The following is a 56,900-nucleotide window of genomic DNA, read 5'->3' on the forward strand; positions in this document are numbered from 1 at the left end:
ACACGATCCACGCCATGCGTGGATGACTCTCCATCGAAATCGAATATTTCGAGATCTGAAACATCTGAGCCGAGCATGGCTCGGCTCTACAGAAGGCAATGCCCGACAGATCGCGGAAAACTGTCGAAGGCGGGGTGGGTCCGGTTGTGGGGGCGTGAGCCGCATGGATGCGGCGACCGAGCTTACATGGACGTACTTGCAGCGTCCCCCGCAACCGGACCCACCCCGCCATCCCCCAGGAACCCAGCTTTTGCTCCGGCTGTTGCTTCGGCTCTGGCTCTGGCCTCTGCCGGTGCCGGTGCCGGGTGCAACCCGGCCGATACCCTCCCGGTGCTAGGCTGTGGCTAACGACAACCACGGAGGCGGGATGGGGGCGATCGTGTTGTTGCCGCTGTGCGTGGACGATGCCGCGCTCGACCGCTGCCTGGCCGCACTGGATGCCGGCACCGCGCCGGGCACCGCGGTCTGGTTGGCCGACGATGCGCAGACCGGGCCGCGCGCGCAGGCGGTGGTGGAACATTGGTTGGCGCATACGCCACTGCAGGCCGAGTACACCCGCCGCGCGCGGCCGCTGGGCGAGGTGGCCCACCTGGACGAGATGTTGCGCGCCTGCGATGGCATGGACGTGGCGGTGCTGGCACCGGACAGCGTGCCCGCGCCAGGCTGGCTGCAGCAGCTGCAGGACACCTTCGCCCGCGATGCCGCCATCGCCACCGCAACCCCGTGGTGCAATGCCGGCGAAACCGCTGCGTGGCCACGGCTGGGCGAAATCAATCCCGAACCCCATGATCCGGCCCTGCTGGCGCATACCTGTGCCACATTGCCAACCCTGCACCCCGAGCTGCCGTCCGCAGTCACCCATGCGGTGCTGGTGCGGGGCAACGCGCGTCGACGTGCCGGGGGCCTGGACGTGGACAGCTACGCCGGCTGGAACGCGGCGCTGGTGGACCTGAGCCTGCGCATGGCCGGCCTGGGATGGCGCAACGTGCTGTGCGAGACCGCCTTCGTCAGCCGGGCGGGGGAGGCGGTCAGCCGTGACGGCGATCTTGAAGCGCTGGCTGCGCGCTGGCCGGGCTGGGTGCCAAGGTTGGCGGACTTCCTGATGCACGACCCGCTGCACGGGCTGCGTGCCGACCTGCAGCAGCGCATGCGGCAGGCGATAATGCCGAAGGAACAGGGCGACCTGTTCGTTCCTTCCGCGCCGGAGCCACCCGTTTGAATGTTGCCATCGCCGCCATCGTCGTCACCTACCAGAGCGGCAGCACCATCGATGCCTGTCTCTCCCGTCTGCGCCAGGCGCGGGACGTGGCCGAAATCCGGGTGATCGACAACGGCTCGATGGATGGCACGCTGGATATCGTGCAGCGCCATGCCAGCCACGACCCGCGCGTGCGTTTTGTCGGCAATCCGGACAATCCCGGCTTTGCCGCCGCAAACAATCAGGGGGTGGCCGATTCGCACAGCCCGTGGCTGGCCTTCATCAACCCGGACCTGATGGTCGAGCCCGATACTCTGGCCGAGCTGCGCAGCCGTGCCGAACGGTTGGGGGATTGCCTGCTGGGTGTCGAACAGCTGGACGAGCATGGCCATGCCGACGAGGCCGTGCGCCGTCGTGATCCGGATTTCCTGTTGATGCTGCGTTCGCCCGGCAAAGGCTCGAAGCTGTCGGTCCCGCGCGATCCGCAGCAGGCGCTGCAGCGGGTGCCGGCGTTGTCTGGCGCGCTGCTGCTGATGCCGCGTGCGCTGTTCGACCGCATCGGTGGCTGGGACGCCGGCTATCGCCTGCACGCCGAAGACCTGGACTTGTGCCGGCGCGCACGTGAGGCTGGCGCGGTGGTGGCGATCGCCAACGACCTGCAGGTCACCCATGTGCGCGGTGTCTCCAGCCGCTCACGGCCGTTCTTCGTGGAATGGCACAAGCACCGGGGCCTGTGGCGCTATTTCCAGAAGTTCGAGGCCAGTCAGCGTTCGCTGCCGGTGCGCGTGGCGGTGTGGGGCGCGATCTGGGCGCACGCCCTGATGCTGGTGCCGCGCCTGGTGCGCAGGTCGTTGTAGAGCCGAGCCCACGCTCGGCTGCATGGATAGGGTCATCCACGCATGGTGTGGATCCACTGGCCGCGCCCCCGGTTCACCCTGCTGGGCGCATAATCCGCCCCATGCCTATCATCCAGTCCCTGCTCGACACCGACCTGTACAAGTTCACCATGATGCAGGCGGTGCTCCACCAGCACCCCGGTGCCCAGGTGCAGTACCGGTTCAAGTGCCGCACGCCCGGCATCGACCTGGCCCATTACATCGACCAGATCGACGAAGAGATCGATCACCTGTGCAGCCTGCGTTTCAGCGACGCGGAGCTGGATTACATGCGTGGCCTGCGCTTCGTGAAGCCCGACTTCGCCGATTTCCTCGGCCTGTTCCACCTCGACCGCAAGTACATCCAGCTGCGCGCGTCGAAGACCGTGCCCGGCGAGATCGAACTGGACATCACCGGCCCGTGGCTGCACACCATCCTGTTCGAAGTGCCGCTGCTGGCGATCATCAACGAAGTCTGGTTCCGCAACACCACCACGCCTGACTTCGCCGAAGGCGAGCGCCGCCTGCAGGCCAAGGCCGCGCTGCTGCGCGATACCCCCGGTTTCGAACAGTGCCGCATCGCCGACTACGGCAGCCGCCGCCGCTACTCGCGCGACTGGCACGCGCGCCTGCTGCCGCTGCTGCGCGATGCACTGGGCCCGCAGCTGGTCGGCACCAGCAACGTGCACTTCGCCCGCCTGTATGGCATGACCCCGCACGGCACCATGGCCCATGAGTATCTGCAGGCCTTCCAGGCGCTGGGCCCACGCCTGCGTGACTCGCAGGTGGCGGCGCTGGAATCGTGGGCACGCGAGTATCGCGGCGACCTCGGCATCGCGCTGTCCGACGTGGTCGGCCTGGATGCGTTCCTGCGCGACTTCGATATGTACTTCTGCAAGCTGTTCGACGGTGTCCGCCACGATTCGGGCGATCCGTTCGACTGGGGCGACCGCATGCTGGCGCACTTCCAGCAGCGCCGCGTCGATCCGCGCAGCAAGGTGCTGGTGTTCAGCGATGGGCTCGACATCGCCAAGGTCATGCGCCTGTACGACTACTTCCGTGGTCGCTGCCAGGTCGCGTTCGGCGTCGGCACCCACCTGACCAATGATCTGGGTCCGACGCCGCTGAACATCGTGATCAAGATGGTCCGCTGCAACGGCCAGCCGGTGGCCAAGCTCAGCGATTCGCCGGGCAAGAGCATGTGCGACGACCCCGGCTACCTGGCCTACCTGCGTCAGGTCTTCGAGCTGCCGCAGCCGGAGTAACCGCGCCGGCCTTCAGTGCTGCTTACAGGTAGTCGACCACCACCAGGTAGGCACCCTGCAGCGGCTGCTGCTTCGAAGCCTGCACGCTGTAGCGCTCGGAGAAGGCGATATCGCCGGCGCGCATCGCGCTGGCCGACACCGACAGCTTCTGCCCCTGGCGCTTGCCGTCGCGCAGCGTCGCGGCCTGGCCATCGGCCAGCGCCGTCACAGCCACCGTCGAGCCCTTGGCCGACGGCGGGCAGGCCGCCAGGCTCAGCTCGCCCTGGGACAGGTTGGTCATGCAGCCCGGCTCGGCGATACGGCCGCTGAAACGAATGCTGCCGCTGCTGGCCTGGGCCAGCGCACTGACGGACATCAGGGCCACGCACAGCAGAAGGGAGGTTCTCATGACACGTTCTCTGGTTCGGTGTGTCCTAGTTAGCGACAGGTTCGATCCGTCTTTAATAGGACGATTCCGAATCTGCTAGGGCCATCACCAACAAAGAGTGATGCGCATCAAATAAGGTGATTTCCACCTTAAAAAGGCCTGTTTCCGCGCATGCCGAATGCGCCGCCAGGTGCGTCATGCAGGGTCGTTTGTGGCCTGATCCGGCCACCGTCAAATTCCTTGCGCTCCCCCAACCATGATTTCGCATAACACGTCACATTTGAGGCGTCAATGAATTGGCGTTCAGAAAAATAATGAGACTTTCATCACAGTTGTGCCTATACTTGCGTCACGGATTCAGGGGAAGGTATGTCCGAGTCCGGCCACAGGTGAGACGCAAGGATGGGTCTTGATAGCCCGGCAGTGCTCCTTGCTTCCTCCTCTACTTCTCATCTCTTCAGTAGGGTTAGGTAAAAGCGAATGCACAAGATCAACCTCATTGCCGCTCTGATGCTGGCCGCCGCTCCGCTGGCCGCCAACGCCGCCGACGGCACCATCACCTTCAACGGCAAGGTGACCGACAAGACCTGCACCATCTCGACCCCGGGCGGCAAGGACTTCGCCGTCAACCTGCCGACCGTGTCCAAGAACACCCTGGCCACCGCCGGTGCCGTCGCCGGTCGTACCCCGTTCGCCATCAACCTGACCAAGTGCAGCGCCGGCAACGTCGCGACCTACTTTGAGCCGGGTTCGACCGTTGACTTCAACACCGGCCGCCTGCTGAACCAGGCCTCGGCCAACGCTGCCACCAACGTGCAGCTGCAGCTGCTGGGCTCGAACAACCAGGTCCTGCCGATCAAGGCTGCCGGCGCTGGCCTGGCCCAGACCAACTCGCAGTGGGTCACCGTCGGCACCGACGGCTCGGCCGACCTGAACTACTACGCTGAGTACTACGCCACTGCCGCCGCCACCCCGGGCGACGTCACCAGCAGCGTCAAGTACACGATCATCTACAACTGATCGTAGCCGTACCCGCACTGGCCGGCGTACGCGCCGGCCCGTGCATCGCGGCCCCTGGCCACATACCTCGAGCGTAGTACTTCCGATGAAAGCATTCTTTCCCCGGGCGCTGCTGCTGGCAGCGTTCACGCTGCCCTTCTGCCAGAACGCTCTGGCCGGCGTGGTGGTCAATGGCACGCGAGTGATCTATCCGGCGCAGGCGCGCGAAGTCACCGTGCAGGTCGACAACGTGGGCGATTCGCCGGCGCTGGTGCAGGCCTGGATCGACAGCGGCGACGCCAACCAGACCGCCGATACCAGCGATGCCCCGTTCGTACTGACGCCGCCGATCGCGCGCGTCGAGCCGGGCCGCAGCCAGGCGCTGCGACTGATCTTCTCCGGCGCGCAGTTGCCGACCGACCGCGAGTCGGTGTTCTGGCTCAACGTGCTGGATGTGCCGCCGTCCCCGGACAACGCTGACAGCGGCGAACAGAATTACCTGCAGGTCGCGTTTCGTTCGCGCCTGAAACTTTTCTACCGGCCGCAGGGCCTGAAGGGCGTCGCCAACGATGCACCGGCAGCGCTGCGCTGGACCCGCAATGGCGACCGCCTGCGGGTGGAAAACCCGAGCCCCTTCCACGTCACTCTGGCCGAAGTACATGCCGTGAGCGGCAGCAGTGAAAAGGCCGTCGAGGACAAGGGCGCGATGGTCGCGCCGAAGCAGAGCCTGGAGTTCGCCGCACCGGCGGGCACCGACCAGGTCCGCTTCATCACCATCAACGACTACGGCGGCCGGGTGGAACACACCATCCGCCTCGGCAGCACCGGGGGCTGAACGCGCCGCGCCGGCCCCTGGCCTGCGCATCCCGCCACCGCCGCTGTGCGGCGAATTGAAGGAATGTCAGTGTGATCGGAAACAGATTGACATTGTCGATCCATCAGGCGCTTTGCCTGCTGGTTGCTGGTGTGGCCTGCCCAGGATGGGCGCTGGCTGCCCCGGCCAATCTCGGCGAACAGGCGCTGATGGCGCAGAGTGGTGCGGCCAATGCGCGTGCACCGGAATCGGCGCAGTTCAACTCCAGCTTCCTGTCTGGCCAGGCCAAGCAGGTGGACCTGGCGGCCTTCAGCAACGGCAACCCGATGGTGGCCGGCAACTATCGTGTCGACGTGTACGTCAACGGTGCCTGGCAGGGCCGTCGCGATCTGCAGTTCAAGGCCGATGCGCAGGGCCGTGTCGACGCCTGCCTGCCGCTGCCGATGCTGGAAGAAATGGGCGTGGACAGCGAGGCCATGCTGCTGCAGCAGGATCCGTCCGTGCCCACCGACAAGACCAGCTGCGTGCCGGTCCAGCAGCGCATGGCCAATGCCTATGGCGTCTATGACAGCGGCAACCTGCGCTACGACCTGAGCATCCCGCAGGTGTTCCTGCGCCGCGAGGCGCGTGGCTACGTCAACCCGGCGCTGTGGGACCGTGGCATCAATGCCGGTTTCGTCGGCTACAGCTTCAATGCCATCGACAGCGACAGCCGCGTCGAAGGTGGCCAGCGCAACCGCAGTGCCTACCTCGGCCTCAACGCCGGCATGAACCTGGGTGGCTGGCAGTTCCGCCACGATTCGAACCTGACCTGGTCCGAGGGCGACGGCCGCCATTGGCAGAGCATCGCCACCTATGCGCAGCGCGGCATTCCGCAGGTGCGCGGCATGCTCACCATCGGTGAGGCCTACACCACCGGTGAACTGTTCGATTCGATCGGTTACCGCGGTGCCAGCCTGGCCAGCGACGACCGCATGCTGCCCGATTCGCTGCGCGGTTACGCGCCGGTCGTGCGCGGCATCGCCGAGACCAACGCGCGCATCGAAGTGCGCCAGAACGAGCAGCTGATCTACTCCTCCACCGTGTCGCCGGGCAGCTTCGTCATCGACGACCTGTACCCGACCGGTTACGGCGGTGATCTGGAAGTGAGCGTGATCGAGGCCGATGGCCGCCGCCGCGAATTCAAGGTGCCGTTCGGTTCGGTGCCGCAGATGCTGCGCGAAGGCGTGTCGCGTTACTCGCTGACGGCCGGCCAGGTGCGCAACAAGCTGCTGGCCGATGAGCCGTGGCTGGTGCAGGGCACCTACCAGCGCGGTATCGGCAACCAGCTGACCCTGTACGGTGGCAGTGCACTGAGCGATGGCTACCTGTCGCTGCTGTACGGCGTCGGCCTGTCCACGCCGGTCGGCGCATTCGCTGCCGACGTCACCCATGCGCGTACCTCGTTCGATCACTACGGCAACCACACCGGTGCCAGCGTGCGCTTGAGCTACAGCAACATGATCGGCGAGACCGGGACCAACCTGACGCTGGCCGCCTACCGCTATTCGACCGAAGGCTTCTACAGCCTGCAGGACGCGCTGTACGGCCGTGATTCGGACAAGCGCGGCATCGATCCGACCACCCGTGGCCGCCAGCGCAGCCAGTTCCAGGTAACGCTGAACCAGCCGCTGGGCCGTCGCGGCGGTGCGCTGTACGTGACCGGTTCGGTGCGTGACTTCTACGACCGTTCCGGCACCTCCAAGCAGTACCAGGTGGGCTACAACAACGCTTGGCGTTCGGTGAACTACGGCTTCTCGGCGCTGCGCACCGAAGAGGGCGTGCTGGGCCGTTCCGACACCCAGTACCTGTTGTCGATGAGCGTGCCGCTGGGCCGTGGTTCCCACCCGGTGTCGTTCAGCGCCGATCTCGGCGTGCGCGACCGCGGTGGCTATGACAACAGCCGCGTCGGCATCACCGGTTCGGCCGGTGTCGACAACAACTTCAGCTACGGCGTGGCCCTGTCCGATTCCCGCGAAGGTGGCACCACCGCGGTCGGCAACGCCGAGTACCGCAGCCGCTACTCCGCGTTGAACGCGACCTACAGCCACTCGCGCGATTTCCGCCAGGCTTCGGTCGGTGCCAACGGCAGCGTGGTCGTGCATCCGGGCGGCTTCACCTTCACCCCGCAGCGTGGCGACACCATGGTGCTGGTGGAAGCGCCGGGCGCACGCGATGCGATCGTCAGCAACGCCCCGGGCCTGCGCGTCGATGGCCGCGGCTACGCGGTGGTCCCGTACGTGTCGCCGTACCGCCTCAACACCGTCACCCTCGACCCGCAGGGCATGGCCCACGACGTCGAGCTGGAAAGCACCAGCCAGTCGATCGCGCCGTTCGCCGGTGCCATCAGCTACCTGCGCTTCGATACCCGCAAGGGCAACGCGCTGCTGATCCAGGTGCGCAACCCGGATGGCCGCACCATGCCGTTCGGTGCGCAGGTCAAGGATGAGCAGGGCCAGCCGGTGGGCATGGTCAGCCAGGGTGGCCGCCTGTACGTGCGCAGTGAAAAGAACCAGGGCAGCCTGCTGGTGGAGTGGGGCGCCGGCGCCGACCAGCGCTGCACCGTCGATTACCAGGTTCCGGCGGGCGCAGATGCGTCCAAGACCGGCTTCATTCCGCTGGAGGCAGCATGCCGATGATTTCTTCCCGTGGCCGCAAGGCATTCACCGGCCTCGCATTGCTGGGCGGTGTATTGCTGGCACAGCAGGCCAGTGCGGCCTGCCGCATCCAGATCAACGGTTTCGTTGCGCAGGACGTCACCATGGACATGGGGCAGATCGTGATCCTGCCCAGCACGCCGGTCGGTGGCGTGATCAAGGAAATCAGCGAATCGATCAACCAGCGTGACCGGGTTGCCAGCTGTGACTGGAACGGCGGCTACTCGCGCGGAGAGTATGTCAACGCGGCGCAGAGGCGTCCGGTACCGGGATTTGCAGACACCTTTGAAACCGATGTCCCAGGCGTTGGCATCAAGCTGTTCCGAGACGCAGGGACGTTCCAGGTCTATTACCCGCATTCGATTCCCTTCGGCTACACGACCGTCACGCTGAACGGCGGTCGCTTCCGCATCCAGCTGATCAAGACTGCCGCTCAGACCGGTTCCGGCGTGATCGCGCCGAATGGCCGCTTCACCACGTACTACTTCGACGGCGATGGCCCTGGCCGGCCGGTGCTGACCTCGACCTTCAAGGGCTCGGGCACCACCGTGGTCAGCCCGACCTGTGAAGTGCAGGCCGGCAGCCGCAATATCGCCGTCGATTTCGGCAGCGTGCCCAACACTACCTTCACCGGTGTCGGTTCCAAGGCCGTTGACCGCGATTTCGAGATCCGCCTGAACTGCCAGGGCAGCAATGTCGCGCAGTACCAGAGCAAGATCGGCATCCGCCTCGATGCCGATCAGGACAGCTCGAACATGCCGGGCGTGCTGAAGCTCAGTGCGGCCACCAACAGCGCCACCCGCATCGGCATCCAGATGGTCCAGCGCGATGGCACCACCGAGCGCGAAGTGCGCTTCGGCCAGACCGTCAATGTCGGTACCACTACCCCCGGCACCAGCACGATGACCTTGCCGCTGCGCGCCCGCTATGTGCAGACCCAGGCCGGCACGGTCGGTGCCGGTGTCGCGAACGGCCAGGCCACCTTCACCATCCAGTACGAGTAAGGCGGCCCCAGGCCGCAGCCACTGCTGCGTTCCACCGCAACGTCGCCCGTGACACGGGCGACGTTGACTGCGTCTTGATCTTCCAACGATGAAGATCAATGCCACGACGCGCGTACCATCATTCGAATGTGATGTACGTCGCGATTTTGGAGTCTCCTCATGAGGTGACCGTCTCCTGCCTGCGGGTATTGGACGGGAACGCCGAAAGGATCCAGACGTGGCTACAGCTCCTGGCATTTCCCCGCACCGGCTGTCCGGAGCGCTGCGGTGAAGGTCCTGTCGGTGTTCGGCACGCGACCGGAAGCGATCAAGATGGGGCCGCTGGTGCGAGCCCTGGCCGAGGCTGCGGACATCGAATCGGTGGTCTGCATCACCGGCCAGCACCGGGCGATGCTGGACCAGGTGATGTCGCTGTTCGAGATCACCGCCGACCATGACCTGGATGTCATGGTGCCCAACCAGACCCTCAATGGCCTGTGTTCCAGGCTGTTCGAACGGCTTGACGCGCTGTACACGCAGGTCCGTCCGGACCGGGTGCTGGTGCACGGCGATACCACCACGGCGATGACCGCGGCGCTGGCCGCGTTCCACCACCGCATTCCGATCGGTCATGTCGAGGCCGGACTGCGCACCGGTGACATCAACCGGCCGTGGCCGGAGGAAATGAACCGGCGGGTGATCGATGTGGTCGGCCACCAGTTGTACGCGCCCACGCCCAGCTCGCGCGCCAACCTGGCCGGTGAACACCTGGGCGGGCAGATCCTGGTCACCGGCAACACCGTCATCGATGCCCTGCAGCAGACTGTAGAGCGCCTGGATGCCGACCCGGCGCTGCGTGCGCGGGCTGACGAACCCTTCCACATGCTTGACCCCGATCGTCGCCTGCTGCTGGTCACCGGCCACCGCCGCGAGAGCTTCGGGCAGGGCTTCGAGGACATCTGCCGTGCGCTGGCTGAACTGGCACGACGGCCGGACCTGCAGGTGCTGTACCCGGTGCATCTGAACCCGAACGTGCAGGGCCCGGTCAACGCCCACCTCGGCCATCTCGACAACGTGCACCTGGTGCCGCCGCAGGACTACCTGCGCTTCGTGCGGCTGATGCAGCGCGCCGATGTCATCCTCACCGACTCCGGTGGCGTGCAGGAAGAGGCGCCGGCGCTGGCCAAGCCGGTGCTGGTCATGCGCGACGTCACCGAACGCCCGGAGGCGGTCGAGGCCGGTGTGGTGACGCTGGTCGGCACCACGCCCTCGCGCATTGTCGAGGCAGTCAACGCGGCACTGGCACAACCACCGCACCCGACCCGCTTCGATCCCGGCGCCAGCCCCTATGGCGATGGCCGCGCCAGCGCGCGCATCGTCGCCGCCCTGCGTGGTACGCCGCTTCCCGAATTCTCGCCCGGCCTCCGCAGCAGCGGCGCCGTCCACCCCCATCCACGCGAAGTGACGCCATGACCCAGACCGGCCGCTCTCCCCTGTTTGCATCCGCCGCTGCGTTCGTCCTGTCGGGCGTGGTTGGCAGTGCCCATGCCGCCGACAGCGTCGCCGGCCAGTTCGCCGAGTGGAGCGGCGACAGCACGGTCAGCCGGCAGATGACCCTGCGTGAACTCGGTTTCCGCCAACCGCTGGTGCTCAGCGGGCAGGAGAGCCAGCGCGAGATCTACCTGCCGGTGCCGGCCGGTGTCGCCACTCACGATGCGCAGCTGCAGCTGGATGGGCGCTACGTGCGCGGCCACGCCGGGCGCACGTCCGGCCTGTGGTCGGTCGATGGCGATCCGATCGCCGCACGCTCGATCACCGACGCACAGGGTGACGCCAGCCAGCTGCTGGCCATCGATGGCGAACCCCGCCAGAACGGCTTCGTGCGGGTCGGCGTCGGCTGGTGGTCGATCGTGTCCGACTACCAATGTGCCGACCAGAGCGCGCCGGCCAACGTGCTGCGGCTGTCGCCGGACTCGCGCTTCAGCTACCGCTTCGACGGCCGCGCCGTGGACACCGTGGCCAAGGCCTGGGGCGCGCTGCCCCCGCAGGTGCGCCTGCTGGTGGACGGCAAGGCGCTGCAGGCCCCCATCTATGACGCGGCCTGGCGCATTGGCGCGGCCCTGCAGGCCGGTGGCAAGCAGGTGCAGGTGGTGGCACTGCCCAAGGTCGGTGACAGCGTCGACCTGACCGGCATCAGCATCCCGGCCAGCCTGCAGGTCGTGCCGGCCTATGCCGCGCTGGCCAATGGCGAGCGCGTGCATGCGATCAAGGATCTGGCCGAAGTGGGGGCACTGCTGTCGCTGCGTGACAGTGGGCCATTGGCCGCAGAGGTGATGATCGGCAGCGATGCGCTGCGCGCTGGCGTGCGCACGGCACTGGATGCGCTGGCCGCACAGGTTGCGACCGCTGGCGCCGACGCGGGCACGGCGTTCGCCGCGTGGCGCGGTACCGACATGGGTGGCCTGGAAAAGCCCACGGCCACCGCCTCGGTCCGCGTGGTGGCCGTTGCCGGCCGTCCGACGCTGGTAGTCGACCCGGCGGCGGCGGGCAAGGTCGCCGGGCTGTTCGCCGAGCAGTGGCGCAGCTATGCACTGGGCCTAAGCCTGCAGGTCAGCGCAGCGGGCACGCCGAAGCTGGACGGTGACCAGGTGCTGCTGAGCCGACTCGGCAACATCGCCGGCACGATGGATGTCGTGACCCGCGCGGACCGCAGCGCCAGCTTCGACCTCGGCGCGTTGTCGGCCGATGGGCGCCTGCCCGCGGAGGTGGTGATCGACGTCTCGGCGGCCCCCAATGCGGCCGGGCAGGGCGCGGTGGCCACGATCCATTTCAACGATTACCTGCTGGGCGGCAAGGTGCTGTCGGCCAACGGCCAGCCGCAACGGCTGGTGGCCAAGGTGCCGGCCTACGCGCTGTCGGCACGCAACGAGATCCGCGTCAGCTTCCTGCGCCAGCCGGCACGCCCCTATTGCCACGATCCGGCCACCGCGTATCCGGTCTCGATCCTGCCCAGCAGCCACCTGACCCTGGCCAAGCGTTCGCTGGGCAGTGACTTCGTCGGTGCCAGCAGCCAGCTGTCACGCGGCAACCAGATGTTCGTGCCCGCTACGTGGCTGCAGGACGCGCCGGCATCGCTGCGCAAGGTGATCGCGGTGGCCAGTGCAGTGGGGGCCTCGCCAGAGGCGTCGGAGCTGAAGGTGGTCGATGCCGGTGCGGCGATCAGCCCGGGTGCGCCGTGGCTGGCTTTCGGTGTGGCGCCGTCGGGTGTCGATGTGGCCGGCCTGAAGGACGGCCACCTGCTGATCGGCGGGAAGCCTCAGCCGCTGCTGGATGTCAGCGGCCTGGATCGCGCCGCGGTGGTGCAGGTCGGCACCTCCGGCGGCCAGCTTGGCGTGCTGTACAGCGATCTGGGTGCACAGGCACCGTCGTTCGGCGCACCGTTCCGGCTGCTGCGCGGTGATCTGGCGGTGCTCGACGGCAATGATGCCGTGCGTGAGTTTGATCGCCAGGATCCTTACGGGAGCCACGTTGCCCAGGATGGCAATCCACAATCAAAGTGGGAACGGCACATGGTCTGGTTGCTGCTGCTGGTCGGCGTGATCGTGTTCGCGCTGCTGGCCGCCCGCGTCACCCAGGTGCGCCGCCGCAAGTCCGCCAACACAGGGCACTGATCCACCGTGGACGGTCTGTTCTGGAACATCCAGCTGGCCAACTACTACGCCGTCCTGGAAACCACGGCGGCGGCGGTGGCCGTGCTGATCCTGATCTCCAGCCTCGATGATCTGTTCATCGACGTCTGGTACTGGGTGCGCGAGAGTTGGCGCGCGCTTACCATCAAGCGCCGCGAAGCGTACCGGCCGCTGACTCAGGAAGACCTGATACAGCGGCCGCAACAGCCGCTGGCAATCATGGTGCCGGCGTGGATGGAGTACGACGTCATCGCGCAGATGGTGGAGAACATGATCAACGTGCTCGACTACCGCGAGTACGTCGTGTTCGTCGGCACCTATCCCAACGACCAGCAGACCATCGATGAAGTCGAGCGCATGCGCCGCCGCTACAAGCGCCTGCGCCGCGTGGAGGTGCCGCATGACGGGCCGACCAGCAAGGCCGACTGCCTGAACTGGCTGATCCTGGCGATCTTCGATTACGAGAAGCGCCACGACATCGAGTTCGCCGGCGTGATCCTGCACGACAGCGAGGACGTGCTGCACCCGATGGAACTGCGCTTCTACAACTACCTGCTGCCGCGCAAGGACATGATCCAGCTGCCGGTCACCTCGCTGGACCGCGAGTGGTACGAACTGGTGGCCGGGGTCTACATGGACGAGTTCGCCGAATGGCACGCCAAGGATCTGGTGGTGCGCGAGAGCGTGTCCGGCATGGTGCCGTCGGCCGGTGTTGGTACCTGTTTCTCGCGGCGCGCGCTGCTGGCATTGAGCGCGCAGACCGACAACCAGCCTTTCAACACCGACAGCCTCACCGAGGATTACGACGTCGGCGCGAGGCTGGCAGCCATGGGCATGCAGTCGATCTTCGCCCGCTTCCCCGTGCAGTTCCGCGTGCGCCGCCCATCCTGGTTCGGCTGGGGGCCGGTGCGCGAGCGCACCCAGCAGATGGCGCTGTGCGTTCGCGAGTACTTCCCCGACAACTTCCGCGCGTCGTACCGGCAGAAGGCGCGCTGGGTGCTGGGCATCGGCCTGCAGAGCTGGGAGTCGCTGGGCTGGCGCGGATCGCTGGCCACCAAGTACCTGCTGGCGCGCGACCGAAAGGGCATCATCACCTCGTTCGTCAGCATCATCGCCTACATCATCTTCCTGCAGCTGCTGCTGTTCTGGCTGTTGAAGATGACCGGGCTGTGGACGATGCAGTTTCCCAGCGTGTTCCAGGCCGGTACCTGGCAGATGAATGTCGCGCTGCTGACCACCGCAGCGCTGGCGACCCGGGTCGTGCAGCGCTTCTACTTCGTCAACCGGTTGTACGGCTGGGAGCACGCGCTGATGTCGATCCCGCGCATGGTGGTCGGCAACATGATCAATTTCATGGCCACCGCCCGTGCCTGGAAGGTGTTCCTGGCCTACCTGCTGTTCGGCAAGCGCATGGTCTGGGACAAGACCATGCACGACTTCCCCGATGCGGCGCAGCTGGTGCAGACCCGCAAGCAGCTCGGTGAGCTGTTGACCACCTGGCAGGCGGTGGAACCCGAACGCCTGCAGCAGGCGCTGGAGCAGCAGCAGGCAGGCCGCCAGCAACCGCTGGGCCGCATCCTGCTCACCCAGGGCTGGTTGGATGATGAAACGCTGGCCGAGGCCATCGCCTTCCAGGGTGACCTGCCACGCGCGGTGATCGACGTGGACTACCTGCGCGCCTGCCAGTTCCCGATCAGTGCCGATGCCTGCGTGCAATGGCGCATGCTGCCGCTGCCGCCGCGCCAGGAAGGCACCCTGCGGCTGGCCGTGGCCAGCCCGCTGCCCGAAGACGCGTTGGCCCTGCTGAAGCAGGAAACGCGCAGCAACCACATTGAACAGAGCATCGCCCGCGAAAGCGAGATCAACGCCGGCCTGCGGCTGATCGGTGGCGACCGGCAATGGCAGCTGGACAACGTGCCCCTGCTGGGCGATCTGCTGGTGGAAATGCGCCTGATCGATCACGCACGCTTCGAGATCGCACTGGACGACTACATGCCGCAGCGCGACGGCCGCATTGGCGACTACCTGGTCAAGCAGGGCATCACCACTGAAGAGGCCGTGGCCCAGGCCATGCAGGAGCAGCGCCGGCGTGCGGCCACGCTGCAGTCACCGCCGCCCGGAGCCTTGCCGGCATGAAGACCACGCTGCTGTCCACTGTCATCACCGTGGCATTGGCCACGGCCGCCGCGCCGGTGCTGGCACAGACCGATGCACCACTGCCATTGTCCGGTGCCGCCTACCGCATCGCCGAGCAGGCGTTTGCCGCCTATGAACGTGGCGATTACCCCGCGGCCTACCGGCAGTCCAGCGAAGCGATCCGGTTGCGCCCGGACGTGGTGCGGCTGCGCCTGCTGCAGATCTATGCGCTGCAGAAACTGGGGCGGGGTGCCGAGGCGCAGCAGCAGGCACGTCGTGCACTGGATGCGGGGTTGAAGGATCCGGCCTTGCCGGCGCTGGCCGCTGCGCCCAGGACGAGCACAGGTGCGGCGCGTACCGGAGCGGTACCGCGTGCACCCGCAACGGTGACCGACCGCAATAGCCGGCAGGCCTATATGCTGGCAACCGAAGCCTATGCGGCCTACGACGCCGGCCAGATGGGCGTCGCCGCCAGCAAGGCCGAGCAGGCGTTCCGGCAGCAGCCGCAACAGGGCGCATGGGCGCTGCTGTGGGTGGCGGCGCTGGAGGCACAGCAACAGCCCGGACAGGCCGACGCCGCCATCGGTACCGCGCTGCAGCTGGGCGCACCGAATGTTGAGGAGTTGCGCGCGCGGCGGGTGGCACTGGGCCGCCAACGCGCGCTGCTGCTGGCCCAGCAGGCCTATCAATCGCTGTCTGCAGGTGAGAATGCCGCCGCCATTGAGCAGGCGCACGCTGCCGTGGAGCTGGCCCCCGACGTTGCTTCATACCGGTTGCTGCTGATCACCGCGCAGCTGCAGGGCGATCAACTGGCCGACGCTGAGCGCGGTGCCGACCAGGCGTTGCAGGCCGACGGCCAGGATCTCAATGCACGGGTGATGCGCGGCTACCTGCGCCAGCGCCAGGGCAATACCGTGCTCGCCAATGAGGACTTCGACACCGCACTCGCTGCGCCGGGGTCAGCAATGCAGCAGCGCAACGTGCGCCTGCTGGCGGTGGATGCGGCGCTGGCCGCAGGCGATCGGTTGCGCGCAGCTGCACTGCTGGCACCGTTGCAGGCGGCGGTACCGGCAGGTGAAGGCGATGCACGGTCACAGCAGCTTTTGCAGCAGGGCATCGAGCAACGCAGCCGGGCGATCCGCTCCAGTCGCGAGCTTCCCCGCATCGGTGCCGAAGCGTACCTGGCACCAGTCCAGCACTGCCAGTCCGTTGACAGCGGCAGCGTCTGCGAGCTGATGCCGGCCGACCTGCAGGGCGATGGTGGTGCCGCACAGCGTGCCTACGCTGCCTATGCGCGCCAGGATTACGCCGATGCCATCGGTGAGGCACGGCAGGCCGTGCAACTCGCGCCGGACGACGCGAACCTGCAAGGCCTGCTGACCACCACGCTGGCGGCGGGCAACCGTGCCCAGCAGGACGAAGCGCGGCAGCGCCTGGATGCGGCACTGGCACAGCGCCCTGATGACGCGGGGGCGCTGATGCAGCGCGGCTACCTCAACCAGAAGGCCCATGAGCCGGCGCGCGCACTGGCTGACTTCCGGGCCGCCGAGGCCACCGGCAGGGCACCGAAAAGCGTAGTGCTCGACCAGGCCTACGCCAGCGCTGCCAACGGTGACCATCCACAGGCGGTGACGCTGCTGCGTAGCGCCATTGATCGCGCCGATGCCGGTGAGCTGCCACTGGATGAGCGCCAACGCTACAACGTGCGCAATGCCATCGCCAATTACTCGCGCGAGTGGGGCGTGATCGCCTCGGCGGGTTTCCGTGGTGCGCGCCAGGCGGCGACCAATGTCGGCGGTGCAGCGATCAGCACGCCGGGCGATTCGGTGTTCAGCACGCTGGAGGCGTTCTGGCGGCCCCCGGCCTTCAACGACCAGCATGGCACGCTGGAACTCTACGCACGCCTGCTCAACACGCTGTACGACGAGGGTGGCACTTACGAATCGATCCGCGCGGTGGACCCGTGCACCGGCGAATCAACGCCGGATGCGCGTGCACGCGCCGAACGCCTCAGCCATTCGCGTTCCACCACCGGCTGGCCGTCCACCATCGCTTCGTTCGGCATGCGCTACGCCTTCGGCCAGACCGGCCTGAGCGCCGGCATCGAGCGCCGCCAGTTCCTCGGCAGCGCAACCCGCCAGGGCGAGGTCTACCCCGCATCGGCGGCCGTGCAGTGCCGCCTGCAGCTGGCCCGGAACCCGCCACTGGAAGCCAGCACGCTGGCCCGCTACCGCTTGGCCAGCGATTCCGGTGGCTGGATGTCCTACCTGACCTATGGCTATTACCACGGCACCGATCTGCGCACCGACGTCAACCAGTGGTGGATGGTCAGCGGCTACGCGCAGGGCGGCTATACCTGGGATGACAACAGCGCGCACTTCACCCTCGATGCACTCGATGCCAATGGCACGCCGGTGCGTCGAATCGGCGATGCCAACGGCCGCCTGCATCGCAAACAGTGGTTCGCTGCCGGTGAACTACGCGCCGGGCGCAGCTTCCGCTTTGGTGCCGGGCAGACTCATTGGGTGGTCACGCCGTATGTGGTGGTGGGGGCGGACTGGCTGGACCAGCGCTCGCGGGTGCACGACATCCGTTCCCCGCTGTTCCCGGCGCAGTCGTTCGCGCTCAACGATACGCAGCGCAGCTGGTCATTCGGCGCAGGGCCAGGCGTGGGCGTGCGCTACTGGTTCCGCGAGGACCACTACAACACGCCGCGTTCCTACCTGGACCTGACCGTGCAGTACCGCTTCGCGATCGGCGGTGGTGATACGCAGCGTGCCAAGGGCCTGTTCGCCACCGCCATCCTCTACTACTGAGGCAGGCCCCAACGTCGTCGCAGCGCCGCGGCCTGCGGCGTGTCCTGGGTCAGCCACGGCTCCAGCGCATAGACCAGCACGTGCTGCGCACCGCTGTCGCGTGCCCACGCCAGCTGCCGCTGGATGCGCGCGGCATCGGCGGTTTCGCCCTTGAACCCGCTGCCATCAGCGGGACCGCCGGGCAGCTCGCGGAACAACTCAACGATCGCATCGAAACCGATGCCGTGTGCGTGGAAATGATCGAGCAGCGGTTGCAGCTGCTGCACGTTGCCAGCGCCGGCAACGCCCACGCCGTCCTGCACCATCGGCCGCAGCGTGGCCTGTGCCAGCACCGCCTGCCACAGCATGACCAGGTTGCCGTCGGTCTGCAGGCGGCTGAAGTAGCAGGAAATCGCACAGTCGCCGCCGCGCGCGCTGGCGGCCTCCACCAGCCGGTGCAGCCATTGCGCCAGCCACTGCTGGCGGGCCGGGTCAGCCCAGTGGTACTGCTCCAGTTCGTAGGGCAGGTACCAGCCCTCGAAGGCCGGCTGCTGCGCCCAGGGGGCCTGTGCCAACCAGTTGCGTGCATGCGCGAGGCTGTCGGCCAGGAACGCCTGCAGCGTGGCATCGTCGGCCCCGATCGCCTGCCACCAGCGTTGCTGGAAGGGCAGGCCGACGCGGATGCGGATGTCGTTCTCGCTGGCCGCGGTGAACAGCTGCTGCAGGCTGCCGTCGGGCAGCGACCAGTCGCCGTCGCTGCCACCGACGATGCCAGTCCACTGCAGCACCAGCTGACGGCAGCCCAACGTACGCGCAAGCTTCAAGGATCGCTGCCAGTCGGCCAGGCCCCACTGCAGGTGGCTGCGCCACGGCTGCAGGAAGGTGCCATCCACCTGCACCGGCAGCGAGCAGCCGGGCAGGGTGGCGAGCATGCTGGCCAACGGCGCCAGCACCGCCGCGCGCAGCAGCCGGCGGCGCAACGGCGAAGACGGATCCGCGGGAAGGTCGGGCCGAACCATGCCTGCATCATCCCAGAGCGCCGTGCGTGGCGGGTGAACCCCGCGCCTGGTAGTGCCGGCCGCTGGCCGGCATCGCGCCCAAGGTGGCAGGTGAATCACCACCCGGTAGTGCCGGCCGCTGGCCGGCATCGCGCCCCGGATGGCAGGTGAATCACCATCTGGTAGTGCCGGCCGCTGGCCGGCATCGCGCCCCGGATGGCAGGTGAATCACCATCTGGTAGTGCCGGCCGCTGGCCGGCATCGCCTACCGCTTATTCCAACGCGTAGCGCAGGGTGAACAGCACCGCCACCAGCCACACCGCCGGATGCACTTCGCGCCAGCGCCCGGTACCCGCCTTCAGCGCGGCATAGGCGATGAAGCCGAACGCCAGGCCGTTGGCAATCGAGTAGGTGAACGGCATCGCCAGCGCACACAGCGCCGCCGGCACCGATTCGGTCAGGTCGCTCCAGTCCACTTCCACCAGCTCACGCAGCATCAGGCCAGCCACGAACAACAGGGCCGGCGCGGTGGCATAGCTGGGCACCATCGCTGCCAACGGCGAGAACAGCAGCGCCGCCAGAAACAGCGCCGACACCACCAGTGCGGTCAGGCCGGTGCGGCCGCCCACCTGCACGCCGGAGGCGCTTTCGGCAAAGGCCGTGGTGCTGCTGGTGCCGAGCATCGAGCCCGCCACGATCGCGGTGCTGTCGGCCAGCAGCGCGCGGCCGAAACGCTTCTGCGCGCCCGGCAGCTTCAGCAGGCCAGCCCGGCCGACTACGCCGTACAGGGTACCGGTGGCATCGAACACTTCCACCAGCACGAACACCAGCACCACCTGCAGAAGTACTGCGATGGGTGCGCCGCCGTCATGGTGCAGCAGGCCCGGCAGGTCCAGCTGCAGGAAGGTGGGTGCAAGGCTCGGCGGCAGCGAGACCAGACCCTGGTACTGCACGTCGCCCAATGCCCAGCCAGCGCCGGTCACGGCCAGGATGCCGATCAGGATCGCACCGCGGATGCGGCGCGCTTCCAGCACCGCGATCAGCAGGAAGCCGGCCAGTGCCAGCAGCGGCGGCGCCGTGTTCAACGGGCCCAGCGCCACCAGTGTGTCTTCATTGCCGACGATCACGCCGGACTTCTGCAGCGCGATGATCGCCAGGAACAGGCCGATGCCGGCCACGATGGCCGAGCGCAGCGATGAGGGAATACCCGATACCAGCCACGCGCGTACTCCGGTCAGCGACAGCACCAGGAACACCAGGCCTGAGATGAACACCGCACCCAGTGCCTGCTGCCACGGCAGGCCGGCGGCGCCGACCACGGTGAAGGCGAAGAACGCGTTCAGGCCCATGCCGGGCGCCATGCCGACCGGGAAGTTGGCGGCCAGCGCCATCACTGCCGAACCCAGTGCGGCGGCCAGGCAGGTGGCCACGAACACCGCGCCCGCGTCCATGCCGGTGGTGCCGAGGATTTCGGGGTTCACGAAGACGATGTAGGACATCGTCAGGAAGGTGGTGACACCGGCCAGCAGCTCGGTGCGCACGGTGGTGCCGTGCTGCTGCAGCTGGAACAGGCGCTCGAACAGGGACATGGGGTCGCTCATGGGTAGATGCCGGCCGCTGGCCGGCATGCATGGTCGGTACACATTGCAAAAATGAGAAAGGCCGCGCGAGCGCGGCCTTTCCGATTGCCTTACTTCAGCGCCTTGAAGCGCAGGCGCTTCGGCGCGGCGTCGTCGCCCATGCGGCGGCGCTTGTCTTCTTCGTACTCGCGGTAGTTGCCCTGGAAGAACTCCACGTGCGAGTCGCCTTCGAACGCCAGGATGTGGGTCGCGATGCGATCCAGGAACCAGCGGTCATGCGAAATGACGAAGGTGTTGCCCGGGAACTCCAGCAGCGCATCTTCCAGCGCACGCAGGGTTTCGATGTCCAGGTCGTTGGACGGTTCGTCGAGCAGCAGCACGTTGCCACCCTGCAGCAGGGTCTTGGCCATGTGCAGGCGGCCACGCTCACCACCGGACAGCGAACCGACCATCTTCTGCTGGTCCTGGCCCTTGAAGTTGAAGCGGCCGATGTAGGCGCGCGACTGGATCTCGATGCCGTTGATGTTGAGGATGTCCAGGCCGCCAGCGATTTCCTGGAAGACGTTGTGGTTGCCTTCCAGCGCGTCGCGGCTCTGGTCCACGTAGGACAGCTTCACGGTCGGGCCGACCACGATCTCGCCGGTATCCGGCTTTTCCTGGCCGGTGATCATCTTGAACAGGGTCGACTTACCGGCACCGTTCGGGCCGATGATGCCGACGATGGCACCGGCCGGCACCAGGAAGCTCAGGTTGTCGAACAGCAGGCGGTCGCCGAACTTCTTGGAGACGTTCTTGAACTCCATCACCGCATTGCCCAGGCGCTCGCCCGGCGGAATGAAGATTTCGTTGGTCTCGTTGCGCTTCTGGTAATCGACCGACTGCAGCTCTTCCAGGCGGGCCAGACGGGCCTTGCCCTTGGTGCGGCCGCCCTTGGCGTTCTGGCGCGACCACTCCAGTTCCTTCTGGATCGCCTTCTGGCGGGCCTTTTCCTGGTTGTCTTCCTGCTTCAGGCGCTCGTCCTTCTGGGTCAGCCAGTCGGTGTAGTTGCCCTTCCACGGAATGCCGCGGCCGCGGTCCAGTTCCAGGATCCACTCGGCGGCGTTGTCCAGGAAGTAGCGATCGTGGGTGACGGCCACCACGGTGCCGGTGTAGCGCGCCAGGAATTGTTCCAGCCATTCCACCGACTCGGCGTCGAGGTGGTTGGTCGGTTCGTCGAGCAGCAGCATGTCCGGCTTCTGCAGCAGCAGGCGGCACAGGGCCACGCGGCGCTTTTCACCACCTGACAGCTTGCCGACGATGGCATCCCACGGCGGCAGGCGCAGCGCATCGGCGGCCACGTCCAGCTGGTTTTCCAGCGTGTGTGCGTCGCCAGCGGCCAGGATCGCCTCCAGGCGCTCCTGTTCCTTGGCCAGCGCGTCGAAGTCGGCGCCTTCCTCGGCGTAGGCGGCGTACACCGCTTCCAGCGCGGCCTGGGCCTGCAGAACTTCGCCCACGCCTTCCTCGACCGCTTCACGCACGGTCTTGGTCGGGTCCAGTTCCGGTTCCTGCGCCAGGTAACCGACCTTGATGCCCGGCTGCGGGCGGGCCTCGCCCTCGAAATCGGTGTCCACGCCGGCCATGATCTTCAGCACGGTGGACTTGCCGGCGCCGTTCAGGCCCAGCAGGCCGATCTTCGCGCCCGGGAAGAAGGACAGCGAGATGTCCTTGATGATCTGCCGCTTGGGCGGGACCACCTTGGACACGCGGTTCATGGTGTAGATGTATTGCGAGGACATGCGGTCTCCGTAGGCGCGGCCCTGCGCCCGACCCGTCACGGGTAGATCCCGTTGCGGCAGCGGGCACAGACTGAAATGGAATACCGCCAATTATAGCCGGAACCGGTTCCGGGCCGCTCCCGGGAGGCGCCGCCGGGCTGGCTATCGCCTGAATACTCGGTCACAGTCCTGCAGCGGGAAGCGTTTCCAGCCGGAAACGGTTCAGATCGGTTGCGCAATATGGGCTCACCACCCACCAAGCAGAGGTCTGACATGCGCATCAATCGAGTAATGGCCAGTGCCGTGGCCTCTGTGCTGGCACTGGGCGCCGTGGCCCCGGCATTCGCCGACAACGACCATCGCCGCGACCACGATCGCCGTGAATGGCGCGAGGATCGCCGTGAGTGGCGCTAGGACCGCCGCGACTGGGAGCGCGACCGCCGCGAGGCCCGTCGCGACTGGGAACGCGACCGTCGCGACTGGCATCGCGACCATGACCGCTACTACCGTCCGGCACCGCCGCGGGTGGTCTATCGCCCTGCCTATGGCCCCGGCTACGGCTGGAAGGTCGGCCACCGCTACCGCGACTACTACCGTGGCCCGATCTACGTGGTGAACGACTACCCGCGCTACAACCTGCGCCGCCCGCCGTACGGCCACCAGTGGATCCGCGATGATCGCGGCAACATGCTGCTGGTCGCCATCGCGACCGGTGTGATCGCCCAGTACGTACTCAGCAGCCGCTGAGGGGCGCGGCTGGGGTCGGATCCCTTTCCAACGGAAAGGGCTCTGACCCCACGACATCAATCGAAACCATACGGGGTCGGATTCCTTCGGGGATGCCGGCCCCGTCTGTTTCGGCCCCAGCGGGCCGGTGCGGGGCTACAATCGAGGGCTGAGCCGTACCCCTTTTCCCTGCCTGCTGGAGTACCCGATGTTCCCGCGTGACGTCCGCATCGAATCCTACGATCCCGAACTGGCCAAGGCCATCGCCGCTGAAACCCAGCGCCAGGAAGACCACGTCGAGCTGATCGCCAGCGAGAACTACACCAGCCCGGCGGTGATGGAAGCCCAGGGCAGCCAGCTGACCAACAAGTACGCCGAAGGCTACCCGGGCAAGCGCTACTACGGCGGCTGCGAATACGTGGACATCGCCGAGCAGCTGGCGATCGACCGCCTGAAGCAGCTGTTCGGTGCGGACTATGCCAACGTGCAGCCGCACAGCGGTTCGCAGGCCAACCAGGCCGTGTACTTCGCGCTGCTGCAGCCGGGCGACACCATCCTTGGCATGAGCCTGGCCCACGGCGGCCACCTCACCCACGGTGCCAAGGTGAATGCCTCGGGCAAGCTGTTCAACGCCGTGCAGTACGGCGTGAACGACCAGGGCCTGATCGATTACGACGAAGTCGAGCGCCTGGCCCTGGAGCACAAGCCGAAGATGGTCGTGGCTGGTTTCTCGGCCTACTCGCAGGTGATCGACTGGGCGCGCTTCCGTGCCATCGCCGACAAGGTCGGTGCCTACCTGTTCGTGGACATGGCGCACGTCGCCGGCCTGGTCGCCGCCGGCGTCTACCCGAGCCCGCTGGAACATGCTCACGTGGTCACCTCGACCACCCACAAGACCCTGCGCGGCCCGCGTGGCGGCATCATCGTCGCCAAGGGCGCCGACGAAGACCTGGTCAAGAAGCTGCAGTCGATCGTGTTCCCGGGCATCCAGGGTGGTCCGCTGATGCACGTCATCGCCGGCAAGGCCGTGGCCTTCAAGGAAGCGCTGGAACCGGGCTTCAAGGCCTATCAGCAGCAGGTGGTGAAGAACGCCCAGGCGATGGCCAACACGCTGATCGCGCGCGGCTACAAGATCGTCTCCGGTGGTACCCAGAACCACCTGATGCTGGTCGACATGATCGGCAAGGACGTGTCCGGCAAGGACGCGGAGGCCGCGCTGGGCAAGGCCCACATCACCGTCAACAAGAACTCGGTGCCGAACGACCCGCGCTCGCCGTTCGTGACCTCGGGCCTGCGCCTGGGCACCCCGGCGGTGACCACCCGTGGCTACGTCGAACAGGACTGCGTGGACCTGGCCAACTGGATCGCCGACGTGCTTGATGCACCGAACGACGACGCTGTCATCGCCCGCGTGCGCGACGCCGTCAGCGCGCAGTGCCGCAAGTACCCGGTCTACGGCTGATCGAAACAGGGGTCGGATCCCTTCCCGCAGGGAAGGGCTCTGACCCCGGTATTGGAGCAACCGCGCATGGATGAGCGCCGCCTCAAGTATCTGTACGTGGTGCTGGCCGCGCTGTTCGGCCTGCCCAGCCTTTTCGCGGGCGGCGTCGGTGCCTGCATCGCCCTGGTCATGGGGGTGATCGGCCTGGTCTCGCTGGATGCTGACAAGCTGTGGTTCGCTGCCGTCATGTGCGTCTGGGGAACGGCCGCGCTTGCCGGCCTGGTGGCCTGGGTCGCGCTCAGCGTCATCTGGTTGCGTGATGGACTGCAGGGCCTGCGCACGGCCTCGCCACGCTGGTGGTGGTTGCTGGGCATGGGCGTGCTGGCGGGCCTGCCGTTGCTGGGATTGGCGATATATACCTTCTCCGGGTTGGGCCCGGCGGTGGTGAGCGGTCTCTTCGCAGGGCCGTCGCTGCTGGTGCCCACCGGCATGCTGATGTTGCTGCGTGCGCGTGCCGATACCGTGGATGTGCCGCCCGTACGAGCGCGGGCATCGGAGTAACCGCGCATGGATGAGCGCCGCCTCAAGTACCTGTATGCCGCGTTGGCGGTACTGCTCGGCCTGCCCGGCCTGGCGATGGGCGGCGCGGTCGCGGTGATGTTCCTGGTTGTTGGCGTGCAATCCTTCGGCGGCAACCGCTCCCCCGATCTGGTGCCACTGCTGTGGGGCCTGGCCGGCGTGGCGGGTTGCCTGGCCTGGCTGTGGCTCAGCGCCGGCTACCTGCTGCAGGGCCGGGCCGGCCTGCAGGTGCGCGCGATCTGGTGGTGGCTGCTGCTGGCCGGTGGGCTGGCAGCGCTGCCGGTTCTCTGGATGACCGCATGGTTCGGCTTCCAGCAGGGGGGCGCCGCGTTGGAACTACTGCTGCTGGGGCCGTCGATGCTGGTACCGGCCGCCATGCTGGTGTGGCTCAAGCGCCGCGCCTGACGCGGCCAATCAAAGGGAATGGAACGCATGGATGAGCAGCAGCACAAACGATGGATGGGGATAGCAGGCCTGCTGGTGGGCCTGCCCACCGCGGCGGCAGGAGGCACCGGGGCAGTATTGGGGTTGATGGTCGTGCTGGATGGCAAGTATCTGACTGGCGATGAGCACTCGCTGTTGCTGCTCTGGTCATCGGCCGGAGTGCTCGGCCTGCTGTCCTGGATGTGGCTGAGCGGCCTCTTCCTGTGGCGTGGTCGCGCAGGCCTGCATCAGGCGCCGGTGGTCGCATGGATTGGCCTGGTGCTGGGAATACTGGCCGCGCTGGGTGTCGTCGCCGCCACGCTGTATTTCACCTTCAAGGAAGGGGAGATCTCGACCTTGGGCTTTCTCGGGTTTGGCCCACTGCTGCTGGTGCTGGCCGCGCACCTGTTGTGGTTGCGCTGGGGCGGGAATACTCCGGGGTCCGGCCCGGCCGGCTGAGTGGCGGCCCAAGAGCGCATCAGGCGCCCATTCCGGCTTTCGCGCAGGCAGCATTTGCTGCTGGACCCTTTCTCAGGTACCTTTGCGACGCTGCCATGACCGTGGCATCTAGGTTGCCCCCTGAGCCAGGCGTTCCATGCATTGCCCCTTCTGCCAACATGCCGATACCCGGGTCATCGACTCGCGCGTCTCCGAAGACGGCGCGACGATCCGCCGTCGGCGTGAATGCGAAGCCTGCGGCGAGCGCTTCAGCACCATGGAAACGGTTGAACTGAAGCTGCCGGCGATCATCAAGAGCGATGGCACCCGCGAAGCCTTCGACCAGCGCAAGGTCCGCGCTGGTTTCGACCGCGCACTGCAGAAGCGTGCGGTGGCCGAAGACAAGATCGAAGCGGCGGTGCGGGCGGTGGTTCACCAGCTGCGCATCAGCGGCGAGCGTGAAGTGCCTTCGATCAAGGTCGGCGAGTTCGTCATGAACGAACTGCGCAAGCTCGATCATGTCGGCTATGTGCGGTTTGCTTCGGTCTATCGCAGCTTCGAGGACGTTGCCGATTTCCGCGAGGAGATCGAGAAGCTGGAACGTGACCTGCCGTCCAGTACCGAACAGCTGCAGCTGCTGGGCGACGTGATTGCCCTGACCAAGAAGAAGAAGGGCTGACCGCTTCTGCCTTGGTGGGTGCCAACCTTGGTTGGCACTGATGGCATGGATCTACGCCAGCGGCGGTACCATGGTGGCATGAGCATCCCGTTCTCCGTCCTCGACCACCTGCACATGGCCAACGCACTGCGCCTGGCCGAGCGTGCTGCCTATACCACCCGCCCCAACCCAATGGTCGGTTGCGTCATCGCCCACGGCGAACGCGTGGTCGGGCAGGGCTGGCATCAGCGCGCCGGCGGTCCGCATGCTGAAGTGTTCGCCCTGCGCGAGGCCGGAAGCGAGGCGCGTGGTGCCACCGCCTACGTCACCCTGGAGCCTTGTGCGCACTACGGGCGCACACCGCCGTGCGCGCTGGCCTTGATCGAAGCGGGCGTGTCGCGCGTCGTTGCCGCGATGCGCGATCCGTTCCCGAAGGTCGATGGTGGTGGCTTCGATCTGCTGCGCAATGCCGGCATCGAGGTTGCCGAAGGACTGATGGCGACGCAGGCGCGTGAGCTCAACAAGGGCTTCCTATCGCGCGTGGAGCGCAACCGGCCGTGGCTGCGGGTGAAGCTGGCGGCCAGCGTCGACGGTCGCACCGCGATGGCCGATGGCAGCTCCAAGTGGATCACCGGCCCGGCCGCGCGCGAAGACGTGCAGCACTGGCGCGCGCGCGCAGGTGCGATCCTGACCGGCGCCGATACCGTGCTGGCCGACGACCCGATGCTGACCGCGCGCCTGGCCGATACCGAGGTGATGCCGCCACTGCGCGTGGTGCTGGATTCGCGCCTGCGCTCACTGGAGTGCAGCCGTGTGCGCGAGGGTGGGGCACCGACGCTGTACCTGCACGATGCAGCGGTGAGTGCACCGGATGCGGCCGACGCCGAATTCGCCAGCGTGCCCTGCGTTGAAGGGCGGCTGGACCTGGGCGCGGTGCTGGCGCTGCTGGCCGAGCGCGGCATCAACGAAGTGCATACAGAAGCCGGCGCGACGCTGGCCGGTGCGCTGCTGCGCGGCGGCTGGGTGGACGAGCTGCTGCTGTACCAGGCCCCCACGTTGCTGGGCGATAACGGACGCCCGCTGCTGGCCGGCCTCGGCATCGATGCAATGGACCAGCAGCGCCGCCTGCGTGTGGTTGACCAGCGCCAGGTGGGCGAGGACATCAGACTGTTGTTGCGCCCGTGAGGGAATGACGGCATCTCCTGTGTCGTCAGGTGCCCTCGTCCTCGTCGGCGGGGCACTGCTCTGCCCATTGCTGCTTCCACAGCATGTGCAGGTCCCGGCAGTAGGCACCGAGCGCTTCCCCCGTCAGTTGCGTTGACTTCGACCGCAGCCTGCGCCGGCTGATGCCGTCGTCGTACTCGTCCGGCAATACCGTCGGCGCACATTCATCGTGGTATATCAGGAATGCACGGCAGTCGTCGTCTTCGCTCAGCTGTGCATCGATGTCCCTGTCGCGTAGCTGGTTCGACTCGAAGGCAACCGATGGGCGGATGATGAAGGTCTTGGGCCTGTGCGCTTCGGCCTGCCCACACACCATCAGCGCCAGCAGCATGACCGTGGTCGACCCTGTACGATGTTTCATGCGGTTGCCCCGGTGGAAGAGAGCAACAGCATTGACCATGCACACCGCAATGGGCCATGCAACGGTTCTGAAAGTGCGTTCGGCTGTTCGCGGCCTAGTGGCACTCATGCGTCCAGAGTGCCTGCATTGCGGGCCGCAAGGCCATGCATTGCTGCAGCAGCTCCGCCTCGGGAATCTGCTGTCGCCGCTTGCTCAGGGTAGTGGCCAGGTCACTCACCCCCTTCAGTTCCTGCGGCGCAATGCGTGCCATGCAGCGGCGATGCTGTTGCAGCAGGTCGTCACACTCGACGATGCCTGTCATCTGTGCGATGGCGTCACGCGTGCCCGCGCGGTCCAGGTGGCGCGGCTGTGCGATCAGTGCTTCGGTCAGAACCACGTATATGTCATGTTCGACGCGGCCGGAGGGGAAGTCTTCATTCGGATGCCTCGACTTCTCGCTGTGCCAGGCGGGTTCGCGAGTGGTCGATACCACGCGCGTGGTGCCAACGATCTCGTGGAAGGGGCCGTCGCGCAACGTCTCGATATAGGCTCTCCAGAAGCGCTGCTCGCTCTGCTCACCGCCATCGAAGACCGTAGCCTCGGACAGGTACCGAAGACGCTCGACATCGCCCACGCGGCAGCTGAAGTGCACGTCGGCAACCTGCATGCCTTCGGTCAGACTGTGCCATGCCTCGCTTCGGTAGGGCTTGCATCGGCTGTTGGCCAGAACCTGCAGCGCCCAGACAAGATGTGGCGAATCCACGCCGTCGATCGGATCGACATGGCGCTCGATGTTCCTCGTCCAGGTCGCCAGCAACTCCGCCATGGGCGGAGCATTGAAGAGATCACTGGTTGCACCGGTCCGGTCGGCCTGCTGCTTCTGGACAAGCATCTGCAGTGCGAAGTCGTTGCGTTCATGCATGGCCTGCAGATGCTGGGAAACGACGTCTTCCGGGGTTCTGTCGCGGGCAGTTGCCAAAGGCAGGTGCATGCCCAGGGCAAGCAGGCAGAGAAGAGGGCGGTGCACGGTGATTCCATCGGGACGGGGCGGGGGAGAATGCCCCCCGCCCCCAGGCCTGTCCATGCAACTCGTCCGAACCTGCGGCCGGGGTCGAGCCGGATATCGCCAATGCGGCTGCGTTCGGCCCCTGCGCCCTCACCTGCACTCGTCGGTCCACATCATCTCGGCGATCGGGCGCAGTGCCTTGCACTCCTGCGTCATCGCTTCGGCCGACTGCACCTGCGCCTTTGTTTTCAGTTCCTCGGCCATCGCATCCACGCCGCTGATCTGGTCCGGCGCGATCTTCGCCACGCAGGCGCGGTGCTGCTGCAGCAGCAGGTCGCAGCCCGGTACGCCGGTCACCTTCGGTGCGCTGGCGGCCTGCACGTCCTGCATCCAGTCTTCGAACGGTGCCAGTGCACCGGCCACGGTGCCTACCAGATCATCGAAGTTGCCGCTGTACCAGTAGCCATTGTCCTTGGCCGGGTACAGGGTGAAGGTGCCGCTGACCGGCACGCGCGCGCCACTCTGCAGTGCCTGGGTATAGGCATCGGTGAACTGCTTGCGCGAGGCCGGGCTGGCATCGGCGGCCAGGCTGGCGGCGAACAGCGGGCGCACCTTGCCCAGGTCGGGCACCTGGCAGCTGAAGCTGATGCGCGCCAGCTTCTGGTCTTCAACGTATTCGTTGTCTTCGACCACGCTCTTGGTCGCGCGGCACTTTGAATCGCGCAGGGCCTTGGCGTACAGCGCTTCAGTGGCCGCAGCGCCGGTCTTGTCACCGGCGCTGGCCAGCACGGTCTGCCACGGTTCGGCCAGGGCCTTGGCCAGTGCGCCCGGGGTCGGGGTCACCGCGTCCTGGCCTTCAAAGGCGGGTTTCAGCGCATCGTTGAGCGTGCGGGTAGCAGCCGCGTCGTCTTCCAGCAGGGTGCGCGCGTACAGGTCGAAGGCCTGCTCGGGGGTCAGCTGGGCCGATGCGGCGCCGGCCATCAGCGGGGCGCACAGCAGGGCGCTGGCCAGCAGGGTACGGGTGAAGGTCTTCATGACGGTGTTTTCCTTTTCCAGAGGCGCGCAAGCCTAGCGCATCCAGCAGTACTTTCGATGGCGACCAGCGGTCACATGGTGGCTGCACACCGGCCAAAAAAACGGGCCCCTTGCGGGGCCCGTTCGATCGCTCGACGAGAAGCGATCGTTGGATCAGAAGCTGGCGCGCACGCCAACCGAGTACTGGGTGACGTCGCGGTAGCCGGAGATCTCGCCCACCAGACCCCAGGTCCTGGTGAAGTTGATTTGGCCGCCGACCGTGCCAACCCAGGTGCCCTTGAAGTTGTTGCCGCCATCCATGTAGCCGGCCTTGGCCCAGGCTTCGGTCATGCGCGACGGCTTGCCGCGGATACCCATGGTGACGCGGCCCAGGTTGGTGTGGTCCTTGCCGTGGTAACGCACGCCGTCATAGCGCAGGGTCGATTCGGCGTTCTGACGCACCCAGGCGGCATCGGCGGTGAAGTCCACGCGATCGGACCACGGCATGTGGTAACCAATGCCCAGCTCCGGCTGGTTGAGTTCCAGCTTCAGCGAATCTTCGCCGTAATGGCGGGTCTTGCTGGTACGCGACCAGCCGCCGAACACGTAGACCTGTTCGGCCAGCGCGACCGAACCACGCAGGTAGCCGCCGTCGACCTTCGGGTCGTCCAGTGCGTTGTCGTCAACCTTGACCTGCGTCCAGCCACCTTCAACGTAGGTGTAGCTCAGGGCGTCGGCCGACGCAGTGAACGGGGCGGCGGCCAGCAGGGCGGCCACGATCAGGATCTTGCGCATGGGAATTCCTGTGAATTTCAGTCCATTGGCGGGCCTGCCCTTGCGGCTGCCCGTGGCGACATCATGTCGTCCAGGGCAGGATTTTAATGAAAGTTTTACAAATTGCGAGCGACGGCCGTCACAGCTGTGGCATCCGACCCCGTTCAGCCCGGGCTGGTACACTGGCCAGGCCGGTTCGCCGGTACACAAACGTCTTCAGGGCGGGGTGCAATTCCCCACCGGCGGTAGGTGCGCAAGCACGAGCCCGCGAGCGCCCCGGCCCACGGCCGGGGGTCAGCAGATCCGGTCCAATGCCGGAGCCGACGGTCATAGTCCGGATGAAAGAAGACGGTGCCACAGGGCGAATGCCCTGCGTGCGCCTGTTTGCCTTGCGGCGTTTTTCGCTCACATCCTGCGGAGAACGTTTCTTGTTTACTGGAATCATCGAAGGCGTCGGCCGTCTGGCCGCTCGCGAACCCATCGGCGGCGATGTCCGCTTCACCTTCAATGTCGGGAATCTGCCGTTCGACAACGTGCAGATGGGCGAGAGCATCGCCATCAACGGTGTCTGCCTGACCGTCATCGCATTCGACGCCAGCAGCTTCCAGGCCGATGCCTCCACCGAGACCCTGGGCCTGACCACGCTGGGCCAGCTCGGCGAGGGTGCGGTCATCAACCTCGAACGCGCCATGCGCCCGACCGATCGTCTCGGCGGCCATCTGGTCAGCGGCCACGTCGATGGTCTCGGCCAGGTGCTGTCCATCCACGAAGACGCGCGTGCCCAGCGCTGGCGCTTCGCCGCGCCGGCCTCGCTGCGCCGCTACATCGCCAAGAAGGGCTCGATCTGCGTGGATGGGGTCAGCCTGACCGTCAACGAAGTGGACGATGAAGGCTTCGAAGTCGCCCTCATCCCGCACACCGTGGCCAACACCGCGTTCTCCGCCGCTGGCGTGGGCAGCGCGGTCAATCTTGAAATCGATCTGGTCGCCCGCTATGTCGAGCGCCTGATCAGCGTGCCGGCCAACGGTCAGCACCCGCAAGGAGATGCAGCATGAATTTCGCCCCTATTCCGGAAATCCTGGAAGACATCCGCCTGGGCCGCATGGTGGTCATCGTCGATGACGAGGACCGCGAGAACGAAGGCGACCTGATCATGGCCGCCGAGCTGGTCAAGGCCAGCGACATCAACTTCATGGTCACCCACGGGCGTGGCCTGGTGTGCCTGCCGCTGAACCGTACCCGCGCCGCCGATCTGGGCCTGGCGCCGATGGTGCAGGCCAATACCGCGCAGTTCCAGACCAACTTCACGGTCAGCATCGAGGCCGCCGAGGGCGTCACCACCGGCATTTCGGCACACGACCGCGCCCATACCATCCGTACCGCGGTGAAGCCCAACGCCAAGCCGTCGGACCTGCACCAGCCGGGCCACATCTTCCCGCTGATTGCCCAGCCGGGCGGCGTGCTGACCCGCGCCGGCCACACCGAAGCCGCGGTGGACATGGCCATGCTGGCTGGGCTGGAGCCGGCCGGCGTGCTGGTGGAGATCCTGAACCCGGACGGCAGCATGGCGCGCCGCCCGGAACTGGAAGTGTTCGCGCGCGAGCACGGGCTGAAGATGGGCTCCATCGCCGATCTGATCGCCTACCGCCTGGCCACCGAAAAGACCGTTGAACGCGTGGACGAGCGCGAGATCGACACCGAATTCGGCCGCTTCAAGCTGGTCACCTATCGCGACCGCATCGCCCACGACCTGCATTTCGCGCTGGTCCGCGGCACGCCGGATGCCGATACCCCGACCCTGGTGCGCGTGCAGGTGGAAAACCCGCTGGCCGACCTGCTGCACTGGCGCCGTGACGATTTCGGCGTGGCTGCCACCGATGCCCTGCGCGCGATCGATGCCGAAGGCGCTGGCGTGATGGTGGTGCTGCAGGCCCCGCGCGATGGCGAGGCCCTGCTCGCCCGCCTGCGCCAGCAGCCGGCGCCGGTGGTGCCGGGCAAGGACAAGGACGTGAGCCAGTGGCGCCGCAACGGTGCCGGCGCGCAGATCCTGTCCGACCTGGGCCTGGGCAAGCTGCGCGTGCTGGGCACCCCGCGCCGACAGATCGGCCTGGCCGGCTACGGCCTGGAAGTGGTGGAGACGGTCACCCCGTAAGCTCCACCGCACGTGGGATCGGTAGTGCCGGCCGCTGGCCGGCAACCATGTTCCCCGGGTTGCCGGCCAGCGCCCGGCACTACCCACGGGCGCCCTGGGGCCCATCCACGCTAGAATTACCCCTTAATCGAATCCCCCAAGCCGCATATGAGCCACTACGAAGGCGATCTTCGCACTCCCGAATCGGCGCGCTTCGCCATCCTGGCCAGCCGCTGGAACGCCCGCATCACCGATACGCTGGTCGCCGGCGCCCGCCAGAGCCTGGCCGGCAACGGCATCGCCGAAGCCAACATCGACGTGATCCGCGTGCCGGGTGCCTGGGAGCTGCCGCTGGTGGCCGCGCGCCTGGCCGCCGCCCATGAACACGCCGCCATCCTCACCCTGGGCTGCGTGATCCGTGGCGACACCCGCCACTACGAACACGTGGCCGACCGCTGCGCCGAAGGCCTGATGCGCGTGCAGCTGGACTTCGGCGTGCCGGTGCTGAACGGCGTGCTGGCGGTGGAACGCGTTGAAGACGCCGAGGCCCGCGCAGGCGGCAGCCACGGCAACAAGGGCGAGGAAGTCGCACTCGCCGCATTGGAAATGGTCAACCTTCTGGAGCAGCTGCCATGAACAAGAACACCCAGGGCAAGCCCTCCGGTAAACCCGTCCGCCGCGATGGCGTCGACCCGGTGCTGCGCTCGCGCGCACGCCGTCGCGCCGTGCAGGCCATCTACGCCTGGCAGATCTCTGGCGGCAACGCCCAGTCGCTGATCGCCCAGTTCGCCCACGAGCAGGCCCGTGAAATCGCCGACCTGGCGTATTTCGAGGCGCTGCTGCACGGTGTGCTCGACAACCGTCGTGATATTGACGAAGCCCTCGGCCCGTACCTGGACCGTGGCATCGAGGAAGTGGACGCGATCGAGCGCGCGGTGCTGCGCCTGGCCGGCTACGAGCTGCGTTATCGCCTGGACGTGCCGTACCGCGTGGTGATCAACGAAGCCATCGAATCGGCCAAGCGCTTTGGTTCCGAACATGGCCACACCTACGTCAACGGCGTGCTGGATCGTGCCGCCGTGGAATGGCGCAAGGTCGAATCGGGTCACTGACCCGCTGCGTCCCGCATCGTTCATTGAACGGCGCGGGAATCTGCTTCGGTAGAGTCGACTGTCAGTCGACTGCCTTTCGATCAGCAGTCGTAGTGTCGGACCGGAGAGCAGTCGACTGACAGTCGACTCTACCCCCCCCAGCCGGTTCACCTGGTCGGCATCCGCGCCCGCCGCCCATCCATGCAACCCGCCGGAACGCCCCATGTCCCTGGCCGAATTCGCCCTCATAGACCGTATCCGCGCCCGCACCCTCGAGCGCGACGACATCCTGCTCGGCATCGGCGATGACGCTGCGCTGCTGCAGCCGCGGGCCAACGAACAGCTGGTGGTCACCGCCGACACGCTCAACAGCGGTGTGCATTTCCCGGTGGAAACCCGGGCCTTCGACATTGGCTGGAAGACCTTGGCGGTCAACCTGTCGGACCTCGCCGCGATGGGCGCGCGCCCGGCGTGGTGCACGCTGGCGCTGTCCCTGCCGGAAGCCTCTGAAGACTGGATCGAGGCCTTCGCCGATGGCTTCTTCGCCCTCGCCGACCAGCATGACATTGCACTGATTGGTGGCGATACCACGCGTGGCCCGCTGTCGCTGTCGGTTACTGCGATGGGACAGGTCGGCCGTGGCCAGGCATTGCGCCGCGACCGCGCGCAGGTGGGCGACGACATCTGGGTCAGTGGCACGCTGGGCGATGCCGCCGGTGCGCTGCGCCTGTGGCAGCAGGGCGCGCTGAACCTGGCCACCGCCACGTTGCTGGCCGACTACGAGAGCCTGCGTCTGCGCCTGCTGCGGCCGACGCCGCGCGTCACCCTCGGCCTGCGCCTGCGTGCGTTCGCGCATGCGGCGGTGGACGTGTCAGACGGCCTGCTGGCCGACCTGGGCCACATCGCCGCACGCAGCAACGTGGCCGCGCATGTGGATGCCGATTCGCTGCCGATCTCGCACGCGCTGCGTGAGCTGCTCGGCCGCGACGATGCACGCGACTGCGCACTGCGCGGTGGCGACGACTACGAACTGTGCTTCACCGCCGCCGCCGACCAGCGCGACGCACTGCACTACCTGGCCGAATCGCTGGACCTGCCGCTCACCCGCATCGGCCGCATTGCCGAAGGGCAAGGCGTGCACGTGGATGGCGAAGCCGCCGACGGCGGCTACCAGCACTTCGCGTGACCGGCAAAGGTCTGCACACGATTCGTATCCTGTAGAGCCGAGTCATGCTCGGCTGCTTCTACGCAATACATGAAAGGTGGGCGCAAGCTCGGCTCTGCATCAGCGACACGGGTCTACCGCTCAACGCGGGCTTCCGAATCGCGAGGTGTGCCGTAGTCATCCAGCCATGTGAATGACACTGACGCTGGGATGACTGCGCCATCCGGCAGTGCATAGCGTACCTGTGCTCCCGGCGCGATCATGTCCACCTCGACGCTGCGGCCGTCGGCAAGCGTCAACGAACTCAGCGACACGTGGTACGCGCTTGGGTTACGCACCTGCAGGCCATCGCCATCGCCGGACCACAGCAGGGCAGCTGCTGCATCGCGCGCATTGCCCGGCAGCCCTGCCGGGCGATGGAACAGCTTCACCCGCGTGCGCACTGCGAACTGAAGCAGGTTGCGGTCTGCAGTTCCGGAAGGCTTGGGCGGTATGTCCAACAGATTGAAGTAGAACACCGACTCGCGATCCATGGGCACCGGCGGATCCGAGGGGCGCGGTGCATAGGTGATGCGAAATGCCTGGGCATGCTGTGACAGCAGCAGGCGCGGTTCGGCCGGCGTCAGCCGGAAGGGCGTGCGTACATCTTCCGGTCGTGCGTGGCTGTCGCCATCGTCGATCCAGACCTGGGTCATGGCAGGCTGCTCGCCGACGTTGCTCGCTTTCACTGTGACATCGCGGCCCTTGGCGGCATCGTGCACGATGCGGGTTCCCTGCAGTGTCACGGCGGCCTGGCCGGGAAGGGCGAATAGGGCAGCCAGCAACGCGGACAGCCCCGAAAGGAATGAGAATTTCATGCGGCGCCTCGCTGGACGACGACAGCCTGGCGCATCCGGCCAGGCTGCCACGGAAGTCAGTCGTAGAGAACGACGAAGTCACCGGATGCGTTGGCCTGCCCGGCCTGCGCATTCTGTGAGGGCGATGCGTACCAGGCGCTATACGTCAGCTGTCCACTGCCACCGGCGGCAATCGTCAGCCACCGCGTCGGGTCATCACCGATGCGCTGGTGATTGTCGTCCGCGTCATACAGCGCAACCCCGACGTTGCGTGCTGTCGAGGCCGCTGTCAGTGCGAGATTGCCGGTGCTGTCATGCTGCGTACCACCGAAGCGGACGCCAACCTTCTGCGCGGCACCGGAGCCGCTGCAGTCAAGGTTGATGGTGAAGTTCTTCTGGCCTGCACGTGTTGCCGCGTTCACCGAGACAAGATCAACCTTGCCCATCGGCACGGTGATCGCGCCACCGGTCGTGCCGACCGTACAGGTGGACGTTTCCAGCGATCCGGTGATTTCCAGGCGCTCGGCGTGGGCCAGGGAGGGAATCGTCAGGGCCAGGAAGGCCCCGCACAGCAGTTGCGTTTGAAGGGGCATGGACTGTTCTCTCTGCAATGGAATCCTGCACGACAGCGATGTCGTGGGTTGGCGGGAGTCTGTCCGGGTGTAGTCCCCAACGATATGAAGAATGTTGCAAAAGCCCGTCATTGCGGCAATTGCAACTTTCTGCATGGGCGATGGCTCGGCAAGCGCGTACGGTGCGTGTCCCCGCCTTTGCCCCAGTAGATGCCAATGATGTCGCTCTGTCCTGCATACGCTGGCTGCCTCGCCCTGTTGGGAGCGACGGTTGCTTTCAGTGCGAGCGCGACCTGCCGCGCACCGGGGGGCGACGCACAGCTCGATCACGTTTTCGACGTCGCCTTTACCGACCGTGCCGATATCACTCTGGGCTTCCATTCTGGAATGCTGACCCTGGTCTGCGACGCAGGTGAAACGCAGATGGAGGAGCTGCTTCAGCTGACCGGAATGAAGTACGTTCGCGACGTGCCCTGGGGGAGCCGCGCGATTGCCGCCTACGAAATGGATTCCACCTCGCCCTTGTTGGCCTTCAGCTACAGCTATGGTGGCTGCGAAATATCCGATCCCGAATGCCCGATCGAGGAGGTCGAGGAAGGTGGCGTTCCGCTGCGCGACGGTGTTCCGAGCCGGTACTCGCTGAATGGAGCAAGAAAGAACGTCACCGTGCAGGTCATCGCGTTCTCACGGGGCGGACCAATGCACGACGTGGCCCGCCGGCCTGCGGGCTCCCTGCGCACGACGTCTGGCGGCACGGGTGGGTTCCATCGTTTCAACCTTGGTTTCCGCTTTCGTGCCCAGACCTGCGCGGTCACTCCGCAGAACGTCGACCTGGATCCGGTGGACGCGGTAACCCTGCAGCGCAACGGCAGCGCGGGCGAGAAGTCGTTCAATGTGCGCGTCAGCTGTGCCGCCTCCGGGCGCCGACTGGTTCTGGAGCTGGTGGACGTTCACGATCCTGCCAGCACGTCAAACACGCTGAAGGCGGCGCCGGGCAGTACCGCCAATGGTGTGGCAGTGCAGATCCTCAGTGGAGGGAATCCTGTGCGGATGAAAGCCCCCTGGACCCATGGCGCCGCATCAGGCAGTGCCCTGCCGGTTCCATTCAGTGCGCGCTACCTGCGCACGACCGGGACGCTGCGCACCGGATCGATACGTGGTGAAGCAACGTTGCTGGCAGATTACTACTGAGGTGCGTCGCGCATGAATGGAATGCGGGCATGATCCCTTCCACTACGCCGCGTCCAGGTCTGTGTGCTTCACGGCTTGCATCGGCCATGGCATTCGCTCTGTCGGGACTGGCGTTACCTGCCCACGCGGAGACCGAAACGGGCCTTGAATTCAGTGACGGCTTCCTCGTGGGTGGGCGAACCATCGATATGCGTCGCTATGTGCGCGGCAACCCCATGCCCGCAGGCGACTACCGCGTTGATGTGCTGGTCAACGGCCAGTACCTGCAGACACGCGACATCACCTTCGTAGCGGGCGACGACCCTGACCGGGCGGGTGCCTGCCTGTCTGCGGATCTGCTGCGGGAGCTGGAACTGCAGGCCACCTATCGAATGGCGCTGGAGCGGGCAACGGGTTGTATCGACCTGCCGTCCGTGATCGCGGGGGCAACAGTGACATTCGACAGCGGCACGCTGCAGCTGCTGATCTCCGTGCCGCAGGCTGCACAGGCGAGGGCGGCACGAGGCCTGGTGCCGGTTGAGCTACGTGATCCAGGCATCAACGCCCTGTTCGTGGACTACAGCGCCAGCCATGGCCGTAGTGCAGGCGTCGATCGCAGCCACCTCGGCCTGCGCATGGGTGCGAACATCGGGAGCTGGCGCTTCCGCCATCGCACCGCCTTCAACCATGCGCGGGGGCAGGTGCGCCGTACCACCATCAACAGTTACGCCCAGCGTGACATTCCCGGGTGGAACAGCCAGCTGTTGCTGGGTGAGGGCAACACCAGTGGGCAGCTGTTTGACAGTGTGCCGTTCACGGGGGTGCGTATCGCCAGTGATGAACGGATGCTGCCTGATTCACTGCGCGGATATGCACCGGTGGTACGTGGCATTGCCGACAGCAGTGCAGTGGTGCGCATCGAGCAGGACGGTGTTGTCATCCATGAAGTAAACGTCGCTCCAGGGCCGTTCGCGATAGACGATCTGTATCCCACCAACTTTGGTGGTGACCTGCAGGTGATCGTAATGGAAGCCGATGGCCGGCAGCAGCAGTTCACCGTCAGCTTCTCGGCGGTGCCACAGGCGCTGCGCGCGGGTACGTCCCGCTCAAGCGTGACCGCCGGTGCACTAAGAGGCCGTCACGTCCTGCAGCGGCTGGGCTTCGCCGAGGCCACCCATGCGCATGGACTGAACAATCGACTGACAGCTCTCGGGGGATTGCAGCTGGCTGAAGGATACGGTGCCGGCCTGCTGGGGGTGGCGGTCAACACTCCTGTCGGCGCGCTGGGCATGGACGTCACCCATTCGCGCGCCCGCCAGGCGGACGGGCGGCCCCTGATCGGCAACAGCTACCGGGTGAACTATCAGCGCTACCTGGCAGAAAGTGGCACCAACTTCGGGCTTGCGGCGTATCGTTACAGCACCCGGGGCTTCCTCACGCTGCACGATCTGGCAACGGCCCGCTCGGACGAGTGGCATCCAGTGGGACGTGCGCGCCAGCGCTACCAGCTGAACTTCTCACAGAGGATCGGGGAGCGCAGCAGCCTGCATCTCGACGGCGGCCACGTCGCGTACTGGGACAGCACGCAGCGCCAGAATGATCTGCAGCTGAGCTTCAATACCGTTGCGGGGAAGGTCAACTACGGCGTATCCGTCATGCGTTTCCGGCAGGGAAACGGTCGTCAGGACACCCGCTACGACCTCACGGTCAGTCTGCCCTTGGGATCCCACGGCAGCACGCAGCGGACCAGCACCCGCGTGGGTCGCTCTGACGGTGGAGGCCAGGCCCAGCTGAGCCTGACAGGTGCGGTGGGAGAGCGTCGCGCGCTCAACTATTCACTGTCTGGAGAGCAGCGGGCGGGCGGGGTACGCAGCAGCACTGCATTCGCCGATTATCAAGGCCGCTACGCACATCTCAGCGCGGGCTTCACCCGAGCCGGGCATTTCAGCAGTCACACGCTGGGGGCCGCCGGCAGCATCGCCTTGCACCGTGGTGGGATCACCCTGGGGCAGCCAGTGGGAGAGGGATTTGCGCTGGTGCAGGCGCCCGGCGCGCACGGCGCCCGCATCGGAGCCGGCGCTGATCTCCGTGTTGATCGCCGTGGTTATGCGCTGCTGCCGCACATCAGCCCTTACCGCTGGAACCGCATTGATCTTGACCCGTCCGGTTTGCCGCTGGAAGTGGAACTCCTACAGACCTCCCGGCGCATCGCGCCGACAGCGGGCAGCATCGTACGTGTTCCGTTCGAAGTGCGACGCGAGCGCTCCTTGTTCATCGATGCGACGGACGCGCTTGGGCAGCCGTTGCCGTTTGCCGCGCGCGTGCAGGAGGAGAACGGCACGCCGCGCGGAGCCGTTGGGCAGGGGGGCGTGATTCATCTGCGCGGTGCCCAGGATGAAGGAGCATTGATCGTCGATGCCGATGGCCCCAGCCGCTGTCGACTGCTGTACCGCATGCCCGCCAAACCTGACGCCTATGGCCTGTCCTGGACCCAGGCGCTGTGCACGCCAATGGGCGACGCCGGGTTGCGGGTAGAGACCGCGATTCCAGGTCCTGACATTCAATCTTCGCTTGCTCCAGGAGAATCTCCATGATCGATCAGTACCGTCATCTGCCGGCCATGCTTGCATTGCTGATGGCCGCATCGCCGGCCAGCAGCCAGACACTTTCCATCAGTGGCCGAGTGTTGCCGGGTACCTGTGCGCTGGCCACCCCCGCCATCACGCTCGACAGCGTCAAGGCCGATGCACTCAATGTGGGCAACAACAATCTCAAGACCAGCAATCTGAATTTCACCGGATGCATCGGCGTCACCAAGGCACTGCTTTCCTTTGATGGGACCGCTGCGGAGGGCGATGCCCTGCGGTGGAAAAACACGGCGACGAGCGAGCCCGCCAAGGGCCTTTCCATTGTGCTGCTGGCAGGCGCGAGCGGATCGACACCTCTGAAGAAGGGAGACAAGGACATTCCTGTCATAGTGACTGGAGCGACGGCCAGCTACACGCTGCGTGCGGGCTACTACCTGCCCTCCACCAGTGGTATCAACGCGGGCTCGGTGCAGACCGAGATCACCATCACAGCAACCTACCAGTAGTCTTCATCCAGTCGCTGCATGGGGAAGAACTCAGGTTCCAATGAGCTTGCCATTGCGAATGGATGCTTCACCTCCATGCCGGATGACGTGCGCGTACGGCAATGACGACCTATCTCGCCTTGCCGATGTGCCGGCGAGGGGGGGAATGGTCGTCAGTCGACTGGGGTACACCGCGCGGAGAAGCAGATGGCAGGATCGAAGTCTTGACTGTATCTGAACGAAGGCCCCATCTGTCGTGATTGTCCATTGAGTGACTGTGCAGCCGGTGGCGATGCTGCCGGATCGCTCGCTACTGACCACGCGCATGTCCCCTCCCGAACGTTCCCACAACGCCGCCATCGATGGCCTGCGTGCATTGGCGGTGCTGGCCGTCGTGGTCTTCCACACCAATGCGGCGTGGTTGCCCGGCGGTTTCACCGGCGTGGATCTGTTCTTCGTGGTGTCCGGCTTCGTGATCAGCCAGTCGCTGGCCTCGCGCGCCAATGCGTCGCTGGGCGCAATGCTGCTTGATTTCTACCGGCGCCGCGTGCTGCGCTTGTTGCCGGCGCTGCTGGTGATGCTGATGGCGACCTTTGTGCTGTCGGCGCTGTTCATTCCCCGCGCGTGGCGCAACGAGCAGTTCGACCAGACCGGCTGGGCCGCGCTGATCGGCTTCAGCAACATCGTGCTGGCGGGTCAGCAGGACGATTACTTCTCACCCGGCGTGGAACTGAACCCTTTCCTGCACACCTGGACGCTGGGCGTGGAGGAGCAGTTCTACCTGGTCTTCCCGCTGCTGTTCTTCGTGTGGTTGCGTGGGCGTGAGCGCTGGCCATGGTCGCGTTGGCTGTTGCCGGTGTTGACCCTGCTGTCGCTGGCGTGGGCAGGCTGGCAGGCGCAAACGGCACCGGCGGCGGCGTTCTATCTGCTGCCCGCACGGTTCTGGGAGTTGGCCGCGGGCGCGCTGCTGTACCAGTGGATGCGCACGCGCACGCCGGGCCAGAACGGGGATGCGGTTGCCGTGGCCGGTCTGGCGCTGCTGGGTGCAGGCGTGGTGATTGCACCGCAGCTGGCGATGCCGGTTCCGGGCGTGCTGGCTACCGTGGCTGGCACGTTGATGCTGCTGGCGAGTGTGTCGGCGCCGGGTACATCGCGCATCGGCCGCGCATTGGGGTGCGCGCCGCTGGCGTATCTGGGCAGGCTGTCCTATTCGCTGTACCTGTGGCATTGGCCGCTGCTGGTGCTGCTGCGCTGGACCTGCGGCCTGCACGGTGCTGCGCTGTGGCTGTATCCGGTACTGCTGCTGGCGGTGTCGGCCGCGTCCTACCACTTCATCGAGCGCCCGCTGCGCAGTGCGGCGCCGCTGCTGCGGCTGGCACCGGCCAAGGTGCTGGCGATGGGGCTGCCAGTGGTCGCGCTATGCGGCGCAGGCGCGTGGGCTACGGTGGAATACCACGAGCAGATCTCGCTCAGCGTTACCCGCGATGGCTACGCATGGCAGGCGCGTCGCTATCCCGCATGGCGGTCGCTGGAGCCGGTGAGCGCGCCGGCGCTCGAAGGGCGGCGCCTGTTCGTGGTGGGGGATTCGCATGCGGCGGCCTACCGCACCATGACCAGCATGGTCGCGCGCCAGACCGGCATGGAGATGCGCCAGGATGACCGCGGTGGTTGCAGCTTCGTCAATCTACTGCGGGCCAGCCCGGCCGACTGTCGGGACTTCATTGAAAACGCATTGTCGAATATCGAGCGTGAGGCGCGTCCGGGTGACATCGTGCTGCTGGCAGCATTGCGCATGCCGGAGCTGCGTGGGTTCGATTGGCAGCGCCAGGATGCACAACAGATCTATCAACAGCTGTTGGACGAGCGCACCCCGGCCCATGCACAGGCCGCGCGTGACGAGGCTGATCGTGTTCTTGGGCGTTTGCAGGAGCTGGCCGTGCACGTGGTTGTGGATGCACCGCTGCCGTTGTTCAAGGCCGGGGCCTACCGTTGTTCGGATTGGTTCAACCGCCGCAATCCTGCCTGTGCCGGTGGCCTGAGCATGCCGCGTGCCGATCTGGAAAGGCTGCGCGCGCCGCAGATGGCGTTGCTGGCCGAGCTGGCGGCGCGCTATCCATGGCTCACGGTGTGGGACCCGCTACCGTTGCTGTGCGGGCCGCAGACCTGCTCGGCGGTGGAAGAGGGTGAACCGCTGTTCTTCGACAATGATCACCTGAGTGGGCATGGCAACCGCGTGCTGCTGCCCAGCTTCCGGCAGACGCTGATCGATAGTGCAAGCGACAAGTCCTTGTAGAGCCGAGCCCACGCTCGGCTTGCCACGCGCAGCGCGGGCTTGATCGGGACCGGGTCGACGAGCAGCCGAGCATGGGCTCGGCCCTAAAGGAGTGCACGCGGCCTATGCCAGCGGCAGCACCTTGCCTGGATTGAGGATGCCGTCCGGGTCCAGCGCGGCCTTGATCGCGCGCATCGTCGCCAGCGTGGCCGGGCTGAACGCCTGGGCCATGAAATCGCGCTTGGCCAAACCAATGCCATGCTCGCCGGACAGCGTGCCGCCCAGTGACAGCGTCAGTTCGAAGATCTTCGGCAGTGCGGCATGCGCGCGTGCGTTCTCGTCGGCGTCGTCCGGGTGGTAAAGAATGTTGACGTGCAGGTTGCCGTTGCCAGCGTGACCGAAGGTGACGATGGTCAGCGTGTAGTCGCGCGCCAATGCCTGTACACCGGCCACCAGTTCCGGAATGCGCGACACTGGCACCACCACGTCTTCATTGATCTTGCCGGGCGCGACCGTCCGCAGTGCCGGCGACAGCGCCTTGCGCGCCGCCCACAGCTGGTCGCGCGCGCGGCCTTCCATCGCCACGTCCAGCTCGATCATGCCGTCGCCTTCGGCGGCGCTGGCCAATGCCTGCAACAGATAGGGCAGGGTGTCGTGGTCACCATCGGCCTCGACCAGCAGCATCGCACCGGCCTCCGGAACATCGGCGCCATTGAGCCGCAGCAGCTCCAGGCTGCGTGCGTCCATGAATTCCAGGCGGGTGGGTACCACCGGCTGCGACATCAACCGCGACACGGCGGCTGCGGCGGCATCCGCATCGCGGTACAACACGCGCAGCCCGGCCTGGCTGACCGGCAGCGGAGTGAGCTTGAGGGTGGCTTCCACGATCAGCGCCAGCGTGCCTTCGCTGCCCACCAGCAGGTGGGTGAGGTCGTAGCCGGTGGAATCCTTGGTGTAGGCACCACCGCAGCGGATCACCTCGCCGGTGCCGGTGACGGCGACCAGACCGAGTACGTTGTCGCGGCTGGTGCCGTACTTCACCGCGCGCGGGCCACCGGCGTTGCAGGCCAGGTTGCCACCCACGCTGCAGATCTCCGCGCTGGATGGGTCCGGTGCCCAGAACAGGCCATGTGGCGCCAGCGCCTGCTGCAGCGTTCCATTGAGCACGCCGGGCTGCACCACGGCGCAGCGATCACCGGCACGGATCTCCACGATGCGGTCCATGCGGGTGAACGACAACACGATGCTGCCCGGCAACGGCACGGCTGCACCGGTGGTGCCGGTGCCGGCGCCGCGCGCGACCAGCGCTACGCCATGCACGCGACAGGCACGCACCAGTGCCTGCACCTGTTCGACGCTGGCGGGCAGCGCGACGGCAGCGGGGCGCTGGTGGCGCCACGAGTTGTCCTGCGCGTTCGCCTCCAGCGCGTTGTCATCCATGCGCCAGCCCTCCGCGCCCAGCAGGGCAGACAGTTCGGCAATCAATGCGGCGGGCAGGGCAGTACTCATGACAGATCTCGTGGGGCAGCAGGAGCGGGTTGGATCAGTTTCCAGGCAACAACGGCGCCGGCCAGCGGCAGCCAGACCCAGCGCAGTTCAGAGAGCAGGGTAGCGATGCCGCGCGCGCTGAAGAACTGCGGGGCAAACGGTGAAACGCGGATCGGCCGCCACGGGGCGAAGAAGCGCTGTTCGCTCCACGGCCAGGCCAGGGCAACGCCAAGGCCGCCGGAGGTCATGGCGTCGAGCAGGGGATGGCTGGCCGCGCAGATGAAGACGAACACGGTGGCTTGCATGGTCGATGCCACCGTTGGCCGCGCCTTGGTAGGTGCCAACCTGGGTTGGCACAATGCAGACCACAACGCCGCCAATGCGGCCAACACCCCGGCAAACAACAACGAATGGCTGGCACCGCGATGGCCGAACGCATCGGCATAGGGAATATGCAGGGCAAAGGCCAGTACATCGGCATCGGGCAGCATCGCGGCGACCACACCGGCGGCCAGCAGCCATGCCGGAATGCGGCCACGATCCGCGGCGCACCACAGCGCCAGAGGCACAGCGGCATGGGTGATGATCGAAGGCATCAGTCACGCACCATGGTCGTGCCGGCCAGGCTGCGCTCTGGTAGCTGCCAACCTTGGTTGGCACAGAAGCGCCGACCAAGGTCGGCCTCTACCAAAGCAAACGGTAGCCATCAGCAATCATCCAACCGGAACGCATCGCGCAGCCACTGCAACTGCGGCGGCTCGCCCGTAGCTTCCACCACATCAAAGCGGCACGGCGCATCGGCCAGCGCGGGATGGTCCTGCAGGTACAACAATGCGGCATGTGCCAGGCGCCGACACTTGCGCACATCCACCGAGGCCGCGCTGCCACCGAAATCAGATCGCGCGCGGTAGCGCACCTCCACGAACACCACGGTGCCGGCGTCGTCCATCACCAGGTCCAGCTCACCGCCACGATAACGCACGTTGCGCGCACGCGGCTGCAGTCCGGCCCGTTGCAGATGCTGCTCGGCGGCGGCTTCCACCGCCGAGCCCCGTTGGCTGCGCTCAGCGACCACCGACGATCGGCATCGGCCGGCCGCCATTGAAGGTGGACCAGGCCGGCTGGCGCAGGATGTTGCCGTTGCTGTCCAGGAACAGGGTGCCGGTGGCACCGTCCAGGCCACCTTCGTTGGACAGCTTGTCCAGGTAGGCGGTGATCTTCCAGGCATCGGCGCCGAAGGCGAACAGGCGGCCGGCCGCACCGCGTGCGCTGGGCAGGGTGCTGGCGACCTGGCTGGCCGACGGCAGGCCCGACACGCTGCGCACGTTCCAGGCTTCGTTCGGGTAGACGATGCCGTCCAGCGCCACGTCTTCTTCCATCTTGCCGCTGCCGACGGTCAGCTGCGAGGTGCCGACGCGGGTGGCGCCACCGGCACCGGCCAGCGCCAGCTGCGGCGCCAGCAGGCGAGCCTGCGGGGCGCGCACGGCGAGGAACACGGCATCGACCTGGCCGGCATTGCGCACCTGCGCACCGACATCGCCAACCGCATCGCTGACGCCGACCGTGGCCACCACCTGGCCGCCGCGCTGGGCGAAGCGCTGGGCGAAGGCGGCGGCGGCACGGCGACCGGTATCGTCGGCGCTGTTGATCACCAGCGCCTTGCCGCGCTCGCGGCCACGCAGGTATTCGGCGGCGACGATGCCGTCGTCTTCCGGCGCCAGCGAGAAACCGGCGCTGCCGGCCGGCGGCGCGTCCTTGCCACGGTTCAGTGCCAGCACCGGCACCTGCAGCTGCTGGCGGCCGTACACCGCGTCCACTTCGTCGCGGCCCAGCGGACCGACCACGAAGTCGGCACCGGAGGCGACGGCCTTGTCATATGCGGCCAGCGCACCGGCCGGGGTACCGGCGGTGTCGATGAAGTTGATGTCCGGGCGGCGGCGGGTCTCGCCGTAGTAGGCGGCGAGCAGGCCATCGCGCACCGGCTGCGCGGCGGTGGCCAGGCGGCCGCTGAGCGGCAGCAGCACGGCCAGCTTGGCCGGCGGGCGGTAACCGTCGCTCATCGCCGGCGGGCGCTTGCTGGTATCGAACTGGGCGGCGCCGTCGCGGTCGAACGGGCGCGGCAGCGGCAGGCCGCGTGCGATCAGCGCACGGCCAGCGAAGTTGTACAGCGGGTCGTTGGCCGGCAGGGCGGCGGCACGGCTGCGCAGGGTAGCGTCGTCGAGCGTGCCGAGCAGGCCGGCAATGGCGGCCTGGTTTTCGCTGCGGGCGCTGCCGGTCAGGCTGGCGTGCGCGCGGGCGCGCTCGGCGGCGGCGCCGAAGCTGTCGCCGGTGCCTTGCAGGGCATTCGCGCGTGCCACGTACCAGCGCGTGCGCAGGGCCGGCAGTACGTTGTCGCCGCTGTCCTTCAGCAGTGCCAGCGCCTGCGCCGGCTGCTTGTCGGCCAGTGCCAGCTCGGCGCCGGTCAGCTGGTAGCGCTGCAGGCTGGCGCCGGTCAGCTGGCGGGCGGTGAGCTGGCCCAGCAGGCTGCGCGCGCGGGCACTGTCGCCGGCCAGGTTCCAGGCCCAGGCCGCATCGGCCAGGGCATTGGCGCGGGCACCGCCACGCAGGGTGGCGGCCAGGCCTTCCAGCTGCAATGCGGCGTCGCGCGGCTTGCCCTGTTCGATCAGCGCCAGCGCCTGGCTCTGGGCCGGCGATTCGGGCGCGCTGGTCAGGCTGGTGGTGGCGCAGCCGGCCAGCAGCATCAGCGACAACGACAGGGCGGAGATCCGTGCGGCGGGCTTGTTCATGATCGGGTCCATGCGATGAGGGCAGCGGCCTTGGCCGGGTACACGCTACGATTCTACCCTTGCCCCGTGAGTACCGCTGAAATGAGTGTCCCAACCCTGTACGTCGTCGCCACCCCGATCGGCAACCTGGCCGATCTGAGCCCGCGCGCGCAGGAGGTGCTGCGCTCGGTGGCGGCCATCTGTGCCGAGGACACCCGCCGCAGCGGCCAGCTGTTGTCCCATTTCGGCATCCAGCAGCCGCTGGTGGCCCTGCACGAACACAATGAAGAGGCCCTGTCGCAGCGCCTGGTGTCGCGCCTGCAGGCGGGCGAGTCGCTGGCGCTGGTGAGCGATGCGGGCACCCCACTGGTCAGTGACCCCGGCTTCCGCCTGGTGCGTGCTGCCCGTGCGGCCGGCATCAAGGTCAGCCCGATTCCCGGTGCCTGCGCCGCCATCGCCGCGCTGAGCGTGGCCGGTCTGCCCAGCGACCGCTTCAGCTTCGAAGGCTTCCTGCCGGCCAAGGCCAGCGGCCGCCGCGACCGCCTGCAGGCGTTGGCCGGCGAAGTGCGCACGATGGTGTTCTATGAATCCTCGCACCGCATCGCCGAATCGCTGGCGGACATGGCGGCGATCTTCGGCGGCGAGCGCCCGGCGGTGCTGGCACGCGAGCTGACCAAGCTGTTCGAGACCGTGCTTGATGGTGATCTGGCGGGGCTGCTGGCCAAGGTGGAAGCCGACGAGAACCAGCGCAAGGGCGAGTTCGTGGTGATGGTGCAGGGTGCTGGTGACGACGAGGAAGCGCAGCTGGCGCATGGTCGCCGCGTCTACGCGAAGCTGAGCGAGCACCTGCCGCCGTCGACCGCCGCCAAGCTCGCCGCCGAGTTGACCGGTGCACCGCGCAAGGCGTTGTACGGGAGTTGATGGATCGTGCGGACCAAGGTCCGCACCCACCAGATCGGAATCTGCACCCACCAGGGCAGCGACATCGGTAGATCCACGCCATGCGTGGATGGATGAACCGGACGCCGCGATCGGCACGGCAGGAAGGACGTGCGTGCGCTAGAATATGCGCTGGCGGAGCCGGCCAGACAGTCGCGTCATCCCTTCGGGGGTGCCGAGGAAAGTCCGGGCTCCATAGGGCAAGGTGCCAGGTAACGCCTGGGCGGCGCAAGCCGACGGAAAGTGCAACAGAAAGATACCGCCTACGTCTTCTTCGGAAGGCCGGTAAGGGTGAAATGGTGCGGTAAGAGCGCACCGCGAGTCTGGCAACAGACCGGCACGGCAAACCCCACCTGGAGCAAGACCAAATAGGGATCCTTTGGCGCGGCCCGCGTTGGATCCGGGTAGGTTGCTTGAGCGTTGCGGTGACGTAACGCCTAGAGGAATGACTGTCCACGACAGAACCCGGCTTATCGGCCGGCTCCGCCTCTTTCTTCTACATGCGTGCTTCCATATGCGTGAACCGCGCATCGGTAGTGCCGGCCGCTGGCCGGCAGCTTCACGCTGCCAGCAGCGGCGGACAGAATACCGGCTAGCGGCCGGCACTACCTCGACGTCGCGCGGTCCTCAACCCGGCGTACGGTACTGCCCGGCGGAGATGAACTGCTCGAACCGTTCACACCACACCACCACGGTGGTGTAGTCGTCCACGTCCACGTTCGCAGGCACCTCCACCAGGAAGCGGTTGAAGGTCTTCACCTCGCCGATGCGCTGGGCCTGCGCCTTGATCTTCAGGAAATCGGCCTTGTTGTCGACAAAGTCGCGGACCAGGTAGACCTTGTAGTCCGGCCCCGGGCCCATCTTGCCGTCGAACGCGACCTGGCGGGTGCTGACGCTGACGTTGCCTTCGGCCCAGTGCACCGCGTCGCTGCCCTTGAGGTGGCGACGGAAGGTGGTGTGGTAGCGGGCTTCGGCCATGGCGGCCTGCACCTGTGCGACCGGCGGGTCGTCGGGGGCGATCAGGATCGGCAGCAGGTAGATGCCCAGGCCGAAGCCCAGGCCGAGGGCGAGCAGGTGGGTGGCGGCAAGTACAAGAACACGGCGCATCGATGACTCCCTGTGGATCGGTGGGGCGCGCGGCAGGACCGCGCCGGGTCATCGTGTGGCGTGTGTGCAGACATTTATAGACACAGAAAACAGGTACAGGGTCAGAAATCGACCTGGCTCTGGCCAAGTGCGACGCCCTGTGGGCCGAAGCGGCGCTCGTGGATCTCGCCGTGGCCATCGGCGTCGATCAGCAGCACGGTGCTGGCGCGGGTGCCGTAATCGTCGCCGCGGATGAAGGCCGGGCTCAGCCAGCGCTCGCGTTCCAGGCCGATGCCGGTGTCGGGCAGGTCGCTGTCGGCGGGGCGGTGTTCGTCGGCCAGGGCCTTCCAGAGCGGGGCCAGGTCCTCATCGCCGGCCTGCAGCCACGCCGACAGCGCAGCCATCAACCTGCGGGTCTTCGGCCAGGGCGCGTCCAGCGCGCCGTTGGACATGCCATGCACACCCGGGCCCAGGCTCTGGCGCTCGGCGGGGTGGTTGCCGAGGTACTCCAGGCTGTCGCCATCGGCCAGCAGCAGGTTGAAGGGTGCATACGCGCCCGCCACGGTGGCCAGCCGGTCGATATGCACGGCGGCGGAGTCGCGGCCGCGCAGGAAGTCGGCCACCAGTGCACCCCGGGACGGGCCGGTCTGTGCGGCCAGCGGATCACGGACATTGGTGACCACGGCCGTGCGGCCGCCGGCGCCGACGCCGGCCCAGCCACCGCCGGAGCGCAGGTCGCGCCCTCCGATGACGGAGGTCTCATCCTGCCAGGGGGCCAGCGCCGCGGTCGGGCGGGCGTGGAACTCATCACGGTTGCCGGTCATCACCAGCCGCCAGCGCGGGTGGTGCATCCAGCCAAGAGCGAGCAGGCACATGGCCTCATTGTGCATCGTTTGCGCAGTCCGGCGGCGTTTCCGGCCGGTTCCGGATGAATGCGCGGGCGATGTTTCACGCCTTGTCCACAGCCCTGAACTTCCGTTCAATCTCAAAAATTGAGACGGATCAGCAACTTGTGGATAAGCCTTGAACAATTCTCTAAAGGTTGTTGCAAGCCATTGATGCGGCTGGCGATTTCCCCGCTGAAAAGTTGTTGACAACCCTTCGGCCGCTGCTAAGGTGGGCATCAGAGGGAAATCCGGGTGTTTTGTGGGTTTTCGTGGTTCAATGTTTCACCGGGCGAAGGATAGGTGCACGCGTCGTGTTCCAGGGCGAGACGGCCATCACAGTTGACGATAAAGGGCGCATGGCGGTTCCCACCGCTTACCGCGACCTCGTCGCGCGCGCCAGCAACAACCGTCTCGTGCTGACCTACAACCCGTTCGAAGCCGGCTGCCTGTGGCTGTATGCAGAGTCGGAATGGGAGCGGGTCCGCGACGACGTCATGTCCAAGCCCAACACCCAGCGCGTCGTGCGCCTGTTGCAGCAGAAGCTGGTCGGCTCGGCCGCCCATCTGGAACTGGACGGCAACGGTCGCATCAGCATCCCCGCCAGCCACCGCGGTGCGGTGGGCATTGAGAAGAAGGCGGTATTGCTCGGTATGGGCGACAAGTTCGAATTGTGGAGCGAGCAGGCGCATCGGGCCCTGATCCAGCAGACGTTGTCTGACGAGGATCTGGGTGATGGGTTGCTCGACCTGAAGTTGTGAGCCGGGGTGCCCGGATGCGCCCAGAAGCGCAGACCGGTCACCTTCCGGTGTCGCAGTCGCCGGCGGTGCACCTGCCGGTCCTGTACACCCAGGTCCTTGAAGGCCTGAGGGTGATCGAAAACGGACGTTATCTGGATGGCACGTTCGGTCGTGGCGGTCATGCACGTGGCGTGCTCACCCAGCTCGGTCCCGAGGGGCGCCTGCTGGTCATGGACAAGGATCCGGAAGCCATCGCCGTTGCCGAGCGCGATTTCGCGCCGGACCCGCGCGTGTCCATCTTCCGTGGCAGCTTCGCCCAGCTGCTGCAGTGGGATGCGACGGCCGAAGGCCTGGACGGCGTGCTGTTCGACCTGGGCGTGTCGTCGCCGCAGCTGGACGTGGCCGAACGTGGCTTCAGCTTCGGCAAGGACGGCCCGCTGGACATGCGCATGGACCCGGACAGCGGTGAAAGCGCCGCGCAGTGGATCAACCGCGTGGAAGAGCGCGAAATTGCCGACGTGCTGTGGACCTATGGCGAAGAACGCCAGAGCCGCCGCATCGCCCGTGCCATCGTGGCCCGCCGTGAGAAGCAGCCCTTCTCCCGCACCGCCGAACTGGCCGAGCTGATCGCCTCGGTGATGCCGCGTGGGAAAGACAAGATCCACCCGGCCACGCGCAGCTTCCAGGCCATCCGCATCCACATCAACCGCGAGCTGGCCGATCTGGAAGCCGGGCTCGATGCGGCCGTGGAACGGCTCAAGCCCGGTGGCCGGCTGGCGGTGATCAGCTTCCATTCGCTGGAAGACCGCATCGTCAAGCAGTACATGAACCGCCTGGCCAAGGCGCCGCCGGCCAACCGCCGCCTGCCTGAGGCGGTGGCGTTCGTGCCGACGCTGGACCTGATCGGCGGTGCCATCAAGGCTACCGACGAGGAACTGGCCGCCAACCCGCGTGCGCGCAGCGCCGTGCTGCGCGTGGCGCAGAAGCGGGAGGCCGACGCATGAGCCGGCTGCTGCTGATCATCCTGCTGGCGTCCACCGTGGCCTCGGCGATCGGCGTCGTGTTCGTGCGTCACCGTCATCGGCAGACGTTCATCGAACTGTCGCGCGCCGAGCGCAAGCGCGATGACATCAACCTGGAATTCGGCCGCCTGCAGCTGGAGCAGGCGACCCTGGCCGAAGCCAACCGTGTCGATCGCATCGCCCGCGAGAAGCTCGGCATGAAGTTCCCCGAGGCCGCCGATATCGTGGTGGTGCGCCCATGAGCAAGGCCGGCCGCAACCGCCCGCGCAATGCCTTCAACCTGCGCCAGCGCCTGCGCTGGGTCGCGCTGGCGCTCGGTCTGTGCTCGGTGTCGCTGGTCGGCCGCGCGGCCTATGTGCAGATCATCAACAGCGACTTCTACCAGCGCCAGGGCGAGGCCCGTTACCTGCGCGAGCTGCCGATCAAGACCTCGCGCGGCATGATCACCGACCGCAACGGCGAGCCGCTGGCGGTATCCACGCCGGTCGCCTCGATCTGGGTCAATCCGCAGGACCTGCTGCGTTCGCCCGAGCGCATCCCGGAGCTGGCCCAGGCGGTCGGCATGTCGGTGGATGAGCTGAGCAGCCGCCTGTCGCAGAAGTCGGACAAGGAATTCATGTACCTGCGCCGCCGGATCAATCCGGACGAGGCAGAGAAGGTGGTCGCGCTGAAGATTCCGGGCGTGGCCGCGCAGCGCGAGTTCCGCCGCTTCTACCCGCAGGGTGAAGCGATGGCGCACGTGCTGGGCTTCACCAACATCGACGACCGCGGCCAGGAAGGTCTGGAGCTGGCGTTCGACGAATGGTTGCGCGGCAAGGCCGGTGCGAAGCGGGTGATCCGCAACCGCAAGGGCGAGACCGTCGAGAGCGACCTGCTGCGCGCCGCCGAGCCGGGCAAGGACCTGACCCTCAGCATCGACCGCCGCATCCAGTACCTGGCGTTCAAGGAACTGCGCAACGCGCTGGTGGCCAACAAGGCAGCGGGCGGTTCGATGGTGATCATGGACGTGACCACCGGCGAGATCCTGGCCATGGTCAACCTGCCGACCTACAACCCGAATTCGCTGACCGGCGCGCTGCCCGATGCGCGCCGCAACCGTGCGGTGACCGACCTGGTCGAGCCGGGTTCGACGATGAAGCCGTTGACCATCGCTACCGCGCTGCAGGCCGGTGCGGTGACCAAGGACACCATCATCGATACCAATCCGGGTTACATGACCCTGGGCCGCTTCACCATCCGTGACGTGCCGCGCAACAATGGCGTGCTGAACGTGACTGGCGTGATCACCCGCAGTTCGAACGTGGGTGCGGCCAAGGTCGCGGCGAAGATGCCGGACCAGGTGTTCTACGACGGCGTGCGCCGCTTTGGTTATGGCTCGGTACCGCACAGCGGTTTCCCCGGTGAATCCGGCGGCGTGGTCCTGCGCCCGGCGCGCTGGTCGGGTACCACCAAGACCACGATGTCCTACGGCTACGGCCTGAACGTGACGCCGCTGCAGATCGCTACCGCCTATTCGGCACTGGCCAACGGCGGTCGTCTGATCGCGCCGACCTTCGTCAAGGGCCAGCGCAACGAAGGCCAGCAGATCATCGACGAGAACGTCGCCAGGCAGGTGGTGGCGATGATGGAAACCGTGGTCACCCAGGGCGGCGCCAAGCAGGCGGCGGTGCTGGGCTATCGCGTGGCCGGCAAGACCGGTACTGCGCGCAAGGCCGGCCCGGGTGGTTACGAGCGGGGCCATTACAACGCGCTGTTCGCTGGCGTGGTACCGGCCACCAACCCGCGCTTCGCCACCGTCATCGTCATCAACGATCCGCAGGCCGGCAAGTTCTACGGTGGCCTGGTGTCGGCGCCGGTCTACCACAACGTGATGGAAGGCACCCTGCGCCTGATGGACGTGCCATTGGACGACCTGCAGTCGTGGCTGGCCGCACAGCAGTCCGGCAAGGTCGGCCACTCGGCCTCGATCCTGCCTGCGCCGCCGGCCGAGACCGCGCTGCCGGTGGATGCCGCCGCTGAATTCGATGCTGCGCTGCCGAGCGCGCACGCCCAGACGCCGCCCACTACGGGAGGCACGCAATGAGTCCTTCGATGTTGCTTTCGCAGTTGCTTCCGGACGTTGCCCTTGCAGGGCACGACCCCGTTCTGACCGGCCTGGTGCTGGACAGCCGCGCCGTGCGTCCCGGCAATGCCTTCGTCGCCATCGCCGGTTTCGGCGCGCATGGCCTGGGCTTTGTCGAGCAGGCCCGCGCCGCCGGTGCCAGCGTCATCCTGTTTGAACCGCCGGCGCCTGCCGAACTGCCGGCACCGGCCGATGCGATCGCCGTGCCGGGCCTGCGCGCACGCATGGGTGCGATGGCCGACCAGTTCCATGGCGCGCCGTCGCGGTCGATGGCGATGGTCGGTGTCACCGGCACCAACGGCAAGACCTCCACCGTGCAGCTGCTGGCCCAGGCCTGGCACCTGCTCGGTACGCCCAGTGGCAGTATCGGCACGCTGGGCGCCGGACTTTATGGTGCGGTCGAGCCGACCGGCTTCACCACGCCGCTGGTGCTGCAGATGCATGCGCTGCTGGCGCAGCTGCGCGACGCCGGTGCGCGCGCGGTGGCGATGGAAGTCAGCTCGCATGCGCTGGACCAGGGTCGCGTGGATGCCGTGCACTACGACGTGGCGGTGTTCACCAACCTCACCCGCGACCATCTGGACTACCACGGCGACATGGCCAGCTACGGCGCGGCCAAGGCGCGGCTGTTCCACCGTCCGGGCCTGAAGGCCGCGGTGATCAATCTGGACGACGCGTTCGGCGGCCAGCTGTTCGCCGGCCTGCCGGCGGGCGTGCAGCCGATCGGCCTGAGCTCGCGCGGTGCCACCGACGCCAGCGTGCGCGCCGAGGCGCTGCAGCTGGATGGCCGTGGCATTGCCTTCGAACTGGTTATCGACGGCCAGCGCGCGGCGGTGCAGTCGCCGCTGCTGGGCCGCTTCAACGTGGACAACCTGCTGGCGGTGGCCGGTACCCTGCATGCGCAGGGCCAGCCGCTGCCGCGCATCGCCGAAGTACTGTCGGCGCTGCAGCCGATCCGTGGCCGCATGAACCGCCTGGGCGGCGAAGACGGCCTGCCGACCGTGGTGGTCGACTACGCACACACCCCGGACGCGCTGGAACAGGCGCTGGACAGCCTGCATGGCCACCTGCAGGGCACGCTGTTCTGCGTGTTCGGCTGCGGCGGCGAGCGTGATACCGGCAAGCGCCCGCAGATGGCGGCCATTGCCGAGCGTCTGGCCAACCAGGTCATCGTCACCGACGACAACCCGCGTGGCGAGGATGGCGACGTGATCGTGGCCGACATCCTGGCCGGCTTCACCGATGCCTCCGCCGTGACCGTGCAGCGCAGCCGCGCGCGTGCGATCGGCCTGGCGGTGAAGCGTGCCGGTGCCGGTGACATCATCCTGATCGCTGGCAAGGGCCACGAGCCGTACCAGGAAGTGAATGGCGTGCGCCATGACTTCGACGACACCGAAGTGGCCGCCGCTGCACTGGCGGCCAAGGCCGGTGTACTAGAGGCGCAGGCCGGGGAGGGCACCGCATGAAGCGCACCCTGCTTTCGCTGATCGCACACTGGGCCGGCGGTGAGATCCACGGCGACGACGTGGCCATCGATGCGGTCAGCAATGACACCCGCAGCCTCGGCCCGGGCAGCCTGTATGTGGCGCTGCGCGGCGAGCGTTTCGACGGCCATGACTTTGCCGCCGACGCGCAGGCGCGCGGTGCCAGCGCACTGCTGGTCGAGCGCCTGCTGCCGATCGAACTGCCACAGGTGCTGGTGGCCGACAGCGAACTGGCACTGGCGAAGATCGCCACCGGCATGCAGCGCGACCGCGGCACCGAGGTGTTCGCGATCACCGGCAGCAACGGCAAGACCAGCGTGAAGAGCCTGCTGCTGTCGATCCTGCAGCAGGTGGCACAGCACGCCCACAAGGTGGTCTACGCCAACCCGGGCAACCGCAACAACGAGATCGGCCTGCCGCTGGCGGTGATCGATGCGGCGGAAGATGCCGACTACGCCGTCTACGAGATGGGCGCCGGCAAGCCGGGCGATATCGCCTATCTGACCGACATCGCCCGCCCGCGCTATGCGCTGGTCAACAACATTGCCCCGGCGCACCTCGAACGCATGGGCAGCCTGCTCGGCGTGGCGGTGACCAAGGGCGCGATCTATGCAGCGCTGCCGGCCGATGGCGTGGCGGTGATCAATGTGGACGATGCCTACGGCCGCTGGTTCGAACAGCATTTCGTCGGCACCCCGCCGCGTTGCCGCGTGCTGCGCTACGGCCTTGAACATACCGCCGAGGTGACCGCGCGCGACATCCGCGCCGGCGCGCAGGGCAGCCAGTTCACCCTGGTCGCACCGAGCGGCGAAGCCCGCGTGGTGCTCGGCCTGCCCGGTCGCCACAACGTCAGCAATGCGCTGGCCGCCGCCAGCCTGGCGCTGGCCGCCGGTGTCGACCTGGCGCTGATCGCGACCGGCCTGGCCGAAGCGCAGCCGGTGCCGGGCCGCCAGATTGCCCATCAGCTGCGCAATGGCGCGGTGCTGGTGGACGACAGCTACAACGCCAACCCCGGTTCGCTGGCTGCGGCCATCGACGCCCTGGCCGCCGCGCCGGAAGAGGGCTGGCTGGTGCTGGGCGACATGCGCGAGCTGGGTCCGGACGGCGAGGCGCTGCATGCGCAGGCCGGCATCCGTGCACGCGCCGCCGGCCTGAAGCGGTTGTATGCACTGGGTCCGCTCAGTGCCGCCGCTGCGGCCGCCTTCGGTGAAGGCGGACGCCATTTCGATACCCATGGTGCGCTGTCACAGGCGCTGCAGGACGAGTTGCACGCTGGTGTGCGCTGCCT

Annotated in this window: 49 protein-coding genes, 1 other RNA gene, 1 pseudogene and 1 riboswitch (1 of these 52 running past the window's edge); of the genes and pseudogenes, 35 read left to right on the forward strand and 16 right to left on the reverse strand. The window is 66.8% G+C overall.

From position 1 onward, the window contains the following. The first annotated feature begins 367 nt into the window (after positions 1-367). From AC5P9N_RS13370 to pncB, 3 genes are all read left to right on the forward strand, one after another. Positions 368-1,219: a glycosyltransferase family 2 protein gene (locus AC5P9N_RS13370; protein ID WP_005412209.1), complete on the forward strand. Its 852-nt coding sequence runs from the start codon at positions 368-370 to the stop codon at positions 1,217-1,219. Then, a complete protein-coding gene (locus AC5P9N_RS13375; RefSeq protein ID WP_099594708.1) occupies positions 1,216-2,055 on the forward strand; it encodes a glycosyltransferase family 2 protein in 840 nt (279 codons plus the stop codon). The genes AC5P9N_RS13370 and AC5P9N_RS13375 overlap by 4 nt, the downstream gene beginning before the upstream one ends. Positions 2,056-2,156: 101 nt before the next feature. Then, positions 2,157-3,338 carry a nicotinate phosphoribosyltransferase gene (gene pncB, locus AC5P9N_RS13380; RefSeq protein ID WP_099484707.1) on the forward strand — a complete coding sequence of 394 codons (1,182 nt, stop codon included), beginning with the start codon at positions 2,157-2,159 and terminating at the stop codon, positions 3,336-3,338. Positions 3,339-3,360: 22 nt separating this feature from the next. Here pncB and AC5P9N_RS13385 read toward each other — a convergent pair whose 3' ends face one another. Beyond that, entirely contained in the window at positions 3,361-3,726 is a 366-nt protein-coding gene (locus tag AC5P9N_RS13385) for a hypothetical protein (protein WP_005408037.1), read from the reverse strand. A gap of 459 nt (positions 3,727-4,185) precedes the next feature. Between AC5P9N_RS13385 and AC5P9N_RS13390 the strand changes: the two genes are divergently transcribed. From AC5P9N_RS13390 to AC5P9N_RS13425, 8 genes are all read left to right on the forward strand, one after another. Continuing rightward, positions 4,186-4,725: a fimbrial protein gene (locus AC5P9N_RS13390; RefSeq protein WP_005408038.1), complete on the forward strand. Its 540-nt coding sequence runs from the start codon at positions 4,186-4,188 to the stop codon at positions 4,723-4,725. 85 nt (positions 4,726-4,810) lie between these two features. Next, positions 4,811-5,539, forward strand: coding sequence for a fimbrial biogenesis chaperone (locus tag AC5P9N_RS13395; RefSeq protein ID WP_088436096.1), 729 nt, complete (start codon positions 4,811-4,813; stop codon positions 5,537-5,539). 92 nt (positions 5,540-5,631) lie between these two features. Beyond that, positions 5,632-8,196: a fimbria/pilus outer membrane usher protein gene (locus tag AC5P9N_RS13400; RefSeq protein WP_099484706.1), complete on the forward strand. Its 2,565-nt coding sequence runs from the start codon at positions 5,632-5,634 to the stop codon at positions 8,194-8,196. After that, positions 8,187-9,218, forward strand: coding sequence for a fimbrial protein (locus AC5P9N_RS13405; RefSeq protein WP_099484705.1), 1,032 nt, complete (start codon positions 8,187-8,189; stop codon positions 9,216-9,218). The genes AC5P9N_RS13400 and AC5P9N_RS13405 overlap by 10 nt, the downstream gene beginning before the upstream one ends. A 267-nt stretch (positions 9,219-9,485) precedes the next feature. Then, on the forward strand, positions 9,486-10,670 hold the full coding sequence (gene wecB / locus AC5P9N_RS13410) for a non-hydrolyzing UDP-N-acetylglucosamine 2-epimerase (RefSeq protein ID WP_099484704.1): 1,185 nt from the start codon (positions 9,486-9,488) through the stop codon (positions 10,668-10,670). Beyond that, entirely contained in the window at positions 10,667-12,868 is a 2,202-nt protein-coding gene (locus AC5P9N_RS13415; RefSeq protein WP_099484703.1) for a cellulose biosynthesis cyclic di-GMP-binding regulatory protein BcsB, read from the forward strand. The genes wecB and AC5P9N_RS13415 overlap by 4 nt, the downstream gene beginning before the upstream one ends. A 6-nt stretch (positions 12,869-12,874) precedes the next feature. Then, on the forward strand, positions 12,875-15,022 hold the full coding sequence (locus AC5P9N_RS13420) for a glycosyl transferase family protein (RefSeq protein ID WP_099484702.1): 2,148 nt from the start codon (positions 12,875-12,877) through the stop codon (positions 15,020-15,022). Continuing rightward, on the forward strand, positions 15,019-17,838 hold the full coding sequence (locus AC5P9N_RS13425; RefSeq protein WP_099484701.1) for an NfrA family protein: 2,820 nt from the start codon (positions 15,019-15,021) through the stop codon (positions 17,836-17,838). Before AC5P9N_RS13420 ends, AC5P9N_RS13425 begins: the two co-directional genes overlap by 4 nt. On the opposite strand, the gene AC5P9N_RS13430 is transcribed toward AC5P9N_RS13425, so the two are convergent. The 3 genes from AC5P9N_RS13430 to ettA all read right to left on the reverse strand — a co-directional run bounded on the left by AC5P9N_RS13430 (position 17,832) and on the right by ettA (position 22,170). Then, positions 17,832-18,836 carry a DUF4434 domain-containing protein gene (locus AC5P9N_RS13430; RefSeq protein WP_044569513.1) on the reverse strand — a complete coding sequence of 335 codons (1,005 nt, stop codon included), beginning with the start codon at positions 18,834-18,836 and terminating at the stop codon, positions 17,832-17,834. The genes AC5P9N_RS13425 and AC5P9N_RS13430 overlap by 7 nt on opposite strands. Before the next feature lie 251 nt (positions 18,837-19,087). Next, a complete protein-coding gene (locus tag AC5P9N_RS13435; protein ID WP_005408048.1) occupies positions 19,088-20,404 on the reverse strand; it encodes an NCS2 family permease in 1,317 nt (438 codons plus the stop codon). 101 nt (positions 20,405-20,505) lie between these two features. Continuing rightward, on the reverse strand, positions 20,506-22,170 hold the full coding sequence (gene ettA, locus AC5P9N_RS13440) for an energy-dependent translational throttle protein EttA (protein ID WP_005408049.1): 1,665 nt from the start codon (positions 22,168-22,170) through the stop codon (positions 20,506-20,508). Between the two features lie 252 nt (positions 22,171-22,422). Here ettA and AC5P9N_RS13445 point away from each other — a divergent pair. The 7 genes and pseudogenes from AC5P9N_RS13445 (at position 22,423) to ribD (ending at position 27,599) form a co-directional block, all read left to right on the forward strand. Next, a pseudogene (locus AC5P9N_RS13445) lies at positions 22,423-22,896 on the forward strand (RcnB family protein). A gap of 187 nt (positions 22,897-23,083) precedes the next feature. Then, a complete protein-coding gene (gene glyA, locus AC5P9N_RS13450; RefSeq protein WP_010481990.1) occupies positions 23,084-24,337 on the forward strand; it encodes a serine hydroxymethyltransferase in 1,254 nt (417 codons plus the stop codon). A gap of 66 nt (positions 24,338-24,403) precedes the next feature. Then, complete coding sequence (locus AC5P9N_RS13455) at positions 24,404-24,877, forward strand: hypothetical protein (RefSeq protein WP_049397397.1); 474 nt, start codon at positions 24,404-24,406, stop codon at positions 24,875-24,877. A gap of 6 nt (positions 24,878-24,883) precedes the next feature. Beyond that, positions 24,884-25,300 carry a hypothetical protein gene (locus AC5P9N_RS13460; protein ID WP_049397398.1) on the forward strand — a complete coding sequence of 139 codons (417 nt, stop codon included), beginning with the start codon at positions 24,884-24,886 and terminating at the stop codon, positions 25,298-25,300. 27 nt (positions 25,301-25,327) lie between these two features. Continuing rightward, positions 25,328-25,777, forward strand: coding sequence for a hypothetical protein (locus tag AC5P9N_RS13465; protein ID WP_099484713.1), 450 nt, complete (start codon positions 25,328-25,330; stop codon positions 25,775-25,777). Positions 25,778-25,913: 136 nt separating this feature from the next. Further along, a complete protein-coding gene (gene nrdR, locus AC5P9N_RS13470) occupies positions 25,914-26,435 on the forward strand; it encodes a transcriptional regulator NrdR (protein WP_049397400.1) in 522 nt (173 codons plus the stop codon). A gap of 78 nt (positions 26,436-26,513) precedes the next feature. Further along, complete coding sequence (gene ribD / locus AC5P9N_RS13475) at positions 26,514-27,599, forward strand: bifunctional diaminohydroxyphosphoribosylaminopyrimidine deaminase/5-amino-6-(5-phosphoribosylamino)uracil reductase RibD (RefSeq protein WP_049397401.1); 1,086 nt, start codon at positions 26,514-26,516, stop codon at positions 27,597-27,599. A 25-nt stretch (positions 27,600-27,624) separates the two neighbouring features. Here the strand turns inward: ribD and AC5P9N_RS13480 are convergent, their stop codons facing one another. From AC5P9N_RS13480 to AC5P9N_RS13495, 4 genes are all read right to left on the reverse strand, one after another. Continuing rightward, positions 27,625-28,038, reverse strand: coding sequence for a hypothetical protein (locus tag AC5P9N_RS13480; protein ID WP_223846467.1), 414 nt, complete (start codon positions 28,036-28,038; stop codon positions 27,625-27,627). A 55-nt stretch (positions 28,039-28,093) separates the two neighbouring features. Then, a complete protein-coding gene (locus AC5P9N_RS13485; protein ID WP_133050600.1) occupies positions 28,094-29,005 on the reverse strand; it encodes a hypothetical protein in 912 nt (303 codons plus the stop codon). Positions 29,006-29,134: 129 nt separating this feature from the next. After that, positions 29,135-30,019: a hypothetical protein gene (locus tag AC5P9N_RS13490; RefSeq protein ID WP_049397403.1), complete on the reverse strand. Its 885-nt coding sequence runs from the start codon at positions 30,017-30,019 to the stop codon at positions 29,135-29,137. Positions 30,020-30,172: 153 nt separating this feature from the next. Continuing rightward, the gene (locus AC5P9N_RS13495) at positions 30,173-30,793 is read right to left on the reverse strand and encodes a hypothetical protein (protein WP_049397405.1); all 621 of its coding nucleotides are present in this window, start codon (positions 30,791-30,793) and stop codon (positions 30,173-30,175) included. Positions 30,794-30,980: 187 nt separating this feature from the next. After that, positions 30,981-31,126: riboswitch (FMN riboswitch) on the forward strand. A gap of 74 nt (positions 31,127-31,200) precedes the next feature. On the opposite strand from AC5P9N_RS13495, the gene AC5P9N_RS13500 reads away from it, so the two are divergent. The 5 genes from AC5P9N_RS13500 to thiL all read left to right on the forward strand — a co-directional run bounded on the left by AC5P9N_RS13500 (position 31,201) and on the right by thiL (position 35,180). Beyond that, positions 31,201-31,827, forward strand: coding sequence for a riboflavin synthase (locus AC5P9N_RS13500; protein WP_049397406.1), 627 nt, complete (start codon positions 31,201-31,203; stop codon positions 31,825-31,827). Continuing rightward, positions 31,824-32,924, forward strand: coding sequence for a 3,4-dihydroxy-2-butanone-4-phosphate synthase (ribB, locus tag AC5P9N_RS13505; protein ID WP_099472890.1), 1,101 nt, complete (start codon positions 31,824-31,826; stop codon positions 32,922-32,924). Before AC5P9N_RS13500 ends, ribB begins: the two co-directional genes overlap by 4 nt. A 147-nt stretch (positions 32,925-33,071) precedes the next feature. Further along, positions 33,072-33,539 carry a 6,7-dimethyl-8-ribityllumazine synthase gene (ribH, locus tag AC5P9N_RS13510; RefSeq protein ID WP_012479138.1) on the forward strand — a complete coding sequence of 156 codons (468 nt, stop codon included), beginning with the start codon at positions 33,072-33,074 and terminating at the stop codon, positions 33,537-33,539. Continuing rightward, positions 33,536-34,015, forward strand: a complete 480-nt coding sequence (gene nusB / locus AC5P9N_RS13515; protein WP_012479139.1) for a transcription antitermination factor NusB — start codon at positions 33,536-33,538, stop codon at positions 34,013-34,015. The genes ribH and nusB overlap by 4 nt, the downstream gene beginning before the upstream one ends. A gap of 202 nt (positions 34,016-34,217) precedes the next feature. Then, entirely contained in the window at positions 34,218-35,180 is a 963-nt protein-coding gene (thiL, locus tag AC5P9N_RS13520; RefSeq protein ID WP_080334762.1) for a thiamine-phosphate kinase, read from the forward strand. A gap of 113 nt (positions 35,181-35,293) precedes the next feature. Here thiL and AC5P9N_RS13525 read toward each other — a convergent pair whose 3' ends face one another. Further along, entirely contained in the window at positions 35,294-36,016 is a 723-nt protein-coding gene (locus tag AC5P9N_RS13525; RefSeq protein WP_012479141.1) for a fimbrial biogenesis chaperone, read from the reverse strand. A 56-nt stretch (positions 36,017-36,072) separates the two neighbouring features. Then, positions 36,073-36,588, reverse strand: coding sequence for a fimbrial protein (locus AC5P9N_RS13530; RefSeq protein WP_043033817.1), 516 nt, complete (start codon positions 36,586-36,588; stop codon positions 36,073-36,075). Between the two features lie 198 nt (positions 36,589-36,786). Here AC5P9N_RS13530 and AC5P9N_RS13535 point away from each other — a divergent pair, with 198 nt between their 5' ends. The 4 genes from AC5P9N_RS13535 to AC5P9N_RS13550 all read left to right on the forward strand — a co-directional run bounded on the left by AC5P9N_RS13535 (position 36,787) and on the right by AC5P9N_RS13550 (position 43,103). Next, positions 36,787-37,758 carry a fimbrial protein gene (locus AC5P9N_RS13535; RefSeq protein ID WP_158230244.1) on the forward strand — a complete coding sequence of 324 codons (972 nt, stop codon included), beginning with the start codon at positions 36,787-36,789 and terminating at the stop codon, positions 37,756-37,758. Positions 37,759-37,844: 86 nt separating this feature from the next. Further along, complete coding sequence (locus AC5P9N_RS13540; protein WP_223846469.1) at positions 37,845-40,331, forward strand: fimbria/pilus outer membrane usher protein; 2,487 nt, start codon at positions 37,845-37,847, stop codon at positions 40,329-40,331. Then, positions 40,328-40,831, forward strand: a complete 504-nt coding sequence (locus tag AC5P9N_RS13545) for a fimbrial protein (RefSeq protein WP_012479145.1) — start codon at positions 40,328-40,330, stop codon at positions 40,829-40,831. Before AC5P9N_RS13540 ends, AC5P9N_RS13545 begins: the two co-directional genes overlap by 4 nt. Before the next feature lie 271 nt (positions 40,832-41,102). Further along, positions 41,103-43,103 carry an acyltransferase family protein gene (locus tag AC5P9N_RS13550; RefSeq protein ID WP_087802842.1) on the forward strand — a complete coding sequence of 667 codons (2,001 nt, stop codon included), beginning with the start codon at positions 41,103-41,105 and terminating at the stop codon, positions 43,101-43,103. Between the two features lie 102 nt (positions 43,104-43,205). Here AC5P9N_RS13550 and AC5P9N_RS13555 read toward each other — a convergent pair whose 3' ends face one another. The 4 genes from AC5P9N_RS13555 to AC5P9N_RS13570 form a co-directional block, all read right to left on the reverse strand. Next, a complete protein-coding gene (locus AC5P9N_RS13555; RefSeq protein WP_012479147.1) occupies positions 43,206-44,591 on the reverse strand; it encodes an FAD-binding oxidoreductase in 1,386 nt (461 codons plus the stop codon). Then, positions 44,588-45,166: a metal-dependent hydrolase gene (locus AC5P9N_RS13560; RefSeq protein WP_012479148.1), complete on the reverse strand. Its 579-nt coding sequence runs from the start codon at positions 45,164-45,166 to the stop codon at positions 44,588-44,590. Before AC5P9N_RS13560 ends, AC5P9N_RS13555 begins: the two co-directional genes overlap by 4 nt. Positions 45,167-45,276: 110 nt before the next feature. Then, the gene (locus AC5P9N_RS13565) at positions 45,277-45,645 is read right to left on the reverse strand and encodes a YraN family protein (RefSeq protein WP_204325318.1); all 369 of its coding nucleotides are present in this window, start codon (positions 45,643-45,645) and stop codon (positions 45,277-45,279) included. Further along, on the reverse strand, positions 45,635-47,356 hold the full coding sequence (locus tag AC5P9N_RS13570) for a penicillin-binding protein activator (RefSeq protein WP_012479150.1): 1,722 nt from the start codon (positions 47,354-47,356) through the stop codon (positions 45,635-45,637). Before AC5P9N_RS13570 ends, AC5P9N_RS13565 begins: the two co-directional genes overlap by 11 nt. A gap of 81 nt (positions 47,357-47,437) precedes the next feature. Here AC5P9N_RS13570 and rsmI point away from each other — a divergent pair, with 81 nt between their 5' ends. Beyond that, positions 47,438-48,256 (forward strand): 16S rRNA (cytidine(1402)-2'-O)-methyltransferase, encoded by an 819-nt coding sequence (gene rsmI, locus AC5P9N_RS13575; RefSeq protein WP_005408070.1) that lies wholly within the window; start codon positions 47,438-47,440, stop codon positions 48,254-48,256. A gap of 155 nt (positions 48,257-48,411) precedes the next feature. Beyond that, positions 48,412-48,763, forward strand: an RNA gene (gene rnpB, locus AC5P9N_RS13580) — RNase P RNA component class A. Between the two features lie 138 nt (positions 48,764-48,901). Here the strand turns inward: rnpB and AC5P9N_RS13585 are convergent. Continuing rightward, positions 48,902-49,381: a DM13 domain-containing protein gene (locus tag AC5P9N_RS13585; protein ID WP_012479151.1), complete on the reverse strand. Its 480-nt coding sequence runs from the start codon at positions 49,379-49,381 to the stop codon at positions 48,902-48,904. Between the two features lie 101 nt (positions 49,382-49,482). Continuing rightward, the gene (locus AC5P9N_RS13590) at positions 49,483-50,235 is read right to left on the reverse strand and encodes an NRDE family protein (RefSeq protein WP_099484711.1); all 753 of its coding nucleotides are present in this window, start codon (positions 50,233-50,235) and stop codon (positions 49,483-49,485) included. Positions 50,236-50,558: 323 nt separating this feature from the next. Between AC5P9N_RS13590 and mraZ the strand changes: the two genes are divergently transcribed. The 6 genes in view from mraZ to AC5P9N_RS13620 are tightly spaced (at most 14 nt apart) and all read left to right on the forward strand, a layout consistent with a single transcriptional unit that may run on beyond the window. After that, positions 50,559-51,005: a division/cell wall cluster transcriptional repressor MraZ gene (mraZ, locus tag AC5P9N_RS13595; RefSeq protein ID WP_004143635.1), complete on the forward strand. Its 447-nt coding sequence runs from the start codon at positions 50,559-50,561 to the stop codon at positions 51,003-51,005. A gap of 14 nt (positions 51,006-51,019) precedes the next feature. Then, positions 51,020-51,988, forward strand: coding sequence for a 16S rRNA (cytosine(1402)-N(4))-methyltransferase RsmH (gene rsmH / locus AC5P9N_RS13600; protein ID WP_012479154.1), 969 nt, complete (start codon positions 51,020-51,022; stop codon positions 51,986-51,988). Next, positions 51,985-52,248: a cell division protein FtsL gene (gene ftsL / locus AC5P9N_RS13605; protein ID WP_005412242.1), complete on the forward strand. Its 264-nt coding sequence runs from the start codon at positions 51,985-51,987 to the stop codon at positions 52,246-52,248. Before rsmH ends, ftsL begins: the two co-directional genes overlap by 4 nt. Continuing rightward, on the forward strand, positions 52,245-54,089 hold the full coding sequence (locus AC5P9N_RS13610; RefSeq protein WP_005412243.1) for a peptidoglycan D,D-transpeptidase FtsI family protein: 1,845 nt from the start codon (positions 52,245-52,247) through the stop codon (positions 54,087-54,089). Before ftsL ends, AC5P9N_RS13610 begins: the two co-directional genes overlap by 4 nt. Continuing rightward, positions 54,086-55,594, forward strand: a complete 1,509-nt coding sequence (locus AC5P9N_RS13615; protein ID WP_099484699.1) for a UDP-N-acetylmuramoyl-L-alanyl-D-glutamate--2,6-diaminopimelate ligase — start codon at positions 54,086-54,088, stop codon at positions 55,592-55,594. Before AC5P9N_RS13610 ends, AC5P9N_RS13615 begins: the two co-directional genes overlap by 4 nt. Further along, positions 55,591-56,900, forward strand: the 5' portion of a protein-coding gene (locus tag AC5P9N_RS13620; protein WP_099484698.1) for a UDP-N-acetylmuramoyl-tripeptide--D-alanyl-D-alanine ligase. It continues 85 nt past the right edge of the window; 1,310 of the gene's 1,395 nt are visible here — the first part of the coding sequence; it begins with the start codon at positions 55,591-55,593; the stop codon falls past the right edge of the window. Before AC5P9N_RS13615 ends, AC5P9N_RS13620 begins: the two co-directional genes overlap by 4 nt.

It is taken from the genome of Stenotrophomonas sp. YJH_SMC_6, assembly GCF_059371335.1.

Excerpts from the sequence above, each read along its gene's own strand:
- AC5P9N_RS13390 (WP_005408038.1), top strand. The coding sequence starts at position 4,186 with ATGCACAAGATCAACCTCATTGCCGCTCTGATGCTGGCCGCCGCTCCG.
- AC5P9N_RS13415 (WP_099484703.1), top strand. The coding sequence starts at position 10,667 with ATGACCCAGACCGGCCGCTCTCCCCTGTTTGCATCCGCCGCTGCGTTC.
- AC5P9N_RS13435 (WP_005408048.1), bottom strand. The coding sequence starts at position 20,404 with ATGTCCCTGTTCGAGCGCCTGTTCCAGCTGCAGCAGCACGGCACCACC.
- AC5P9N_RS13455 (WP_049397397.1), top strand. The coding sequence starts at position 24,404 with ATGGATGAGCGCCGCCTCAAGTATCTGTACGTGGTGCTGGCCGCGCTG.
- AC5P9N_RS13550 (WP_087802842.1), top strand. The coding sequence starts at position 41,103 with ATGCTGCCGGATCGCTCGCTACTGACCACGCGCATGTCCCCTCCCGAA.
- thiL (WP_080334762.1), top strand. The coding sequence starts at position 34,218 with ATGTCCCTGGCCGAATTCGCCCTCATAGACCGTATCCGCGCCCGCACC.
- AC5P9N_RS13610 (WP_005412243.1), top strand. The coding sequence starts at position 52,245 with ATGAGCAAGGCCGGCCGCAACCGCCCGCGCAATGCCTTCAACCTGCGC.
- AC5P9N_RS13395 (WP_088436096.1), top strand. The coding sequence starts at position 4,811 with ATGAAAGCATTCTTTCCCCGGGCGCTGCTGCTGGCAGCGTTCACGCTG.
- AC5P9N_RS13585 (WP_012479151.1), bottom strand. The coding sequence starts at position 49,381 with ATGCGCCGTGTTCTTGTACTTGCCGCCACCCACCTGCTCGCCCTCGGC.
- ribB (WP_099472890.1), top strand. The coding sequence starts at position 31,824 with ATGAATTTCGCCCCTATTCCGGAAATCCTGGAAGACATCCGCCTGGGC.
- ettA (WP_005408049.1), bottom strand. The coding sequence starts at position 22,170 with ATGTCCTCGCAATACATCTACACCATGAACCGCGTGTCCAAGGTGGTC.
- AC5P9N_RS13385 (WP_005408037.1), bottom strand. The coding sequence starts at position 3,726 with ATGAGAACCTCCCTTCTGCTGTGCGTGGCCCTGATGTCCGTCAGTGCG.
- AC5P9N_RS13545 (WP_012479145.1), top strand. The coding sequence starts at position 40,328 with ATGATCGATCAGTACCGTCATCTGCCGGCCATGCTTGCATTGCTGATG.
- AC5P9N_RS13570 (WP_012479150.1), bottom strand. The coding sequence starts at position 47,356 with ATGAACAAGCCCGCCGCACGGATCTCCGCCCTGTCGTTGTCGCTGATG.
- AC5P9N_RS13495 (WP_049397405.1), bottom strand. The coding sequence starts at position 30,793 with ATGCGCAAGATCCTGATCGTGGCCGCCCTGCTGGCCGCCGCCCCGTTC.
- AC5P9N_RS13555 (WP_012479147.1), bottom strand. The coding sequence starts at position 44,591 with ATGAGTACTGCCCTGCCCGCCGCATTGATTGCCGAACTGTCTGCCCTG.
- ftsL (WP_005412242.1), top strand. The coding sequence starts at position 51,985 with ATGAGCCGGCTGCTGCTGATCATCCTGCTGGCGTCCACCGTGGCCTCG.
- AC5P9N_RS13540 (WP_223846469.1), top strand. The coding sequence starts at position 37,845 with ATGGCATTCGCTCTGTCGGGACTGGCGTTACCTGCCCACGCGGAGACC.
- AC5P9N_RS13370 (WP_005412209.1), top strand. The coding sequence starts at position 368 with ATGGGGGCGATCGTGTTGTTGCCGCTGTGCGTGGACGATGCCGCGCTC.
- AC5P9N_RS13615 (WP_099484699.1), top strand. The coding sequence starts at position 54,086 with ATGAGTCCTTCGATGTTGCTTTCGCAGTTGCTTCCGGACGTTGCCCTT.
- AC5P9N_RS13560 (WP_012479148.1), bottom strand. The coding sequence starts at position 45,166 with ATGCCTTCGATCATCACCCATGCCGCTGTGCCTCTGGCGCTGTGGTGC.
- ribH (WP_012479138.1), top strand. The coding sequence starts at position 33,072 with ATGAGCCACTACGAAGGCGATCTTCGCACTCCCGAATCGGCGCGCTTC.
- glyA (WP_010481990.1), top strand. The coding sequence starts at position 23,084 with ATGTTCCCGCGTGACGTCCGCATCGAATCCTACGATCCCGAACTGGCC.
- ribD (WP_049397401.1), top strand. The coding sequence starts at position 26,514 with ATGAGCATCCCGTTCTCCGTCCTCGACCACCTGCACATGGCCAACGCA.
- AC5P9N_RS13405 (WP_099484705.1), top strand. The coding sequence starts at position 8,187 with ATGCCGATGATTTCTTCCCGTGGCCGCAAGGCATTCACCGGCCTCGCA.
- AC5P9N_RS13460 (WP_049397398.1), top strand. The coding sequence starts at position 24,884 with ATGGATGAGCGCCGCCTCAAGTACCTGTATGCCGCGTTGGCGGTACTG.
- pncB (WP_099484707.1), top strand. The coding sequence starts at position 2,157 with ATGCCTATCATCCAGTCCCTGCTCGACACCGACCTGTACAAGTTCACC.
- AC5P9N_RS13430 (WP_044569513.1), bottom strand. The coding sequence starts at position 18,836 with ATGGTTCGGCCCGACCTTCCCGCGGATCCGTCTTCGCCGTTGCGCCGC.
- rsmI (WP_005408070.1), top strand. The coding sequence starts at position 47,438 with ATGAGTGTCCCAACCCTGTACGTCGTCGCCACCCCGATCGGCAACCTG.
- AC5P9N_RS13525 (WP_012479141.1), bottom strand. The coding sequence starts at position 36,016 with ATGAAATTCTCATTCCTTTCGGGGCTGTCCGCGTTGCTGGCTGCCCTA.
- AC5P9N_RS13480 (WP_223846467.1), bottom strand. The coding sequence starts at position 28,038 with ATGGTCAATGCTGTTGCTCTCTTCCACCGGGGCAACCGCATGAAACAT.
- rsmH (WP_012479154.1), top strand. The coding sequence starts at position 51,020 with ATGCGCCCAGAAGCGCAGACCGGTCACCTTCCGGTGTCGCAGTCGCCG.
- nrdR (WP_049397400.1), top strand. The coding sequence starts at position 25,914 with ATGCATTGCCCCTTCTGCCAACATGCCGATACCCGGGTCATCGACTCG.
- AC5P9N_RS13465 (WP_099484713.1), top strand. The coding sequence starts at position 25,328 with ATGGATGAGCAGCAGCACAAACGATGGATGGGGATAGCAGGCCTGCTG.
- AC5P9N_RS13425 (WP_099484701.1), top strand. The coding sequence starts at position 15,019 with ATGAAGACCACGCTGCTGTCCACTGTCATCACCGTGGCATTGGCCACG.
- AC5P9N_RS13530 (WP_043033817.1), bottom strand. The coding sequence starts at position 36,588 with ATGCCCCTTCAAACGCAACTGCTGTGCGGGGCCTTCCTGGCCCTGACG.
- AC5P9N_RS13590 (WP_099484711.1), bottom strand. The coding sequence starts at position 50,235 with ATGTGCCTGCTCGCTCTTGGCTGGATGCACCACCCGCGCTGGCGGCTG.
- AC5P9N_RS13535 (WP_158230244.1), top strand. The coding sequence starts at position 36,787 with ATGTCGCTCTGTCCTGCATACGCTGGCTGCCTCGCCCTGTTGGGAGCG.
- AC5P9N_RS13490 (WP_049397403.1), bottom strand. The coding sequence starts at position 30,019 with ATGAAGACCTTCACCCGTACCCTGCTGGCCAGCGCCCTGCTGTGCGCC.
- nusB (WP_012479139.1), top strand. The coding sequence starts at position 33,536 with ATGAACAAGAACACCCAGGGCAAGCCCTCCGGTAAACCCGTCCGCCGC.